48 protein-coding genes, 1 tRNA gene and 1 pseudogene (2 of these 50 running past the window's edge) are annotated in these 57671 nt (G+C 32.4%); 32 read left to right on the top strand and 18 right to left on the bottom strand.

What is annotated here, in order from left to right; translation table 11 throughout:
• Positions 1–1433, bottom strand: partial view of an excinuclease ABC subunit UvrC gene (gene uvrC / locus MK851_RS01960; protein WP_320240964.1) — the 5' portion only. Its footprint begins 364 nt before the window's first position; 1433 of the gene's 1797 nt are visible here — the first part of the coding sequence; its start codon is at positions 1431–1433; its stop codon lies off the left edge, out of view.
• 66 nt (positions 1434–1499) lie between these two features.
• On the opposite strand from uvrC, the gene moaA reads away from it, so the two are divergent.
• The 5 genes and pseudogenes from moaA (at position 1500) to MK851_RS01935 (ending at position 5670) form a co-directional block, all read left to right on the top strand.
• Positions 1500–2489, top strand: coding sequence for a GTP 3',8-cyclase MoaA (gene moaA / locus MK851_RS01955; RefSeq protein ID WP_320240962.1), 990 nt, complete (start codon positions 1500–1502; stop codon positions 2487–2489).
• Between the two features lie 68 nt (positions 2490–2557).
• The gene (locus MK851_RS01950) at positions 2558–3760 is read left to right on the top strand and encodes a molybdopterin molybdotransferase MoeA (RefSeq protein WP_320240961.1); all 1203 of its coding nucleotides are present in this window, start codon (positions 2558–2560) and stop codon (positions 3758–3760) included.
• A gap of 57 nt (positions 3761–3817) precedes the next feature.
• Positions 3818–3913, top strand: a pseudogene (locus MK851_RS01945) (endonuclease); the annotation flags it as partial.
• 169 nt (positions 3914–4082) lie between these two features.
• On the top strand, positions 4083–4559 hold the full coding sequence (gene moaC / locus MK851_RS01940; RefSeq protein WP_303505055.1) for a cyclic pyranopterin monophosphate synthase MoaC: 477 nt from the start codon (positions 4083–4085) through the stop codon (positions 4557–4559).
• Positions 4552–5670 carry an NTP transferase domain-containing protein gene (locus tag MK851_RS01935; RefSeq protein ID WP_320240958.1) on the top strand — a complete coding sequence of 373 codons (1119 nt, stop codon included), beginning with the start codon at positions 4552–4554 and terminating at the stop codon, positions 5668–5670. Before moaC ends, MK851_RS01935 begins: the two co-directional genes overlap by 8 nt.
• 37 nt (positions 5671–5707) lie before the next feature.
• On the opposite strand, the gene MK851_RS01930 is transcribed toward MK851_RS01935, so the two are convergent.
• Positions 5708–5791 (bottom strand) — tRNA-Leu (locus tag MK851_RS01930).
• Between the two features lie 111 nt (positions 5792–5902).
• Here MK851_RS01930 and MK851_RS01925 point away from each other — a divergent pair.
• The 3 genes from MK851_RS01925 (at position 5903) to pth (ending at position 8148) form a co-directional block, all read left to right on the top strand.
• The gene (locus tag MK851_RS01925; RefSeq protein ID WP_303505051.1) at positions 5903–6844 is read left to right on the top strand and encodes a ribose-phosphate pyrophosphokinase; all 942 of its coding nucleotides are present in this window, start codon (positions 5903–5905) and stop codon (positions 6842–6844) included.
• 21 nt (positions 6845–6865) lie between these two features.
• Entirely contained in the window at positions 6866–7444 is a 579-nt protein-coding gene (locus tag MK851_RS01920; RefSeq protein WP_303505049.1) for a 50S ribosomal protein L25/general stress protein Ctc, read from the top strand.
• A gap of 137 nt (positions 7445–7581) precedes the next feature.
• On the top strand, positions 7582–8148 hold the full coding sequence (gene pth, locus MK851_RS01915) for an aminoacyl-tRNA hydrolase (RefSeq protein ID WP_320241272.1): 567 nt from the start codon (positions 7582–7584) through the stop codon (positions 8146–8148).
• Between the two features lie 53 nt (positions 8149–8201).
• Here the strand turns inward: pth and MK851_RS01910 are convergent, their stop codons facing one another.
• From MK851_RS01910 to MK851_RS01890, 5 genes are all read right to left on the bottom strand, one after another.
• On the bottom strand, positions 8202–8651 hold the full coding sequence (locus tag MK851_RS01910) for a 6-carboxytetrahydropterin synthase (protein ID WP_320240956.1): 450 nt from the start codon (positions 8649–8651) through the stop codon (positions 8202–8204).
• A gap of 134 nt (positions 8652–8785) precedes the next feature.
• The gene (locus tag MK851_RS01905; protein WP_303505043.1) at positions 8786–8959 is read right to left on the bottom strand and encodes a hypothetical protein; all 174 of its coding nucleotides are present in this window, start codon (positions 8957–8959) and stop codon (positions 8786–8788) included.
• 2 nt (positions 8960–8961) lie between these two features.
• A complete protein-coding gene (locus MK851_RS01900; RefSeq protein ID WP_320240953.1) occupies positions 8962–9729 on the bottom strand; it encodes an enoyl-CoA hydratase/isomerase family protein in 768 nt (255 codons plus the stop codon).
• A 21-nt stretch (positions 9730–9750) separates the two neighbouring features.
• Positions 9751–11085: an MATE family efflux transporter gene (locus tag MK851_RS01895; RefSeq protein WP_320240951.1), complete on the bottom strand. Its 1335-nt coding sequence runs from the start codon at positions 11083–11085 to the stop codon at positions 9751–9753.
• Between the two features lie 91 nt (positions 11086–11176).
• Entirely contained in the window at positions 11177–11563 is a 387-nt protein-coding gene (locus MK851_RS01890; RefSeq protein ID WP_303505036.1) for a Fur family transcriptional regulator, read from the bottom strand.
• 70 nt (positions 11564–11633) lie between these two features.
• Here MK851_RS01890 and MK851_RS01885 point away from each other — a divergent pair, with 70 nt between their 5' ends.
• Both MK851_RS01885 and folE read left to right on the top strand, forming a co-directional pair.
• Positions 11634–12035: a MerC domain-containing protein gene (locus MK851_RS01885; protein ID WP_303505034.1), complete on the top strand. Its 402-nt coding sequence runs from the start codon at positions 11634–11636 to the stop codon at positions 12033–12035.
• A gap of 16 nt (positions 12036–12051) precedes the next feature.
• Positions 12052–12711 (top strand): GTP cyclohydrolase I FolE, encoded by a 660-nt coding sequence (gene folE / locus MK851_RS01880; protein ID WP_320240948.1) that lies wholly within the window; start codon positions 12052–12054, stop codon positions 12709–12711.
• A gap of 8 nt (positions 12712–12719) precedes the next feature.
• Here the strand turns inward: folE and mutS are convergent, their stop codons facing one another.
• Positions 12720–15329, bottom strand: a complete 2610-nt coding sequence (gene mutS, locus MK851_RS01875; RefSeq protein WP_320240946.1) for a DNA mismatch repair protein MutS — start codon at positions 15327–15329, stop codon at positions 12720–12722.
• Positions 15330–15436: 107 nt separating this feature from the next.
• Here mutS and MK851_RS01870 point away from each other — a divergent pair, with 107 nt between their 5' ends.
• From MK851_RS01870 to MK851_RS01830, 9 genes are all read left to right on the top strand, one after another.
• Positions 15437–15967 carry an RNA methyltransferase gene (locus MK851_RS01870; RefSeq protein WP_320240944.1) on the top strand — a complete coding sequence of 177 codons (531 nt, stop codon included), beginning with the start codon at positions 15437–15439 and terminating at the stop codon, positions 15965–15967.
• Positions 15968–16086: 119 nt separating this feature from the next.
• Positions 16087–16239, top strand: coding sequence for a hypothetical protein (locus MK851_RS01865; protein WP_320240942.1), 153 nt, complete (start codon positions 16087–16089; stop codon positions 16237–16239).
• A gap of 289 nt (positions 16240–16528) precedes the next feature.
• Positions 16529–16666 (top strand): hypothetical protein, encoded by a 138-nt coding sequence (locus MK851_RS01860; RefSeq protein WP_320240940.1) that lies wholly within the window; start codon positions 16529–16531, stop codon positions 16664–16666.
• Positions 16667–16758: 92 nt separating this feature from the next.
• Complete coding sequence (locus MK851_RS01855; RefSeq protein ID WP_320240938.1) at positions 16759–18618, top strand: tetratricopeptide repeat protein; 1860 nt, start codon at positions 16759–16761, stop codon at positions 18616–18618.
• Positions 18587–19264, top strand: coding sequence for a response regulator (locus MK851_RS01850; RefSeq protein WP_320240936.1), 678 nt, complete (start codon positions 18587–18589; stop codon positions 19262–19264). The genes MK851_RS01855 and MK851_RS01850 overlap by 32 nt, the downstream gene beginning before the upstream one ends.
• A 671-nt stretch (positions 19265–19935) precedes the next feature.
• Entirely contained in the window at positions 19936–21420 is a 1485-nt protein-coding gene (glpK, locus tag MK851_RS01845) for a glycerol kinase GlpK (protein ID WP_320240935.1), read from the top strand.
• 143 nt (positions 21421–21563) lie between these two features.
• Positions 21564–21980, top strand: coding sequence for a hypothetical protein (locus MK851_RS01840; RefSeq protein ID WP_320240933.1), 417 nt, complete (start codon positions 21564–21566; stop codon positions 21978–21980).
• A gap of 12 nt (positions 21981–21992) precedes the next feature.
• A complete protein-coding gene (locus tag MK851_RS01835; RefSeq protein ID WP_320240931.1) occupies positions 21993–22547 on the top strand; it encodes a pyridoxamine 5'-phosphate oxidase family protein in 555 nt (184 codons plus the stop codon).
• A 99-nt stretch (positions 22548–22646) separates the two neighbouring features.
• The gene (locus tag MK851_RS01830) at positions 22647–22781 is read left to right on the top strand and encodes a hypothetical protein (protein WP_303505016.1); all 135 of its coding nucleotides are present in this window, start codon (positions 22647–22649) and stop codon (positions 22779–22781) included.
• 86 nt (positions 22782–22867) lie between these two features.
• Here the strand turns inward: MK851_RS01830 and MK851_RS01825 are convergent, their stop codons facing one another.
• Positions 22868–24046, bottom strand: a complete 1179-nt coding sequence (locus tag MK851_RS01825) for an acyl-CoA dehydrogenase family protein (RefSeq protein ID WP_320240928.1) — start codon at positions 24044–24046, stop codon at positions 22868–22870.
• Between the two features lie 108 nt (positions 24047–24154).
• On the opposite strand from MK851_RS01825, the gene rnpA reads away from it, so the two are divergent.
• The 4 genes from rnpA (at position 24155) to purD (ending at position 29344) form a co-directional block, all read left to right on the top strand.
• Positions 24155–24574, top strand: a complete 420-nt coding sequence (rnpA, locus tag MK851_RS01820; RefSeq protein ID WP_320240926.1) for a ribonuclease P protein component — start codon at positions 24155–24157, stop codon at positions 24572–24574.
• On the top strand, positions 24564–26189 hold the full coding sequence (locus tag MK851_RS01815; RefSeq protein ID WP_320240924.1) for a S41 family peptidase: 1626 nt from the start codon (positions 24564–24566) through the stop codon (positions 26187–26189). Before rnpA ends, MK851_RS01815 begins: the two co-directional genes overlap by 11 nt.
• A 40-nt stretch (positions 26190–26229) precedes the next feature.
• The gene (locus tag MK851_RS01810) at positions 26230–27909 is read left to right on the top strand and encodes a DUF6909 family protein (protein WP_320240922.1); all 1680 of its coding nucleotides are present in this window, start codon (positions 26230–26232) and stop codon (positions 27907–27909) included.
• 160 nt (positions 27910–28069) lie between these two features.
• Positions 28070–29344 (top strand): phosphoribosylamine--glycine ligase, encoded by a 1275-nt coding sequence (gene purD, locus MK851_RS01805; protein WP_320240920.1) that lies wholly within the window; start codon positions 28070–28072, stop codon positions 29342–29344.
• Positions 29345–29382: 38 nt separating this feature from the next.
• On the opposite strand, the gene MK851_RS01800 is transcribed toward purD, so the two are convergent.
• Both MK851_RS01800 and MK851_RS01795 read right to left on the bottom strand, forming a co-directional pair.
• Positions 29383–30429, bottom strand: coding sequence for a sensor histidine kinase (locus MK851_RS01800; protein WP_303505005.1), 1047 nt, complete (start codon positions 30427–30429; stop codon positions 29383–29385).
• A gap of 144 nt (positions 30430–30573) precedes the next feature.
• Complete coding sequence (locus MK851_RS01795; RefSeq protein ID WP_303505004.1) at positions 30574–31272, bottom strand: response regulator transcription factor; 699 nt, start codon at positions 31270–31272, stop codon at positions 30574–30576.
• 174 nt (positions 31273–31446) lie between these two features.
• Between MK851_RS01795 and MK851_RS01790 the strand changes: the two genes are divergently transcribed.
• Positions 31447–33201, top strand: coding sequence for a DUF4153 domain-containing protein (locus tag MK851_RS01790; protein WP_320240915.1), 1755 nt, complete (start codon positions 31447–31449; stop codon positions 33199–33201).
• The gene (locus MK851_RS01785; protein ID WP_320240914.1) at positions 33191–33907 is read left to right on the top strand and encodes a 3'-5' exonuclease; all 717 of its coding nucleotides are present in this window, start codon (positions 33191–33193) and stop codon (positions 33905–33907) included. The genes MK851_RS01790 and MK851_RS01785 overlap by 11 nt, the downstream gene beginning before the upstream one ends.
• Before the next feature lie 47 nt (positions 33908–33954).
• On the opposite strand, the gene MK851_RS01780 is transcribed toward MK851_RS01785, so the two are convergent.
• From MK851_RS01780 to MK851_RS01760, 5 genes are all read right to left on the bottom strand, one after another.
• Positions 33955–35316: a hypothetical protein gene (locus MK851_RS01780; RefSeq protein ID WP_320240912.1), complete on the bottom strand. Its 1362-nt coding sequence runs from the start codon at positions 35314–35316 to the stop codon at positions 33955–33957.
• A 79-nt stretch (positions 35317–35395) separates the two neighbouring features.
• Entirely contained in the window at positions 35396–37258 is a 1863-nt protein-coding gene (locus MK851_RS01775) for an ABC-F family ATP-binding cassette domain-containing protein (protein WP_320240910.1), read from the bottom strand.
• Positions 37259–37383: 125 nt separating this feature from the next.
• Complete coding sequence (locus MK851_RS01770; RefSeq protein WP_320240908.1) at positions 37384–41574, bottom strand: GEVED domain-containing protein; 4191 nt, start codon at positions 41572–41574, stop codon at positions 37384–37386.
• Between the two features lie 242 nt (positions 41575–41816).
• Positions 41817–45302 (bottom strand): M4 family metallopeptidase, encoded by a 3486-nt coding sequence (locus MK851_RS01765; protein WP_320240906.1) that lies wholly within the window; start codon positions 45300–45302, stop codon positions 41817–41819.
• A gap of 70 nt (positions 45303–45372) precedes the next feature.
• Complete coding sequence (locus tag MK851_RS01760) at positions 45373–48069, bottom strand: GEVED domain-containing protein (protein ID WP_320240904.1); 2697 nt, start codon at positions 48067–48069, stop codon at positions 45373–45375.
• Between the two features lie 323 nt (positions 48070–48392).
• Here MK851_RS01760 and MK851_RS01755 point away from each other — a divergent pair, with 323 nt between their 5' ends.
• The 6 genes from MK851_RS01755 to MK851_RS01730 are packed head-to-tail and all read left to right on the top strand — an operon-like array spanning position 48393 to position 55205.
• Positions 48393–50054, top strand: a complete 1662-nt coding sequence (locus tag MK851_RS01755; RefSeq protein ID WP_320240902.1) for an ABC transporter ATP-binding protein — start codon at positions 48393–48395, stop codon at positions 50052–50054.
• A 57-nt stretch (positions 50055–50111) separates the two neighbouring features.
• Complete coding sequence (locus MK851_RS01750; protein ID WP_320240900.1) at positions 50112–51128, top strand: sugar nucleotidyltransferase; 1017 nt, start codon at positions 50112–50114, stop codon at positions 51126–51128.
• On the top strand, positions 51106–52104 hold the full coding sequence (locus MK851_RS01745) for a tetratricopeptide repeat protein (RefSeq protein WP_303504987.1): 999 nt from the start codon (positions 51106–51108) through the stop codon (positions 52102–52104). The genes MK851_RS01750 and MK851_RS01745 overlap by 23 nt, the downstream gene beginning before the upstream one ends.
• A 20-nt stretch (positions 52105–52124) precedes the next feature.
• On the top strand, positions 52125–52892 hold the full coding sequence (locus MK851_RS01740) for a DUF4292 domain-containing protein (RefSeq protein ID WP_320240898.1): 768 nt from the start codon (positions 52125–52127) through the stop codon (positions 52890–52892).
• A gap of 2 nt (positions 52893–52894) precedes the next feature.
• Positions 52895–54112: a murein hydrolase activator EnvC family protein gene (locus MK851_RS01735; RefSeq protein ID WP_320240896.1), complete on the top strand. Its 1218-nt coding sequence runs from the start codon at positions 52895–52897 to the stop codon at positions 54110–54112.
• Between the two features lie 58 nt (positions 54113–54170).
• Positions 54171–55205, top strand: a complete 1035-nt coding sequence (locus MK851_RS01730; protein WP_320240893.1) for an AI-2E family transporter — start codon at positions 54171–54173, stop codon at positions 55203–55205.
• 6 nt (positions 55206–55211) lie between these two features.
• On the opposite strand, the gene MK851_RS01725 is transcribed toward MK851_RS01730, so the two are convergent.
• Both MK851_RS01725 and MK851_RS01720 read right to left on the bottom strand, forming a co-directional pair.
• Complete coding sequence (locus MK851_RS01725) at positions 55212–55724, bottom strand: acyl-CoA thioesterase (RefSeq protein WP_303504979.1); 513 nt, start codon at positions 55722–55724, stop codon at positions 55212–55214.
• A 59-nt stretch (positions 55725–55783) separates the two neighbouring features.
• Positions 55784–56686 carry an SPOR domain-containing protein gene (locus tag MK851_RS01720; protein WP_320240891.1) on the bottom strand — a complete coding sequence of 301 codons (903 nt, stop codon included), beginning with the start codon at positions 56684–56686 and terminating at the stop codon, positions 55784–55786.
• 94 nt (positions 56687–56780) lie between these two features.
• Here MK851_RS01720 and dprA point away from each other — a divergent pair, with 94 nt between their 5' ends.
• Positions 56781–57671: the 5' portion of a DNA-processing protein DprA gene (gene dprA, locus MK851_RS01715; RefSeq protein WP_320240889.1), read on the top strand. It continues 207 nt past the right edge of the window; 891 of the gene's 1098 nt are visible here — the first part of the coding sequence; it begins with the start codon at positions 56781–56783; its stop codon lies beyond the right edge, outside the window.

The following is a 57671-nucleotide window of genomic DNA, read 5'->3' as shown; positions in this document are numbered from 1 at the left end:
AAAGCATCTAAACTCTTTAAGGCAGAAGATAACTGTCCTTTACCTCCATCAATTACTATTAACTGTGGTAAAGGCTGTTCTTCGTCTAATAATCGTTTATATCTTCGATATACGACTTCTTCCATAGAAGCAAAATCATCAGGACCTTCAACTGTTTTTATATTAAAATAGCGGTAGTCTTTTTTACTTGGTTTTCCGTCTTTAAAAACCACGCACGCAGCAACAGGATTTGTTCCTTGTATATTTGAGTTATCAAAACATTCAATATGACGTGGTTCTTTTCCTAATCGTAAATCTTTTTGCATTTGCGCCATGATTCTTTTTACATGACGATCAGGATCTACAATCTTTATTTGTTTAAATTGTTCTTGACGGTAAAACTTTGCATTGCGTTCAGATAATTCAACAATACGTTTTTTATCTCCTAATTTAGGTATCGTTACTTTAATATCTTTACCCACATTTACTTTAAAGGGAACAAAAATTTCTCTTGATAACGAGTTAAATCGTTGACGAGTTTCAATAATAAACAACTCTAAAAGTTCCTTATCCGTTTCTTCCAGTTTTTTCTTAATTTCTGTGGTATAGGATTGCACTATTGAACCATTCATTATTTTGAAAAAGTTTGCATATCCATGCGACTCGTCAGAAATGATAGAAAACACATCTACATTATTAATTGATGGATTTACTATAGTTGATTTAGCTTGGTAATTTTGTAAAGAAGCTAGCTTTTCTTTAATTTTTTGTGCCTCTTCAAATTGCATATCAGCAGCGAAATCGAGCATTATTTTTTCAAACTGCTGTAAACTCTCTTTAAAATTTCCTTTAATGATATTTCTAATTGCTCTAACATCTTCTAAATAATCCTCTTCCGTTTGATATCCTTCACAAGGTCCTTTACAGTTTCCTAAATGATACTCTAAACAAACTTTGTATTTATCCGTATCAATTTTTTCCTGACTTAAATCATAATTACAAGTACGTAGCGGGTATAACTCTTTAATTAAATCCAACAACGCATGCACCGTTCGCATATTTGTGTAAGGTCCAAAATACTCAGATCCATCTTTAACAACTCTTCTTGTAGAAAATATGCGAGGAAATCGCTCTTTCTTTATACATATCCACGGATATGACTTATCATCCTTCAATAACACATTGTATCGTGGTTTGTATTTTTTTATCAAGTTGTTTTCAAGCAGCAACGCATCCGTTTCAGTATCTACCACCACATGCTCTATTCGAACAATTTTTTTGACTAAAACTCGTGTTTTACCATTCTCATGATTCTTCGTAAAATACGATGAAACTCGCTTCTTTAAATTCTTTGCTTTTCCAACATAAATAATCACATCTTCTTTATCAAAATATTGATAAACTCCTGGTGAGTTCGGTAGTGTTTGTACTTGAAGTTCGAGTGATGTTGGCATACAACGAAAATACGATTTTTTACCCTTTTAAAAGAGTATGATTTTTAGTTTTACTACCTTTACAATATGAGTACACTTATTGATAGTTTTGGAAGACAAATTAACTACGTTCGATTAGCGGTAACCGACCGTTGTAACTTACGCTGTCAATATTGTATGCCTGCTCAAGGAATTGATATTGTACCTCGTAAAGAGCTACTTACCTACAAAGAAATGTACCGTATAATTAGAGTACTTACTGAATTGGGGGTTAACAAAGTTCGTTTAACAGGTGGTGAGCCTTTTGTAAGAAAAGATTTTGTTTCTTTTTTGGAGATGTTATCGTATAATGATTTGTTAGATGACATTAATATCACAACCAATGGAGCTCTTATTTATAAACACATAAAAACGATAGAAAACCTTAAAAAGGTTAAGAATATTAATTTAAGTATTGATAGTTTACACCCTGAAAAGTTTGCTAAAATTACTCGTAGGGATATTTTTACAGAAGTATATAAAACCTTTGAGTTATTAGAAAAAAGTTCATTGAATTTAAAACTGAATGTTGTTGTTCAGTCTGGATTTAACACTGATGAAATTAACGATTTTGTTCAGCTTACTAAAGACAAGGATATTGTAGTTCGTTTTATTGAAGAAATGCCTTTTAATGGAAAAGGACAACGAAATGCAGAAGAGGTTTGGAACTATAACAAAATCTTAAACAACATACAATCTGAGTTTACTGTTACTGAACTTCCTTCAAAAAAATCATCTACCTCTAGAAGTTTTTCCATAGAGAATCATAAGGGAACTATAGGGATAATACCTGCATTCACTCGTACTATCTGTAATGATTGTAACCGAATTAGGATTACCTCAACAGGAACTTTTAAAAACTGCCTGTTTGATGACGGCGTTTTTAACCTACGTGACTTTATTAGAAATGGTGCAAGCAATGAAGATTTAAAAACCTTGTTTTTATCATTGATAAAAGAAAAACCTGAAAATGGTTTTGTTGCTGAGGCAAATAGAAAAGAAAACGTAACCGAAAGTATGAGTACTATTGGAGGCTAATTTCAATGTGTCAATTAGATAATTTGAAATTGTAACAATTAAACTTTTTAACAGTTACACTTTAACATATGATTACAGTAAAAGAAGCCAAACATATAATTTTAGAAAACACACAAGATTTTGGTGTTGAAGAAATTTCTTTTTTAGAAGCTGTCGGAAGAGTTTTAAAGGAAGATATTGTTGCTGACAGAGATTTTCCCCCTTTCAACCGAGTAGCCATGGACGGAATCGCGATCAACTATCGTTTTTTTGAACAAGGGCTTCATGACTTTAAAATAGAAGGAATCCAAGCTGCTGGAAGTCCACAACAAACACTAAATAATGCTGCCAACTGTTATGAAGTAATGACGGGTGCAGTATTACCTAACAACTGTGACACAATAATTCGTTATGAAGATGTTGAAATTAACACTCAAGTAGCAACTATTATTGTTGATGAAACTAAAGAAGGGCAAAACATTCACAGAAAAGGTTCTGATAAAAATAAAGGTACAGTTCTAATAAAAAAGAATACGATTATTTCCACCGCTGAAATTGGTGTATTAGCTACCGTTGGAAAAGCCACTGTAAAAGTTGCCAAACAACCTAAAGTGATGATTGTTTCTACGGGTGATGAATTGGTTGATGTAAATGAAAATCCGTTAGACCACCAAATCCGGAGAAGTAATGTATACACGTTAGTTTCCTTATTGAACAATTTAAAAATTCCAGCAGAAACAGCGCATATAGCTGATGAAAAACAAATTTTAAAAGAAAAAATAGAATCCTACTTAAAAGAATATGATGTGCTATTATTTAGTGGTGCTGTTAGTAAGGGTAAGTTTGATTTTTTACCCGAAGTTTTAGATGAATTGGGTGTTGAAAAATTATTCCATAGAGTTTCACAACGACCAGGGAAGCCATTTTGGTTCGGCACTACAAATAACTGCAACGTGTTTGCTTTTCCTGGGAATCCAGTTTCCACATTTGTAAATTGTTTGGTGTATTTTTATCCTTGGTATAAAAAATCTGTTGGAGTTTCTTCCGAAGAAAAAACAGCTACTTTAGCAAAAGACATCACTTTTAAACCTAATTTAAGCTGTTTTTTACAAGTAAAATTAACTTCAGAAAACGGACAAGTATACGCAAACCCAATACAAGGAAATGGTTCTGGTGATTTAGCTAGTTTAGTAGAAGCCGATGGTTTTATTGAACTACCAAAAACAGAAGAAGTAGCATTTAAAAAAGGAAGTGTTTTTCCGGTACTAACGTATCGTAGTTTTGAATGTTGAGCTTTTAATTATGAAAAATAATCTTGTCAGTTCAAGTGGTTTTCATTATTGGAATAAAAAAAACAAATTAAAAAATGGTCTAGAACTAAAAAAGAAGCCCTTATAAATAATGAGTTTGAAAAACTTCCTAACTTAGCAAAAAAGAACTTTAAAAGTAAAAGTGTCTGTTCGAGTGGTTTCCACGATTGGAACGAGTGGAAACTGTATCGAGAACCAGTCTAATATACATCTCGATACTAATTTCTTTTTTCTGTCGAAAACGAAATTCACTCGATGTGACAACTAAACCTGACAAGAACTCAATATTTAAAACTTATAAAAAGTGAGCAACTTTTCACACATAAACGAACAAAATCAACCTAAAATGGTCAATGTTTCTGATAAAAAAATTACGAAACGTACCGCCGTCGCTAAAGCTACTATGTTTTTAGGTTCAGAAATTGTAAGTCATTTTACCAATGATGAACTCATCACTAAAAAAGGGCCTGTTTTTCAAACAGCTATCATTGCTGGAATTCAAGCCGTAAAAAAGACTTCTGATATCATCCCAATGTGCCATCCTTTGTTAATCAACGGAGTGGATATTGACATCAATATTGTAGACGATGAACATGTAGAGGTTTTTTGTAAAGTGACTATTGAAGGAAAAACGGGAGTAGAAATGGAAGCACTTACAGGAGCTTCAGCAACTTGTTTAACTATTTATGATATGTGTAAAGCTATCAGTCAAAAAATGGTAATTAAAGAAGTAAAGCTAGTAGAAAAAACAGGCGGAAAATCAGATATAAAAAATGGATAAGAAGCATACCAAACATACAAACCTTGTTAAAAAGCATAATGATAATTTTGCTCCTAATGAAGTAGCTATTTTAGGAACAAAATGCGGGGTTATTACTGATTTAGTTAATGAAGTTTCAAAAAGGTTATCGAAATATAATTTAGGCTATTTTGATGCTTCGCATGCTAAAGATGTTGAGCAAAATACTTTGTCTGAATATACCTTTCATCATAAAGGTAATTTACAGCTAAATACTACTGCTATTGTAAACAAATACGAACAACGCTTACAGTTTTACAATCACGATTTTGTATTCATTAACGGAAATCATTACCAAGGAGCGAAACAAATTTTGATTTTAGATGACGAGAAAGAAGCTTCTGTAAAAAAAAGGTTAGACCAATTAACAAACATTCAGTTTATAATTAAGTTGAACGAAGATTCAGTATATTTTGATTGTTTACTAGAGCGTTTTCCAAACATCAAAAATAGTACCTCTTATACCATTAATGAGATTGATAAAATATCTAATCATATACACAATCTCATTAAAGAAAACATTGCTCCTGTAAAAGGGCTGGTTTTAATAGGCGGAAAAAGTACTCGAATGGGACGTGACAAATCGGAGTTAGTGTACTATAAAAAGCCTCAAAAAGAACATGTAAAAGAGTTACTAGAAAACAACAATTTAGAAACTTTTTACTCTGTAAGAGGTTCATCTACTTATTCGGAAACAACAAATGAAATTCCCGATACCTTTTTAAACTTAGGGCCATTTGGAGGTATTTGTTCTGCTTTTCAAAAAGATCCAAACTCAGCATGGTTAGTTATCGCTACAGATCTTCCATTTGTAAATAATCACCTTATTCAATTATTATTACAAAAAAGGAATCCAAGTAAAGTTGCTACTGCAATCAAAGGTAAAAACAAAGAGTTTCCTGAGCCTTTAATCACCATTTACGAACCAAAAGCTTACAGAAAATTATTAGCTTATTTAGCACAAGGTTATTCTTGCCCTCGTAAAATGTTAATCAATTCCGAAGTTGAAATTATTGAAATTGATGACGGCCTTATAAGAAACATCAATACTCCTGAAGAGTTTGAACAAGTCAAAAGAGAAATTAACTCATAACTAAAAAGCACTTAAACTGAGTTTAAGTGCTTTTTAGTACCAAAGGTGGGACTCGAACCCACACGCCCTTGCGAGCATCGGATTTTGAATCCGACGTGTCTACCAATTCCACCACTTTGGCTTTTGGAGAGTGCAAATCTATAAAATATTTCATTTAAAATATCTTTTAAACTCTTAAAATAGTTTTATTTTTGCCTTGACAACAACACTAACTAAAAATATCTTTTTGTAAATGGCTACAAATCAATTAAGCCCAAAAGTCTTTGCCTGTTCACAAAGTGTTGAACTTGCAGAAGAAATCGCTAACGCATATGGAACTGAGTTAGGAAATTTAACGACAACACATTTTAGCGATGGTGAATTTCAACCAGCTTTTGAAGAATCGGTTAGAGGGCGTAGAGTTTTTCTTATAGGATCTACTTTTCCTTCAACAGATAATTTAATGGAATTGTTATTAATGTGTGATGCCGCTAAGCGTGCATCAGCAAGACATATTACAGCTGTAATGCCATATTTTGGATGGGCACGTCAAGACAGAAAAGATAAACCTCGTGTAGCCATAGGTGCCAAGTTAGTTGCAAAACTACTAGAAGCAGCTGGGGCAACTAGGATTATGACTATGGATTTACATGCTGATCAAATTCAAGGATTCTTTGAAAAGCCAGTAGATCATTTATTCGCTTCTACTATCTTTTTACCATACGTAGAAAGCTTAGAGTTAGATAATTTAACAATCGCATCTCCAGATATGGGAGGTTCAAAAAGAGCCTATGCCTATTCTAAGTATTTAGAAAGTGATGTGGTTATTTGTTATAAGCAGCGTCAAAAAGCTAATGTAATTGCTCATATGGAGCTTATTGGTGAGGTCGAAGGCAAGAATGTGATTCTTGTAGACGACATGATTGATACTGGAGGAACTCTTACTAAAGCAGCTGATTTAATGATGGAAAGAGGAGCAAAAAGTGTACGTGCCATCTGTACTCATCCTATTCTTTCTGGCAATGCTTACGAAAGAATTCAAAACTCTCAATTAACAGAGCTAATTGTTTCAGATACAATACCCTTAAAGAAGAGTGTATCTAAAATAAAAATTGTATCTTGCGCCACTTTATTCGCTGATGTGATGCATAAAGTCCAAGACAATACATCAATTAGTGATCAATTTTTAATGTAAATAAATTTAATAAACAAAGTAATGAAATCAATTACAATCAAAGGATCTCAAAGAGAAAGCGTAGGTAAAAAAGCAACCAAAGCCTTACGTAATGCTGGAAAGGTTCCTTGCGTATTATACGGAGGAGACAAGCCAGTACACTTTTCAGCTGACGAAAAATCGTTCAAGCCATTAGTATATACTCCAGACGTATTTACTGCTACGATTGAATTAGATGGTATAACATACAGTGCTGTATTGCAAGATATACAATTCCACCCAGTACAAGATAGTATTTTACACGTAGACTTCTACCAATTATTTGAAGACAAAGCTGTAACAATGGATATTCCTGTTCGTTTAGTTGGAACTTCTAAAGGTGTTATGGTAGGTGGTGCTTTACGTCACAACTTACGTAAGTTAAAAGTAAAAGCTTTACCAGCTAATTTACCAGATTATATCGAAGCTGATATTACTGAATTAGAAATTGGTAATAAATTATATGTTACTGAGTTAAAAAATGACAAATACACATTTTTACACCCAGACAACACAGTAGTTGCTCAAGTTCGTATGTCTCGTAATGCCGCTAAAGCAGCATCTGAAACTGAAGAAGCTTAGACAGCAAAACTATAATTATACAAAAGCGTTACCATGTGTAGCGCTTTTTTTATTTTTGGTGCATGGTTTTTACAACTTTTTTGAAAAGATTATTTGGTTTTTCTACAAAACAATTAACAGAGAAAGAAGACAATTCAATGAAGAAATTTTTAATCGTAGGCTTAGGTAATATTGGTGAAAAATATACCAATACACGTCATAATATCGGCTTTAAAATCGTAGATGCTTTCGTAAAAGAACATGAAAGTTCTTTTGAAACTGAAAAACTAGGAGATATTGCCAAACTTAAAATTAAAGGTAAAACAGTTATCGTTTTAAAACCGAGTACTTATATGAATTTAAGTGGAAAAGCTGTCAAATACTGGATGCAAAAAGAAAACATTCAAGTGGAAAACTTATTAATTATTACCGATGACTTAAATATTGATTTCGGAAAGATTCGTATTAAAGGAAAAGGTAGTTCTGGCGGACATAATGGTCTAAAAGACATCCAAGATAAGTTTAATACAGGGGCCTACCCGCGTTTTCGCTTTGGTGTAGGAGCTGAATACAGCAAAGGTCGTCAAGTAGATTATGTTTTGGGCGAATGGAATGCTGATGAAGAAAGCGCGATGATTGAGCGTATTCCTTTTTCTGTAAAAGCTGTAACCTCTTTTATTACGTCAGGTTTAGCTAATACTATGAATGAGTTTAATGGGAAATAACCCATCAATTACCAGTGAACAACTATCCACCTTCAATGATAACTGATTATTCGTTAATTATCAGAAGCATACCACTCAGCAAAACTAGTGTCCGTTTCTTGTAGTTTAATGGCGTGCAGTTTAATCTTTTCAGGAAGTCTATTTTGTATCTTCTTAGCAAAATCAATCACCATCATTTCACTTGTTGGCTGATAATCTACCAATATCACATGGTGTCCTCGGTCTTTTAACTCTCTGGCTAACTCTACATGTGGCGTATTTTTGTTGAATACCGTAGCATGATCAAATACATCAACAATTTCTTCTTTTACGATTTTCTTTAAATCACCAAAATCAATTACCATTCCGTACTTAACATTGGAAGCATCTGTAATTGGAGAGCCAATTACGGTAACCGAAAGCTTGTAACTATGCCCGTGAACATTTTTACATTTTCCATCATAACCGTACAACGCATGTCCAGTTTCAAAAGTAAACTGTTTGGTAATTCTAATATTGCTCATATATTCTCCTTTTTAAAAGGCTCTTATTTTCTCTTAAATTTTTTGTTTGCTCTATATTTATTAAAGAAATAAACTACTGCAACACCTGCTGCTAAAATGGCAAATAAATAATCTCCACCCATACTATTTTATTTTTATTCGCCAAAATTACGAATTTGTTTTACAACTTTTGTTAATATCCACACAAAACCTACTGAAACCACTACTCCGAGTAACACAGCCAGGAAAGAATTATGTGCTATCCATTGTCCTATTTCATATCCGGCTTTATATGCTGTAGAACTTTTTTCATCTTGAATTAAAAACATTCTTACTTCTTAAATTTTTCTAAGGCTTTTTTGGTAAACTCAGACAATACTAATTTTCCTGAGGTTTCTGCTCTTTCCATCAAGAGTTCTTCCCAATGTTCCGTTCCAGTCCATAAAGCCCTTTTCATTTCTGCCAATGCTTCTGGATTATACGAAGCTAATTTTTCTGATAATATTTCTACCTCTTTATCTAATTCACTTTGTGTTTCAAAAACACGGGCATACAAACCTTTTTCTTTCGCCCAATACGCATTTTTCCAACTGGTAGCGTCTAAGGTTAGTTCCGCTAATCCACTTACATTTATTTTGCGCTCTACGGCAGGTGCAATTACAAAAGGACCAATACCTATCGTAAACTCAGAAAGTTTAATAGAAGCATGCTCTGTAGCTAATACATAATCACAAGCAGCTGCTAATCCAACTCCACCGCCCACAGTTTTTCCTTGTACTCTACCAACAATTAACTTCGAACAACGTCGCATCGCATTAATAACATTCGCAAAACCTGAAAAAAAAGCTTTTCCATCTTCTAAATTATCAATTGCTACCAATTCATCAAAAGAAGCACCTGCACAAAAAGCACGATCTCCTTCTGATTTTAGTACAATTACTGAAACTTTATTATTAATTGAAAGCTTATCAAACTCATTTGCTAAACGTTCTAACAACACACTTGGAAAAGAGTTACTAGCTGGGTGCCCGAATTCAACTGTAGCAATCTTATTTTCAATATGTGTATATAAACTTCCGTTTTCTCTAGTTGTAGTCATTTATTTGTTGTTTGCTCAAAATTACGTTTTTTGAGCAAGTGGTAAAAACTTTCTTCTAAACTTTATAATTAATGGAGTTCCTCTAGCAATCATCCACAGGAAAAAAGCAATCCAAATAGCATACAGTTTATAATCTAATGAATCAAAAAATAATAAGGTTGGGACGAATACGAACCCTGTTGCTAATAATAAAACGTTTCGTAAGTACTTCATTTCTCCCATCCCTTTGAACATTCCATCATAAATAAAAGCAATAGAACAAATAGGTTGCATGATTAAAATAATCCAAAAAGTATTGTAGAATTGTTGTAAAACCTCAGGTTCTTTCGTGAATACTTTTCCTATAAATTGATACAAAACAAAACCAATAGCTGTGAGTAAGAGTCCGAAAAGGAATCCGTAAGTAATTAACCTATTCCCCAACGTGACTAAGGTTTTATAAGCTTTTGCTCCTAATAATTTTCCTGATAATATATTTCCTGCAGAAGAATAACCGTCAATCATAAAAGCTCCCATAAGCCATAAATTGAAACCAATTGTATAAGCTGCAATATAAGCGTCGCCATAATCAGTAGCATAGGAAGTTCCAAAATATAAAGCAACATTTAACGCTATAGTTCGCACAAATAAATTTAAAACCATGTTTATAAACTTTGGTATTTCAGCATTAAGAGGCAGGCTGAATTTTAATGGAATATCTGTCTTCTTTACCAATAATACCGCCGAAATTATTGCCATAGTAGCTTGTGCTACAACACTTGCATACGCTGCACCTTGAATATGCATTGCAGGAATCAAACCTTCTATTCCATACACCAACACAACATCTAACCCTATATTAATAAACGTACCAACTAAAGCAATTATCATTGGGTAATAGGTGTTTTGTAAACCTCTAAACGTACCAAAAACAGCAATCGTAAAAAGCGTAAACGGGAATCCAAAAACACGAATTTTATAATACGCAACAGAATAGTCTAAAATGGTTCCTGAAGCATTATATAACTCAAAAATTTCTTTTGCAAACGGGTAACTGATTCCTAAAATAAGTGCACTTACTCCTAACACAATAATAATAGCTTGTGCTGGTAAGTTTTTTATTTCGTCGAGCTTATTAGCTCCTAAATATTGAGAAACGATAGAAGAAATTCCGCTACGTGTTTGCCCAAAGACCCAAATTAACATGGATAAAAAAGCCCCTACAATACCTATGGCAGCAATACTTTCGGTAGCATTGTGTTCAATGTTACCTACAATGGCTAAATCTGTGGTAGAAAGTAACGGCTCAGCAACTCCTGCAATTAATGCAGGCATTGCTAATTTGTTTATGTGTTTAAAACTAATGTCGTGTTGCATAATAGTTGACAAAAATAACTATTATTGAAGTTGAAAAATGAAATTGCAATGTATTGTTTTTATCGAAGTATGTGATTTCTATTTATCTTATTTAAGAGCAAACCTCACATTTACCTGTTAAAAAAACAGTAGCACTTTCTATGATATAATTTTCAACCTGAGGAATTGAAATATCTATAGATAAGCATGTTACTTTTTTGCAGTCAGTACATTGAAAATGAGGATGAATATCATTATGATGATGCGAAGAACAACTAGTACATTTAGCATACCATTTTACACCTTCTTTTCCCATAAAAGAATGTATAACACCATCATTTTCTAAGCGATCCAAAACTCTATAGACCGTAGTTTTATTCATTTCTTCATTTAATTTACTCACTAAATCAACAGCAGCAATTGCTGAAACTCCAGACTCAAATAAGCTTAATAATTTTTTTACTGCTTTTGTTTTCCTAATAACTCCCATAAAATCCATTAACGCAACTTTGTTGCAATTAAAAAAATAACGTACTTTTACTTTTCAAAATACTAAATTAAGAAATTCAATGGTACTCAAACAAAAATCAGATACATTAGGAGCTTTGTCGAGCGGTCTATGTTTGGTACATTGCATATTTACACCTTTTCTGTTTGTTATACAATCTCATGCTGCCTGTTGTAGTCATGAAACTGTTCCTTTTTGGTGGAAAAGTATAGACGTTTTGTTTCTAGTCATTTCATTTTTTGCTATTCAAAATTCGGTTCAAACTACTTCAAAAAAATGGATGAAGTATGCTCTTTGGATTACGTTTGTGCTTTTATTTATAATCATTTTAAACGAATATATACAAAGCATTAAATTACCTGAAAAAAGTATTTATGTACCATCTTTAGGGTTAGTATTTCTACATACATATAATAGAAAGTATTGTCAGTGTGCAAACAACACTTGTTGCGCTAATAATTAATTAAATAGTTTAAGAAATGAACAAGCATGACTATATAGGAGATAATCACATTTTAACAAATATTGAAACACCTTTAGCACCAAATGCATTTGTTAAGTCAGACGAAGAAAAGATTGCAAATATTCAAGGTCATTTTGCAAAAATAATGGAGGAGCTCGGTTTAGATTTAACAGATGATAGTTTGTCTGGGACACCTTATCGTTTTGCTAAAATGTATGTTAAAGAGTTGTTTTATGGATTGAACCCATCTAATAGACCCAAAGCTTATACTTTTGAGAATAAATACGGTTATAGTAAAATGCTAGTGGAACAAAACATTACTATCGATTCTTCATGCGAACACCATTTTCTTCCTATTAGTGGCTATGCACATATTGGTTATATTCCAAAAAATAGGGTTATCGGGCTTTCGAAAATTAATCGTTTAGTAGATTATTATTCACAAAGACCACAGGTACAAGAGCGATTATGTTTACAAATCTTAACAGATTTACAAAAAACTTTGGAAACGGAAGATGTAATTGTACTGGTGAATGCAAAGCACTTATGTGTTTCTTCTCGCGGAATTAAAGACAAGAATAGTTACACAACAACTATTGAGTATGGAGGAAGTTTTAATGATTTAGCTGTTCGTAATGAGTTTTTTAAAATTTGCGAGTTTGAAAATAGAGAATAATTAACCAATTACTTCTTCGTTAACATTCGTTTTATTTCATTCAGCTTCATCAAGGCTTCAATTGGGGTCAAGGTATCGATGTTTGTTGTTAAAATTTCTTCTCGAATATCTTCTAACAAAGGGTCGTCTAACTGAAAAAAGCTCATTTGCATATCTGCATGCTGTGCTTCTTTCAAGGTTTCTTTAACCTCTTTGTGTGAATGTGTGTTTTCTAACTCTTTTAGAATTTTGTTTGCTCTATGAATTACCATACTTGGCATTCCTGCCAATTTTGCTACATGAATACCAAAACTATGATTACTTCCTCCAGCTACTAACTTACGTAAGAAAATAATGCTATTATCTAGCTCTTTTACCGATACATTAAAATTCTTAATACGTTCAAACGTGGAAGTCATTTCGTTTAACTCGTGATAATGCGTTGCAAATAGTGTTTTTGCTTTCGATGGATGTTCATGTAAGTATTCTGAAATAGCCCAAGCAATGGAAATTCCATCATAGGTAGATGTTCCTCGTCCAATTTCATCTAACAACACCAAACTACGGTCGGAAATGTTATTTAAGATCGATGCGGTTTCATTCATTTCAACCATGAATGTCGACTCACCCATCGAAATATTATCGCTCGCACCTACTCTTGTAAAAATCTTATCCACCATACCTATTCGAGCATTTTGTGCAGGTACATAACTTCCCATTTGTGCTAACAATACAATCAAGGCTGTTTGACGTAAAATTGCCGATTTACCTGACATGTTAGGACCTGTAATCATAATAATTTGTTGCTGATTACGGTTCAACACAACATCATTGGCTATGTATTCTTCGCCTAATGGTAATTGCTTTTCAATAACCGGGTGGCGACCATTTTTAATTTCAATATCGGTACTATCATCCATTAACGGACGTACATAATTATTTTCAGTAGCTAAGGTTGCGAAAGATTGTAAAGCATCAACCTTAGCCACATTCTGTGCATTTTGCTGTACAGGCTGTACAAACCCAATAATATACTGCACTAATTTGGCAAAAATCTCAGTTTCTAACTGCTGAATTTTCTCTTCTGCTCCTAAAATTTTGGCTTCGTATTCTTTTAATTCTTCAGTAATATAACGTTCTGCATTTACCAAGGTTTGCTTACGAATCCATTCTTCTGGAACTTTGTCTTTATGCGTATTTCTAACTTCAATATAGTATCCAAATACGTTATTAAAGGCTATTTTTAAACTCGGAATTCCTGTACGTTCTGTTTCTCTAGCTAACATGGTATCTAAATACTCCTTTCCAGAATTTGAAATACTACGTAATTCATCCAACTCTTCAGAAACTCCGCTGGCAATCGCATTTCCTTTGTTTATATTTACAGGAGCTTCTTCTAATACCGTTTCCGTAATTTTATCAATTAATTCATCACACGTATTAATTTTTTCTCCTAATAACCTAACGGCAGCGTTTTCGCTGCTTTCTGCGGAAGTCTTTATCGGAAGAATCGCTTTTAACGAATTTTTCAACAAGATAACCTCTCTTGGAGACACTTTGCCTGTTGCAACCTTTGAAATGAGTCGTTCGATATCAGAAACTTGTTTTAACTGATAGCTTACTGTTTCAGAAAAGGCATCGTCATCAATTAAAAACTTTACTAATTCATGTCGCTGTTGAATTTGAGCTAAATCTTTTAACGGGAGTGCTAACCAACGTTTTAACAAACGCCCTCCCATTGGAGAAATTGTTTTATCAATTACATCCAATAACGAAACCGAATTCACAGAATTACCTCCGTATAATTCTAAGTTTTTTACGGTAAATCGATCCATCCACACATACTTATCTTCCGCAATTCTGCTGATAGATTGTATGTGCTCTATTTTGTTGTGTTGTGTTTCCGATAAATAGTACATGGCTGCACCTCCAGCCACAATTCCATATTCTAACTCTTCAACTCCAAATCCTTTTAACGTTTTTACCTTAAAATGATTTCGAAGTAATTCATCTCCATAATCTTTTTGAAACACCCAATCATCCAAATAAAATGCATGAAAACGATTGGTAAATACTTCTAAAAATTGTTGCTTGTATTTCTTTTCTACCAAAACTTCACTTGGTGTAAAGTTTTGCAAGAGTTTATCTATATATTCTTCATTTCCTTGTGCGATGAGAAATTCTCCCGTTGACACATCTAAAAACGAAACTCCTAATAACTTTTTACCAAAATGGACGGCTGCTAAAAAATTATTTGACTTTGATTGTAACACCTCATCATTCAACGCAACACCAGGAGTTACCAACTCCGTAACCCCACGTTTCACAATCTTTTTGGTCATTTTGGGATCTTCCAACTGATCGCAAATAGCAACACGCAATCCAGATTTTACTAACTTAGGTAAATAGGTATTTAAAGAATGATGCGGAAAACCAGCTAATGCGGTTTCGCTTTCACTTCCACTTCCTCTTTTGGTTAAAATAATACCTAAAACTTTGGATGCTTTTATAGCATCTTCTCCAAAGGTTTCATAAAAATCGCCTACTCTAAATAACAACATCGCGTCCGGATATTTTGCCTTAATTCCGTTGTACTGTTGCATTAATGGAGTTACCTTTTTTGCCTTTGTTTTTGCCAAGTTTATGGATTTTTTGGGTTAGTTTTGCGAAGATAGAAAAAAGTCTTTAGTCATTAGCTTTTAGTCATTAGCTTTTAGCTATTGACCTCTAAAAGTTACCCAACAAAATGAGAAAATTAAAAAACAACGAACTAGGCAGAAAAACCCTTGAAGAGTTTAGACAAACGGATAAAACTCCCATCATTGTAGTATTGGATAATATTCGTAGTTTGAATAATGTAGGATCGGTATTTAGAACTTCGGATGCTTTTTTAATTGAAAAAATTTATTTGTGTGGTATCACTGCTACACCTCCTAACAAAGAAATTCATAAAACGGCTTTAGGTGCTACTGAATCTGTAGACTGGGAATATGTTGAAAACACAATTGATTTGGTTGAAAAACTACAAGCAGAAAATGTAAAAGTCCTATCTATAGAGCAAGCGGAAAATAGTACTATGTTAGATACTTTTACTCCTGAAACTGACCAAAAATATGCGGTAGTATTTGGTAACGAAGTAAAAGGTGTACAGCAAGAAGTTGTTTCTGCTTCTAATGTTTGTATTGAAATTCCGCAATTAGGAACTAAACACTCGTTGAATATTTCGGTAAGTTGTGGTGTGGTGTTATGGGATTTGTTTACGAAAATGAAAAAGTAACATCATTATATAAAAGAACAACAACTTGTTTATAAAAAACTAAAGGTTAAATTTTTGTTGATTTGATAAAAACCTGTTACATTGCTAGTCTATTTTCTAACTTATTAAACAATTAATATATGTTAAAAAACATTTCAAATTTAGGAACTCTTTTACAAAGAGAGCAACAAGTATCTATTAAAGGTGGAAACGAAAATTTTTGTGCACTACCAGAAAATCATGAATATTGTGGTGACACTGGTGGTGGTGGTGGTGGCCAAGGAGGAGATTAAATATTTTAGCCTCCACGTATAACGAACAATAAGAACCATTACTTTTGAAAAGTAATGGTTTTGTTTTCTAAAAACAAATCTGAAGTAATCTGTTTATTTAGAGTTCATAATTCAAAGATTGATTCACTTTAGCCCGTCTTGAGCGACAGTCGAAAGATTCGCAAAGACGATATCATTCTTTTAAAAGCAGAATGTTAAATTTTTGACTTTCTCCTAAAAACCCACTACATTAGACACTTGATTACCCCCATCCCCAAGTATTATTTTGTAATTAAAAACCCTATTTAACATGGAAAACAAGTACTTAAAAGAAACCCTAATGAGTTTAAGCCCTGATGGAGATAATGAAACAACAACTACCGATACTGGTGGAACAGATAGACCAACAACTGGCGGAGGTGATGGAGGTGGTCAAGGAGGAGATTAAGTATTAAACTACTTAGCAAACATATTTTCTCAGTATACGATTTAAAAATAAAACCATTACTTTTGAAAAGTAATGGTTTTATTTTTACAACTATGAAAAGTTTCTTTTGTATTCTCCTACTCTACTCTTCTTTTCTTTTGGCTCAAGAAAACAAAGATTATTTCTCCATAAGAGATACATTAATAGAAAAAGGAAGACAAGCTTATTTTAGTAATAAACTTCCGTTATTAAAAACAATCACAGCACAAGTTGATTCGTTATATCTAAAAACAAAAGATTCTATTTTATTGGCCAAGTATTTTCATTTTAATGCTCTGCAAAATAAACTTACATTTACTAATGATAGTGCTTTTTATTATTACCATCGTTCAAAAGATATCTCTAAAAATATAAATGATTCTTTAGCAGTTGGGAGACGTCTATTAAGTATTGCTTACCTACAACGAGATGCTAAGGATTATTTAGGTAGTGAAATTAGTTTTGTTAATGCTTTACAATACTTAGAACCAATAAATTCAAACACTTATACAGAAAGAGTTTACAATGGATTAGGTCTAATATCTGAAGAATTAAATCAACCAAAGGAAGCCTTAAAATATTACAATATTGCTCTATCTTACAACAAGTTAAACAAAAATGATACTGGTCACATCTACATAATAAATAATATTGGGTTACTATATCAAAAGCAAAAACAACATGAAAAAGCTATTCGATTCTTTAAAAAAGGCTTAGCTTTTGATTCTATAAAAAATAAATACATAACTCAATACGCACTATTATTAGAAAATTTGGCCTTTAGTAACTATGCCTTAAACAAAAAAGAGAATATTTTACAACAATATAATGAGGTTTTATCTATTAGAAAAAAGCTCAATAATTATAGTGGTATGAGTACAACTCATATTAACTTATCTAATTATTACAAAGATCAAGATCATACTAAAAAAGCGTTATATCATTCTAACGAAGCTTTACAATATGCCAAACAAACCCATAATAATAAACGTTGGTTAGAAGCTTTACAAAACCTTTCAGACTTAACTGGTGACGAACAATCTAAACTGTATTTAAACGAGTATATAACTCTTAGTGATAGCTTATTTCAAAACGAACGCAGGTTAAAAAATCAGTTTGCTAAAATTAGATACGAAACCGATAAGAAAGAAAAAGAAAATGTAGTTTTAAAAACTGAAAACCAGCAAAAGCAAGCAGAAATACTTTATCATAAACAACAAAAAACAATAGGGTGGCTAGCTGCTGCTGTTGGTCTTTTACTATTTGGTTTTAGTGTTATGTTTTATTTTCAACGTAGAAGAAAATTATTATATCAAGCACAACTACAACAGGTACAAGTAAGAGAACATGAACGCAAACAAATTGCTAAATCTTTACATGATGAAGTTGCTGGCGACCTACGCTTACTACATCGTAAGTTAGAAAAGTCTAATTTATTAGAGGAAGCTCAAAAACTAGATGCAGTAAAAGAAAATGTTCGAAATTTATCACATCAACTCAGTAGTGTTAGTTTTGATAAAGTTTCCTTTAAAAATCAAATTATCAATTTAGTGAGTGATTATTTTGAACCTGATTTTAAAATAAAAGTGAATGGATTGCAAAACTACGATTGGACGACAATTAATAATTCTATTAAACGTTTACTTTACTTAAGTATTCGCGAAAGTATACAGAACTGTAAAAAACACGCAAAAGCGAGTAAAATAACTATCAATTTTTCTGTACGTAAAAAATACGTACATTTGGGTATTATTGATGATGGTATTGGCTTTAATACCATCGTTAATAAAAAAGGAATTGGTTTACAAAACCTACAAGAACGCATTGAAGAGTTAAATGGTAAATTAACTATTAATAGTGAAGTAGGTAAAGGAACCCAAACCAGTATTCAAATACCCTTAAATGGCTGGACAAACAAAAATACTTTTAGTTGATGACCATCAATTGATTCTAGAAGGAATTCTTTCGTATTTGAAAGATATAGATGGTTTAGAAATTGAAACGGCAAATTCGTGTGACGAAGCATTTTCTAAAATAAAATCAAGTTTAAGCGAAAATCCATTTCATATTGTTTTTACGGATTTGAGTTTTGACAATCAAAACCAAAACGTAGTTTTAGATGGAGGCGAAGCTTTTATAAAGTCTATCCTTAAAGAAAAAATTCCTATTAAAGTAGGTGTAATTACTGGACACTCTGAAACAAACAGAATTTTTAATGTAATACACAATTTAAATCCTTCTGCCTATATTTTAAAAGGAAAGTGTAGTACCGATGAATTAACCTTTGCCATTCAAAAAATGTTGAAGGGAGAAGTGTATTACACGCATGAAATTCATCAAAAACTCTTAAAAAGAGCCTTAGTTGAAATACAAATGGATGATATTGCTATTCAAATCTTAAAAGAGCTTCCTAGGCATGCTAAAATTTCTAACCTAGAAGGCTTAATTAAAAAAGATGATGGTTCGTTAATAAAAGTCCGCTCGATAGAAAGTAAACTATCTAAATTAAGAACTGACTTACAAGCTAATAACAATACAGACCTAGTATTAAAAGCAAAAGAATTAGGAATTATAGATTAGTTTTTTTTGCGGAAATCCGCATTTATTTTTACGGTTATCCCGTTTTATACATTACAACTAAGTAATAATTTCGCAATGGAATTCAAACCATTGTTGGGAAGAATCTTGAAAAGAGAGAGAAAATAAAAAAAGCCTTTAGATATCTAAAGGCTTTTTGTTGTAAAACTGTTTCTCTTTAACTCTTTTGCGGAAATCCGCACCTTTTTTTGCGGTAATACCCTTTTTTAACCTTTAACCTCTCATTACATTTGTAACATCTTCTTTTCAAGATTAATTGAAAAAAGACATTTAAGGGGAATAATAAACCTTCTAGAAATTCTAGAAGGTTTTTTTATGCTCTTTACGGAAAATTACACTTTTAACTTCGGTAATCCCTTTTTACACTCCTGATTATCAGCATATATTTGAAGTGTTCATTCTTTAATGACAATTAATTTAAGGGGAATTAAATAATTTTTAAAATGGGAAAATTACTACTACGCAAAACGAACAAAAGCTTAAGCACTTTACTTTCAGTTTTAGCTGAATTTGGTAAAGGAGCTGGCTATGCTCTAAGACACTAAAAGTTAACTAACCAAACTTAAGTGTACAAACCTTCTAGAAATCCTAGAAGGTTTTTTTATTACCACTACTAAAATTGTAAATTAGGCGTTCAATCATTTTATGCCTAAATGACTCAAAAATATATTATTGCTTTAGACCAAGGAACCACTAGCTGTCGTACAGTTATTCTGAATAAAGAAGAAAAGATAGTTGCAAAAACTCAAGAAGAATTCAAGCAGGTTTTCCCACAGTCAGGATGGGTAGAACACGACGCTAATGAAATCTTACAAACACAACTAAGCACTTTACAAAAAGCTATAGAACAAGCTAAAATTTCGCCTTTAGAAATTGCAGGGATTGGTATTACCAATCAGCGTGAAACCACTGTTGTTTGGAATAAAAACACAGGCAAACCTATATATAATGCAATTGTTTGGCAAGACAAAAGAACAGCAGCTACTTGCGAGTTACTCAAAGAAACTGGACTCGAAAACTATGTACGTAAAACTACTGGACTGGTAATTGACAGTTATTTTTCTGCAACGAAAATTCATTGGATATTAAATCATGTAGATGGAGCTCAAGAAGAAGCAGAAAAAGGAAATTTGTTATTTGGAACTATTGATTCTTGGCTTTTATGGAACTTGACCAATAGAAAAATCCATGCTACCGATTACAGTAATGCATCGCGTACGATGCTATATGATATAAAAAACTTGTGTTGGGATAAAACTTTAGTAAAAGAATTAAACATTCCAATTTCAATGTTGCCAGAAGTAAAACCTTCATCCTTTCATTTTGGAAATTATGAATTAGATGGAGTTCAAATTCCAATAGCCGGAATTGCAGGAGATCAACAATCTGCCTTATTTGGGCAAGCGTGTTTTAAAAAAGGGGAAGCTAAAAACACTTACGGAACAGGATGCTTTATGTTGATGAATACTGGTGAAAACTTAGAATACTCTGAAAATGGTTTAATTTCTACAATTGCTTGGGGAATTAACAACAAAGTGTATTACGCTCTTGAAGGAAGTGTTTTTGTTGCTGGTTCAGCAATTCAATGGTTACGAGATGGACTACAAATTATCAATAATGCAGAGGAAAGTGAACTTTTTGCTGAAGAAGTTACCGAAGAAAACCCTGTTTACGTAGTTCCTGCTTTTGCTGGCTTGGGCGCTCCGTATTGGGACATGTACGCTAGAGGTGCTGTTTTTGGTTTGACTCGTGATACAGGAAAAAATCACTTAATTAAAGCCACATTACAATCATTAGCTTATCAAACCAAAGATATTTTAGATGTTATGCAAAAAGATAGCATGCTTAAACTTTCCTCTTTAAAAGTAGATGGTGGAGCATGTGCTAATAATTTATTGATGCAGTTTCAGGCAGATATCTTAAATGTAGCTGTAGAGCGTCCTGAAGAAATTGAGACCACCGTAATGGGAGCTGCTTATTTGGCTGGATTCTGTGTTGGTTTTTGGCAACAAAACGATATTGTTAACAAAAGAAAAATAGATAGAACATTTACTCCATCTTTCTCTAAAGAAAAAAGAGAAAAGCTATACCGTACTTGGCAAAAAGCTGTTGAACGTACTAAAGATTGGATTGACTAAATAATTATATATATAAATGCTTAAGAGAAGAGATTAGAAATACAGAAGAAAAATCTTTAGATACTTTTATTGAAAAAGTATTAGACCCTTTAAGAAAGGATAACCCTAGGTTAATTGAAACACTTTATAAGGATATAAATTATTTGTTAAAAGGAATTGAGAAAGAAGGAGAAGGTGATTTATGTATTGAAAATGGAGATTTTGTTACAGAAAACGGAGATCTTAAAATTACTGGGTATCAATCTAGGCTTCATGTAATTTCAAATTATCTTCATGTGGAAATTGCTTATAAATTAATAAATAGTAATTCTTTAAACATTTCTAGAGAAATGGAAGAATTTGAAAAAAATATAAATGAAAGACCCAACTACACTCCTGAATATAAATCTTCTTTAGATAAAATAAAAAAAAGTTTAAAAGAAGAAAGGAGACAAAATCTAGGTGAAAAAGAAAACTTTTGGAATAAGGTCTGGGATACTGATAATTTAGAATTAAAACCAAATATAGCTGGATTGGGTATAAACTTTAACGAAATCATAAAAAAATTTAAGAAAAATTAGAGTTAAATAATCATGGCAAAATTTTACGACAAAATAACAACTCGAGTTCAACAGTTTATTGAAGCACAAAAGCTCTTTTTTGTTGCTACAGCAGCAAAAGAAGGACGAATTAATCTTTCTCCTAAAGGAATGGATACCTTTAGGATACTTAACGAAAATACAGTTGCTTGGTTAAGTGTTACAGGTAGCGGAAATGAAACTTCCGCACATTTATTAGCTGATAACCGAATAACAATTATGTTTTGTACTTTTGAAGGGGATCCAAACATACTCAGACTATATGGAAAAGCAGAAGAAATTCTTCCAACTCATGATAAGTGGAGTAACTATGCTGATTTGTTCCCTAAACTTCCAGGTACTCGTCAAATATTTATTGTTTCTGTTGAAAGTGTACAAACCTCTTGTGGAATGTCTATTCCTTTTTATGAGTACCAAGGAGAGCGAAATCAATTAAATGATTGGGCTATTGAAAAAGGTGAAGAAGAAATTAAACAATATTGGAATGACAGAAACCAAACTAGTATCGATGGCTTTGACACTTTACTAAAAGAGGAAACATCTTCTTAATCAACTTTTAAAATCTCTTCATTTTTTTAAACCCTGATAAAAATCATGTTTTAACTTAAACTATACTTGTATTTTTGAAGCAATAAAGTATAAGAAGAAATGACACAATTAATGAATATCCCAATGGTATCTTGGACAAACGGAACCATTATGATGGTTATTTTTGGTTTGGTTTGTATAGGTTTAGTAACTGCTCTTTTAATTTTTGTTAATGGTGGCAAGAAGAAAGAGTAGGTAAATTTTAGTTTTAATAGTTGATGGAAGAAGCACTCTTTAATAATGTGTTAGTGGTTTAACGTTTGAGTGCTTCTTCTTCTTTTTTATTTAAATGCGTTTAATCCTGTGATATCCAATCCTGTGATTAATAAATGAACATCGTGTGTTCCTTCATAGGTTATTACACTTTCTAAGTTCATTGCATGCCTCATAATTGAGTATTCTCCAGAAATTCCCATTGCACCTAACACCTGTCTTGCTTCACGTGCTATTTTCAACGCCATGTCAACATTATTTCGCTTTGCCATAGATATTTGAGCTGATGTTGCGCGACCTTCATTTTTTAAGCTTCCTAAACGCCATGTTAACAATTGAGCTTTCGTAATTTCAGTAATCATTTCAGCTAGTTTTTTTTGTTGTAACTGAAATTGACCTATTGGTTTTCCAAATTGTGTACGTTCTTTCGCATAACGCAATGCCGTATCGTAACAATCCATCGCAGCACCAATAGCCCCCCAAGCAATGCCATAGCGAGCAGAGTCAAGGCATAATAATGGAGCTCCTAATCCTGATTTATTTGGCAATAAGTTTTCTTTTGGAACTTTTACATTATCAAAAATTAACTCCCCTGTAATTGATGCTCTTAACGACCATTTATTATGTGTTTCTGGCGTAGAAAAACCTTCCATACCACGTTCAACTAGTAAACCATGAATGCGTCCTTCTTCATTTTTTGCCCATACAACAGCTACATCACAAATGGGTGCGTTTGAAATCCACATTTTAGCCCCATTCAGTAAATAATGGTCACCCATGTCTTTAAACTTTGTTTCCATTCCACTAGGGTTGCTACCATGATTTGGTTCTGTTAATCCGAAACTTCCCATCCATTCACCAGAAGCTAATTTTGGTAAATATTTTTGTCGTTGAGCTTCGGTTCCGTAGTTATAAATAGGTCCCATAACAAGAGAAGACTGTACTGAAGCAGTAGATCGAATTCCGCTATCCCCCCTTTCTAGCTCTTGCATAATTAACCCATAAGAAATTTGATCTAACCCTGCACCTCCATACTTTTCAGGAATATAAGATCCGAAAGCTCCTACTTCTGCCAATCCGTTAATTAATTCCTTCGGAAATTCTGCACGTTGTGCATACTCTTCAATAATTGGAGATAAGTTTTTCTTAACCCATTCACGAGCAGTGTTTCGAACAAGTTTATGCTCCTCGGTTAATAAATCATCTACTTGATAATAATCTGGGGCTTGAAATAAATCAGACTTCATAAATATATTTTAAAATTAATTCTACTAATTGTATAAGAGAAATGTAAAATTAATCGCGATTTGTTGTATGCGTTTCTTAAAAGAATTGATTCAAAAATACTTAAAAAAATGGTTATTAGTGCAGGTTTGCGTATGTTTGTACTAATGAGATTTACTTTAGGAAAAGAGGAGCGTTTAAAAAGCAAAAAGCTCATAGGAAGACTATATGAGGAGGGAAAGGTGATAAAAGTTTTTCCGCTAAGAATGGTGTATATACAAACCGAACACACCTCAAAATTTCCTGCGCAAGTTGGAGTTTCTGTACCTAAACGTAATTTTAAAAAAGCAGTAGATAGAAACCGTATAAAACGATTACTTCGTGAAACCTACCGTAAAGAGAAGTATACTATTTATGAGACTGTAGATAAACCGTATGTATTTATGATTTCTTATCTTGCAAGAGATGAATGGAAATATGCCGATTTAGAGCATAAAATGAAGAAATTATTAACAAAGTTTATTACAGAAGTTACTCAAGATGAAAAATAGAAAATTCCTTTTTTTTGGTTCGCTTATTGTCATCTCTCTTTTCTTTTCTTTTCAATCTCGTTTTTTTGAGATTGCTAAACAAATTGAAATTTACAACAACCTTTTTAAAGAGTTGAACATTAATTATATTGATGAAATCAACCCTGGTAATTTAACTGACAAGGCGATAAAAAACACCCTTAAGAATTTAGATCCATACACCAATTTTTATAATGAACAAGATGTTGAAGATGCACGCATTCGTCGTGAAGGTGAATATGGAGGTATTGGTATTTCTACATTTTACACCAAAAGAGGAATTGTGGTTTCTGAAATTTACAAAGGTTTTTCGGCCGATAAAGCTGGCTTAAAAGCAGGTGATATTATTACCAATGTAAACGGACAAGAGTTAGCCACTTTGGAGAGAGGTCAATTTTCACAAATGTTAAAAGGAGTTCCGGGAAAAGAGCTTTCTTTACAGGTAAAAAGAAATGGTCAAACAAAAAATATATCTGTAAAACTTGATAAAGTTATTTTAAACCCTGTCCCTTTTTACGATATGATTGATACTGAAACAGGGTATATTGTTTTAACACGATTTATCAGTCAAAAGGCTACCGAAAGTGTTGTAAATGCGTTTAGTGATCTAAAGAAAAGAGGGATGAAAAAATTGGTTTTTGACTTAAGGTACAATCCTGGTGGTTCTTTATTTGATGCAGTAAATATTACCAATTTATTTATTCCAAAAGGGTTGAAAGTTGTTGATACTCGTGGAAAAACTAAAAAAAATAGTAGAACTTATAAAACAAGTAGAGAACCTTTAGATGCTGAAATTCCTATCGTAGTTTTAATAAATGGTCGATCGGCTTCTGCCTCAGAAATTGTCTCTGGTGCCCTACAAGATTATGATCGAGCTGTAATTATGGGAGAGCGTTCTTTTGGAAAAGGGCTAGTACAACGTTACTTTAATTTGAGTTACGGAACACAAATGAAAATCACAATCTCTAAATATTACACCCCAAGCGGACGATGTATTCAAGAATTAGATTATGCCAATAGAGATCCGAAAACAGGAAAAGTTCCTAAATTTTCTGATGCTACTCTTAATGAGTTCACAACTCAAAACGGACGAAAAGTATATGATGGTGGAGGTGTAACTCCTGATATAGCAAATAATTTTTCGAAGAAAACAGAAGAAACAGATGATTTACTAAAATCAAGAGCAATATTCAATTTTGTAACTGATTTCACATATCAAAACCCTAGTTTATCTACTGAAAACTATACTTTTTCTCCTTCTGATTTCAATAAATTTAAAGACTATTTACTTCGTAAAGACACTGCTTTTGTTTCTAAAGAAGAGAAGCTTTTTCAGAAAGCATACGAATCAGTAGAAAACAACAACAAAATCACTTCAGAATATAACTCAATTATCCAAGAATTAAAAGCAGCTAAAGTTGCTAAAGTTTTGGAGAATGAAGATCTTTTATCTAAAGAAATTGAAAATGAAATTATTGAGCGTTATGCGTACAAAGAAGGAATGTATAAGCATTTATTTAAAAATGATATAACTATAAAAAATGCTGTAAACTTGCTAAATAACCCTAAAAAATATAGCACTACTTTAAAAAAATAGCTTCTTTAACATAATTTGTATATTTGTACTTTAAAAACATATGTCGAAACCTATCCTAAAAGAACGTACAAGAGCCCAAGAATCTACAAATGCTATTGAGCGTTTATACATTTCAATGCGACACTTATTTAGTCGCGGTTTTTATAAACCAATGGGGGTTTCTGGTGAAACCTTACGTAAATCACTATTATCATTACGACCAGAAATTTATGGTTCTATTGCAGAAAATAAAACTGAATTAAACGGATTGGTATACGTTATTGAACGTTTACCTGAAGGAATTGAAGAATGTCAGTTTATATATTTAACCGCAGATGAGGGATATCGTAACTCAAAATTTAAGGCTATCGTTCCTCCTAAAAGAAGGAGAAACTGTTATCGCATTGATAAAGATCAAATGAATATTGAAATTACTAGAGGGCGCTCTGAGATTTACGATATTCTTACACACTTGACTTTTTTATTTATTGAATCTCATAAAATTAAAGACCGAGTGGTTTTTAATAATGGAGAAAGCTTTATTCGTGAATGGCTATTATTAGAAGATATTGTAATACACAATAAAACACTTACGGATGAAGAAAAAGATGTAATTGTTGTACATCTTGGTAATATTTTAGGAAGAACTTACGATGAAGTATATGATGCTTATAACACATTTTCAACAGAAGAGAACCAAAACAGGTTTTTCCATCTAATTTACTGGTTAGGTAAATTAGCGATTAATGAAACACTATATGACCAAAAACGTTCTATTAAATTTAGTTCTGTTTTAACTCAAGAAATAGGACACCATTATTATGGAGAAATGTGGGCTAACAACATTAAAAAGGTATTGTTAGACAACGAGTTAATAGAACGCCCTATCCATATCATTAGTGCAAACATGCATAGTGTAATGAATAGTATTTATGCACAAAACGCTTTACCAAAAGAAGCTAAAAAGCACAAAGATTTTCAACTTTTTGAAGTATTGAGTAATGCTAATAGCAGTACTTTGCAATCTGCCGTTAAAAATTATGCTTCCGAAAACGGATTAATATATATCAAAGACACTTCAGGAACCAATATCAATGTTCAGGTAATTGATACCCAAAAAATTGATTTTGAAACAAACTCTTTTAACAAAGTTAATTCAGTTGGAGAAGATCCTGTAATCATTGTAATGGATTATGCTTTTGGTGAACAGGCTTTTGAAACTATGGACGAGCTTTTAAAGCCCTATAAGACTAAAGGAGAAAAAATCCATTTAGATGTTCAATCTGTTTCAATTATGGGAAAAGCAGGTATTTTAGAAGGTGGTAAAGGAGATATTATGATTCCTTCTTCACATATTTTTGAAGGAACTGCTGATAATTACCCATTTAAAAACGAACTATCAAAAGAAGATTTAGAAGGTTTTGGTGTTCAAGTTTTTGACGGAGCAATGATTTCTGTCTTAGGAACGTCGTTACAAAACAAAGATTTACTACGATTCTTCCACGATTCAACTTGGAATGTAATCGGACTAGAAATGGAAGGAGCGCATTATCAAAAAGCGATTCAATCTGCCTCAAAAATTAGAGGAAATATTTCAGAAAATGTAAAAGTACGTTATGCATATTACGCCTCAGATAACCCACTAGAAACAGGTGCTACACTTGCCTCTGGAGGACTTGGAATGAGCGGCGTAACACCTACTTATGCTATTACGCAAAAAATACTAGAACAAATATTTTAGTCGCAGAACGACTACCAAAAAACCTAATTAAACCATAAAAAAGACTTCTTTTCAAATTAAAAGAGGTCTTTTTAGTTTTTACATAATTTTAAAGACAGGTTTTGCTCATAGCCTTTTTTCTTATTTTATATTTGCACTCACAATACAACAACACACAACAATGAATATTCTAATTTTAGGATCGGGCGGTAGAGAACATGCCTTTGCTAAAAAACTTTCAGAAAGTACCAAAATCAATAATCTTTTTGTTGCTCCTGGTAATGCGGGAACTGATGCAATAGCAAGGAATATTGCCATCAATCCAACTGCTTTTACACAAGTAAAAGAAACTGTTTTACAACACAATATTACTATGGTAGTTGTAGGTCCTGAAGCGCCTTTAGTTGAAGGGGTTCATGACTTTTTCTTAGCTGATGAAGAGTTAAAAAATATTCCTGTAATTGGCCCTAAAAAAGACGGTGCTTTACTAGAAGGAAGTAAAGATTTTTCGAAGCAGTTTATGGAAAAACACAATATTCCTACAGCTCGTTACCAATCTTTTACTACTGAAACATTATCCGAAGGAAAAAAATTCTTAGAAACCTTAGATGCTCCGTATGTATTAAAAGCTGACGGATTAGCTGCTGGTAAAGGAGTTTTAATTTTAAATGATTTAGAAGAAGCTAAAGCTGAGTTAGAAGAAATGCTTTCTAATCAAAAATTTGGAAGTGCTTCATCAACTGTAGTTATTGAGGAGTTCTTAAAAGGAATAGAATTATCTGTTTTCGTATTAACGGACGGAAAGAATTATAAAATATTACCTTCTGCTAAAGATTACAAACGTATTGGAGAAGGTGACACAGGGCTAAATACAGGCGGTATGGGAGCTATTTCTCCTGTTCCTTTTGCTACGGATGATTTTTTAACGAAAGTGGAAGAATTGGTTGTTAAACCAACAATTGAAGGTTTACAAAAAGACGGAATTGATTATAGAGGATTTATTTTCATCGGATTGATGAACGATAACGGAAATCCTTCGGTAGTTGAATACAACGTTCGTATGGGGGATCCTGAAACAGAAGTGGTATTACCACGTATTCAATCAGACTTAGTAGAGTTGTTTGAAGGAGTTGCTACGCAAACTTTAGGAGAGAAATCATACGAAGTTACTCCACAAACAGCAACTACAGTTATGTTAGTTTCTGGTGGGTATCCTGAAGCTTATGAAAAAGGAAAAGAAATTACAGGTTTTAATACTGTAGACGATTCTATCGTTTTTCATGCAGGAACCACTTTAAAAGATGGTAAAGTTGTTACGAGCGGTGGACGTGTAATGGCAATTACTTCTTTTGGAGACTCTATAGAAGAAGCCATAGAAAAATCTTATAAGAGCATCGATAAAATAGCTTTTGATAAAATGAATTATCGAAAAGATATCGGTTTCGATTTAAAATAATTATAATAATAAAGGAGTTGAAAATTCAACTCCTTTATTTATTTCATTGCCTTTTCTAACGTAAACGAAAACTCGGAACCTTCTCCGTGCACACTTTTTAAAAGAATGGTTTCGTTATGCGCTTCAATAATATGTTTTACAATAGAAAGCCCAAGCCCCGAACCTCCTTGTTCACGTGAGCGACTTTGGTCTACTCGATAAAAACGTTCAAATAAACGAGAAATATGTTCTTGTTTTATTCCTTCACCATTATCATTTATTTTAATGATAAGCTTATTCTGGTTGTACGGTTCAACACTCACTGTAGTTATACCTCCAACTCTACCATATTTAATAGAATTTACAACAAGATTAATAAGTACCTGTTCAATTCTTTCAACATCTCCTTTTACTAAATGAGGAAAATCATACACTTTATCAAAACGTAGCGTGATATTTCGTTTTTTCGCCTTCATTTCAAACAAGTCGAACACGTTTTGAATAAGCTCTATAATATTAAAGGTTTGCATGTTCATTTTCATTCCCTCAGTTTCTAACTTAGCAATCATGTCTAAATCTTTAACAATTGAGGTTAATCGTTCTACCCCTTTATTAGCTCTTTCTAAATATTTTTCAAGAATTTCTTTGTCATCAGCAGCTCCTTCAATAAGCGTTAAAATATATCCTTGTACTGTAAAAAGTGGTGTTTTTAACTCATGAGCTACATTTCCTAAGAAATCACGGCGAAATGAATCACGCTGGGTTAAATTAGCTATCTCTTCACTCTTCCCTTCAACATACTCTTGTACACTTTTAGTTAACGCTTCTACATCGGTCGTTACTTTATTTCTTTTTAAATCATTCTCATCTAAAATAGAAATGTCTTCATACATCTTTTTTACTCGTTGGTAAATAAAATGTTCTGCTCTGTATTGAATTACAAAAAAGGAGATAATAAACATTACAAGACCAAAAATTACAATGGTTACAACTCCTAAGCTGTTTAATAAAAACAAGTACGATAATACTGCTATGACAATAGATAATAGCGTTGAATATAACGCCGACCAAAGTGCGTAGTTATACGTTTTTTTTATTTTTTTCATCTGTTTTTTCTATTATTTTTTAAATGTCAGATGTAATTCGCCAATAATTATCTCAAGAAGAATCAAAATTATTATAGCTCATTTCATTATAAAAAAATAGATTGCTAGCTAGCAATCTACTTATAAAATTTTGAGTTTAAAAAATTATTTATCTATTTCGTCTAATACAAACTTATACCCAACTCCTTTTACTGTTTTAAAATAGTGATCTCCTATTTTTTCACGAAGTTTACGTATGTGTACATCTATCGTTCTTCCGCCCACAACTACTTCATTTCCCCAAACGCTATCTAAAATAACTTCTCTTTTAAATACTTTTCCTGGTTTTGAAGTTAATAAAGAGAATAATTCAAATTCTTTTCTTGGTAAAGATATTTTCTCTTCTCCTTTAAAAACTACATACTCGTCTCTATTGATGACTATATCTCCAATTTTTGTAGTGGTATCCGCTTTTTCCTCAGTTTTTAAACGACGTAGTAACGATTTTACCTTGCTTATTAGCACTTTTGGTTTTACTGGTTTAGTTATATAGTCATCTGCTCCAGCGTCAAAACCTGCTACTTGTGAGTAGTCTTCTCCTCTAGCGGTTAAAAAAGAAATTATCACATCTTCAAGAGGTTTTACATTTCTAATTTTTTCACATGCTTCGATACCATCCATTTCAGGCATCATAATGTCTAATAAAATTAAATGTGGAGTTACTTTTTTTGCTGTTTTTACAGCTTCTGCTCCGTTGTTTGCAGTGAAAACCTGATATCCCTCTGATTTTAAATTGTAACCTACAATTTCTAAAATATCTGGCTCATCGTCAACTAGTAAAATTTTAATATCGCTAGTGTTCATTATTCATTTATATTGTGTTATCCAAAAGTAATCATAAAATAATAAACCCTTTATATACATGCTTAACTTAACGTTCATTTAATATTTACCAAACTTTTGCTTAAAGAAAACGAAGAGATTTCTTTTGTTTTTTCTTTTTTTGTAGTTTTTGTATCTTTATACAAATTGTTTCCTATGAAAATTATTTCTTCCCTAGGGGAAATTACTTCCAATGCTAAAAATGCTTTTAAGCGATTTCCTATAGCCCTTTGTTGGGCAATCATTGGTACACTGTTTACTTTATTTACAATTGAAACAGATACTTTTGATAACGCTTTTTATGGTAAAGTTATTATAACTTTTACTTTAGGGGTTAGCTGGTTAATCGCTACTCGTTTTTTGGAAGAACAATTTAAAAGAGATAAAACATGGATATTCTTGCTAACTCTTGGTTTTTTACTTCTATTTTATTTTAGTATTGAAGTTAATGGTTCAAAAATTCACCAAAATTCTACTATTCGATTTATACTTTACTTTGTGTCAGGTCATTTACTAGTGATGGTAGCCCCTTTTATCTTTAAATGGAATAAATCTGCTTATTTTAATTACGTAAAATCAGTTTTTATAGCAATTGTTAGAAGTTTATTTTTTTCACTAATTTTATATTTAGGAATTGTTTTGGCACTCTTAGCCATTAAACATTTATTTAATATAGATTTTAAAGGAGAACGTTTTTTTCAGGTTTTTGTGCTTTGTATAGGAGTTGTAAATACTTGGATTTACCTTTCAGATTTTCCTAAAGATGTTCATAACCAACTTGCAATTAACTACACAAAAGCTTTAGAGGTATTAGTTAAGTATATTTTAATTCCATTAGTAATTTTATACCTCATCATTTTATATGCTTATAGTTTAAAAATTGTAATTAATTGGAACTTACCTAAAGGGTGGGTTTCTTATTTGGTTATTGCTCTTTCATTTTTAGGTTTTATTGTGCAAATACTTATCAATCCTATTCAAAAAACTATTAACTCTCGTACAATTAGAAAGTTTTATCCATGGTTTTATTATTTGTTATTACCGTTAATAATTTTACTTTTTATTGCTGTTTTTAGACGTATTAACGAATATGGGATTACCGAAAACCGTTATTTCGTACTTGTTGTAGCTTGTTGGATTTTAGCTATGACCTTGTACATACTTTTTAGTAAGCGTAAAAAAATTAAAGTCTTTCCTTTTAGTTTAGCTCTTATTACTTTTCTCATTTCTTTTGGGTTTTGGGGAACTTTTTCAATATCAACAAAAAGTCAACTTATTCAATTTAAGAAAGTATATACTGACATTAAGAATGATAATTTTACTACCACTTTTGAAAAGAAAAATCGGCTACGTTCTATCGTTCGGTACTTAAACAATAAACAGGAATTACATAAAGTAGAAAACATTTTAGGCTATAATCCAAAAACAACGTTTAAAACTGATAGTCGTTGGCAATTACAAAATAGATTAATGGATAGTTTAGATATAAAAGTAATTGATGACGCTAATGATACTTACAGAAATAGTTATTATAGTATCGATGATTCTAAAATGATTATCAACACTAAAAATTATGATGTCTTAAAAATATTATATTTTAATTCTTATGAAAATCGTAACTCTATTAATAGCTATCGTTTTTCTTTAAGTGAAAAAACCAACATTATCAAAGTTTCAAAAGGAGATACTCATGTTGGAGATATAGACTGCTCAGAAATGATTAAAGAGCTTAAAAATCAAGAAGTAAATTACAATGTTTCACCTAGTTTAATGACAATTGAACATCGTTTTAAAACCCTAAATATAAAGTTCGTTTTTCAAAATATAAATCTATCAAAAATTGATAATGCTACCGAAAAACACTTATCTAATGCTAGTGCTTACGTGTTAATTAAAGAAAATGCTGAATAAAACTAACTTACAAAACATCCTGTTTTTAGATATTGAAACGGTTCCTGAAGTAGAATTGTTTGCTGATTTATCTCCTGAAATGCAAGAGTTATATGCTTTAAAAACGCAATACCAGCGTAAAGACGAGTTTACTCCTGAAGAGTTTTATCATAGAGCAGGTATTTGGGCTGAGTTTGGAAAAATAATCTGTATTTCTGTAGGTTATTTTGTAGAGCGTAAAGGTGAAAGTCAACTACGAATTACTTCTTTTTATGGTGATAATGAGCATAAACTTTTGGTTGATTTTAAAAATTTGTTAGATACACACTTTAATCATCCAAATCATTTGTTATGTGCTCATAACGGTAAAGAATTTGATTTTCCATACATAGCACGTCGTATGATTATCAATCAGATTGAATTACCTAGTAAACTCAACTTATTTGGAAAAAAGCCTTGGGAGGTTCCGCATTTAGATACTTTAGACCTATGGAAATTTGGCGATTATAAACACTATACTTCTTTAAAATTACTTACTGCTATTTTAGGAATTCCGTCACCCAAACAAGATATTGATGGAAGCGAAGTTGCTAATGTTTATTACCAAGAGAAAAACCTATCACGTATTGTTGAATATTGCGAACGAGATACCGTAGCGGTAGCTCAGTTGCTATTACGCTTTTTAAATAAACCTTTGGTTGATGAAATTGATATTATAAAGGTGTAATATACACACATTAAAAGTTATTATCTTCTTTAAACTTTTACTCACTATTATTTTACTTTCTTCTTAATACTTCTTGAAAGTTTCTTGTCAAAAATTGGAACTATAATCACATCACGTTCGTTTTTGCTAAACTTAATTTTAGTTGCATACGATAAAAATTCAAATTTTACTGAATCAAGTTCTTTTAACTCTATAGTATGTAAGTCTTCTTTGCTTATTGTTTTTAACAACCTATCTTTCTCTAAATCAGTTATTTTATATTTATCTAGTAAAATTTTTATTCTTTTGATTGCTTTTTTTTGTATTTCTTCTTGAGTTTTTTTTAAGTAGTGTGGAATATCAATATCTTTTTCGGTAATAAATTTATTATTTAAATAATATAATCTTAAAGAAGCAAAGCCTTTTGAAGGAATATTAATTTTTAAAATTTTTATTTGATCAATTTCTATATTATAAGTTTCAGAAACAAAAACAATTTCTTTAGCAACTACTTTTAATTCATTTTTATTAAGGCTATAATCTTTTAACAATAAAGTGGCTCTTTTCAGTGCTTTTTTGTATTCTAATAATTTTTTCTTATTAATATGATTGGCAACAAAATCAGGGATAATTTGAGTCACATTATTAATATTCTTTAATTTTATCCCTCTATTATTTAATAAAAGTAAATTTGTTGAACTTTTTTTAACTTCTAAACTAATAGAATCTACTTCTTTAATTTTTATAATATCCCAATCAAAAGCTTTATTGACTTCTATATAAAGTTCTTGTAATTTCTTTTCATTTGTTATTCCAGCTTTTTTAAATAATTGCAAAGTCTTTTCTTTAACCTTTCCCTTTTCTTCTTTTGATTCAATATGTTGATTATTTGTTTTTTTCTCTTTTGTTATTAAATTTTGAATATTTATTTTTGAAAAAACATAATTAATAGCTTTAGTACTCCCTTTTGAACTAAAAATTAAATCGTTTTGACTATTATAATCAGATATTCTTACATTTATTTTAAGAGCCTTTTTCAGTCTTTCAATAAACTCTATCTGATTAACTTCTTCTTTAGTTATAGTATTTATAAAACTTTTTAAGAATAAGGTTTCATTATCCTTTGATTTTGAAATTTCAACTGATTTATAAATTGTGTTAGGCTCATTGTCAAAAACCCAAAGAATTTCAACAGAAGATGTATCCGGAAAATAACCAGAATTTGTTATATAAAAATTTAAAGACTCTTCATTGAAAAGATTAAGAACTAAAATGGGTTTATTGTAAGGAAAATCATTTCCTTTTCCTATTACACTTGCTGTTCTATACTTACCATCAAAAACATTTCCTCCAGATTTATAATTCCAATTTTGACCCCAAATTGTTTGATTAAATAAAATTGAAATTAAAATAATTTTCTTTACTAGCACCTTAACAGATTGAATATGATTAAAACTGAAATATATAAAATATACTTTAGCTTCATTATTTATTCATTTAAAAATCGAATTATTCGCCCTCCAATTTCATAGAAAGCTCAAACCAACGTTCTTCTTTTTCTTCTAAACTATCAATTATTTGCTGTAGTTCTAGCGATTTTTCATTAATCTCTTCAGGTGAAACTTCGTTATTTGCAAACTGATCTTCAATTACTCCTTTTTTCTTTTGAAGTTTTTCAATATCTTTTTCAAGTAATCCGTATTCTCTGTTTTCGTTATAACTTAACTTTCCTTTTTGAGGGGTTTTTTCTTGCTTTTCAGTTACTTTCTTTTCTTCTTTAGGTTCTGATGGCTGCGAGCTCTCATACGCTCTGTAATCAGAGTAATTTCCAGGAAAATTCTCCACTACTCCATTTCCTCTAAACACAAATAAACCATCTACGATTTTATCCATAAAATAACGATCATGCGATACTACCATTAAATTCCCTGGGTAATCGAGTAAAAAACTTTCTAACACGTTTAAAGTTACCACATCTAAATCGTTCGTGGGCTCATCTAGAATTAAGAAGTTAGGGTTTTGAATTAAAACAGCACATAAGTACAAACGCTTCTGCTCTCCTCCACTTAATTTTTCAACAAAATCGTATTGTTTTTTTCTATCAAATAAAAAGCGTTCTAATAACTGTGCTGCAGAAATTCTTCTTCCTTTAGTTAACGGAATTTCTTCTCCAAATTCTTTAATAACTTCTATTACTTTCTGTCCTTCTTTTATTTGGATTCCTTTTTGAGTATAGTAGCCAAATTTTACTGTTTCACCAACAATTACCTTACCTCCATCAACAGGCAATTTACCCGTTAGTATGTTTAAAAAAGAAGATTTTCCTGTTCCGTTTTTTCCAATGATTCCTATACGTTCACCTCGCTTAAAAACGTAGTCAAACCCATCTAAAATAACTTTATCACCAAAGTCCTTTTTTAGTTTATGAAGCTCTACAATTTTGCTTCCTAAACGTTCCATGTTTATTTCTAACTGAACTTCGTGCTCTTTTCTACGTTGATGTGCTTTTTCTTTAATTTGGAAAAAGTCATCAATACGCGATTTAGATTTGGTTGTACGGGCTTTTGGTTGACGACGCATCCAATCCAACTCTTTTTTAAATAAACTTTTAGCTTTACTTAAATTAGTAGCTTCTAAAGCCATTCGTTCTTCTTTATTTTGAAGATAGTACGAATAGTTTCCTTTGTATTTATATAGTTTTCCGTTGTCTAATTCAATAATCTCATTACACACACGCTCTAAAAAATAACGGTCGTGTGTAACCATAAACAACGTAATTTTTTCTTTCGCAAAAAAAGCTTCCAACCATTCAATCATTTCCAAATCTAAATGGTTTGTTGGCTCATCTAGTATTAATAAATCTGGTTTATTAATTAGAATAATAGCTAACGACAATCGCTTCTTTTGTCCTCCAGAAAGATTTCCTACTTTTTGTGATAAATCATCAAGTTTTAACTTGAATAAAATTTGTTTGTATTGTGTTTCGAAATCCCATGCATTATGCTGCTCCATCTGCTCAAATGCTTTTTGATACGCTTCTGTATCGTCAGGATTTTGTAAGGCTTTTTCGTATTGTTTAATAATTGGAAGAATGGTACTTTCAGCAGAAAAAATAGTTTCTTCAATAGTTAAATCTGGATTCAAGTCATCATCTTGCGCCAAATACGCAATATTAATTCCTTTTCTGCTTATAACTTGTCCTTCATCTGGTGTATCCTTTCCAGCAATAATGTTTAAAATAGAGGTTTTTCCGCTACCATTTTTAGCAACAAAGGCTATTTTTTGATCTTTATTAATTCCAAAAGAAATATCTTCAAACAAGACCTTTTCACCATACGATTTTGCTATGTTTTCTACTGATAGGTAATTCATTCTCTAAAATTTTATGCAAAGAAACAAAAAACCCGAGCAATAGCTCGGGTTTTGTTATAATTAAAAGAAATGCTTTTATTTCTTCATTAATTTAATGGTTTCTGATTTTTTACCATCGTTCGCTTCTAATAAATTCCTGTTTTTAAATTAGAAACATTTACAGTACCATTAACTGTTTTTCCTGTTAATACAACTCTACCAATTGTATTTGTTATTTTGTAATTTACATTTTCGTTGCTTCCAAATTTTACAGTAACATTACTTATTGCTGGGTTTGGGAATGCTATTAAGCTTGATTTTGCTTCCTTGTCTAATGGTTCAGCAAACTCATTACTTGTATTTCCTGCTACTGAAGATGATGAATTAACAATATTCACTGTATAATCTTCTACCTCTCCATCTGCAAAAGTTTCGCAAGCTGTTGATGCTCCGTTATATTTCATAGAAACACGCATTCTTGTTTGTCCTAATAACGCGCTTGATGGAATAGAAATATTAGCTGATCTGTTTGCTGCTGTACTAGAAGAACCTAAAGAAGTTTGTTCACTAGCCTCAAAAGTTCCATTACGGTTATAATCAATCCAAACGGTAAAATACTCAGTATATGAAGAACCACCAAATCCTGCACTTACAATAATTTGATTTGTTGTTCCTTGAGTAACCGTTGCTATTTTACTTGTAAAATCACCATACCCTTCATTTGCAGAAGTTGTATTTGTCATTCCACCAAAAGAAACATAATCTATCCACTCGTAAGTAACTCTATTTCCTTTTGAAGAACAATAGCTAACAACATTATCTAACGTAGTTACATTTACCGTATTACTTGCTGAAGAAATATTTCCGGCAGCATCTTTTGCTCTTACTGAAAATGTATAAGCTGTATTAGCTGTTAAACCTGTTACATTGTAAGACGTTGTTGAAACAGTTGTTAATTTAGTTGCTCCTTGATATACATCATATCCTGTAACACCTACATTGTCTGTTGATGCTGTCCAAGATAACGTCAATGTAGTCTGTGCAACATTTGATGTAGCTAAACTACTAGGTGCTGTTGGTGCTTGTGTATCAGCTACCGCTTCTGTAATATTTACTGTGTAATCTTCAACTTCTCCATATTGGAAAGATGCTTCACAAACTGTTGGTGTTGCATTGTATTTCATTACAATTCTCATTCTAGTAGCTCCTTCAGTTGCTGAAGCTGGCACCGTGAATGATGTGCTTACAGAAGTGTCTTTCGATTTAGCTTTTGTCCAAACCGTTTCACCTGCATCAGAAAAATCTCCATCTTGGTTGTAATCAATCCATACACCATACCCTTCATCATAACTACTTCCAGTCCATTTTGGAGTAATCGTAATGGTATTTGATGCACCTTTTTCTAAATTTGTTGAAACTGCAGTATGGTCAGAGTATCCATTTCCTCCTCCTGAAGAATTATCGATACTTCCTAATTGAACTCTTCCAATATATTCATCAGAAACACTATCTCCTTTAGAAGTACAATACGTAATTGTTGCTGCTGTAGTAGTTGCGTTTACGGTATTACTATCTCCTGAAACATTTCCTGCCGCATCTTTTGATTTCACAGTAAAAGTATATGCTGTACTTGCTGTTAAACCTGTTACATTATATGAAGTAGTTGTTGAACTTCCTATTTTAGTTGACCCTTGATATACATCATATCCTGTAACACCTACGTTATCTGTTGATGCTGTCCAGTTTAACGTTAAACTTGTTGCTGTTATAGAACTTGCAGCTAAACTAGTTGGAGCTGTTGGTACTTCGGTATCGGCAGCTGCATTACTTGTAAATGAACCTGTAAACACTCCTCTACCATAGGTAGATGCTATTACTTTGTTAGTAACATGGTCTCCACTTACGTTCCAGTAATCAAATGAAGTAACACTAACATCACTCATCCCGTTATAAGCTTGATTCCAATTAGGGTTTGCATCATTAAAGTTAGATGTTGACCAAACTCCTAATTGTGTTGCTAAAATAGCTTCTGTTCTATCTAATGGATTTTGTAAAATATCTCTTACAGGAATATTTGGTAGGTTTCCTTCTTTGCTTACCCAGTTTGCTCCTCCATCTGAAGTAGCCCAAACACTTGTTACTCCGTAGTTATGTATCGTTACAAAAATATCATCTTCTGTAGCTCCGAATCTTACTGAAGATACTGAACCAACAAAAGGTGTATTGATATTTGACCATGTAGCATTAGAATTAGTAACGTTTGTTAACTTTAATAGTTTTCCGTTCGCTAATCCTACAAACCATGCATTATTTGTAAAAGGAGACGCTTGAAAAGCTGTTGGGCTTGCATCTAATAATGCATTTGTAATATTTCCTTTTGAATTTGATGCTACATTAATACTCAAAATTGAATTTGAAGAATCTGTTGATGCATTAGATAATAAGCGATTAGCATCATTATCATACCCCATAGGGTTTACAAAGTCTCCCGTATTTTGGTCACTTGATAATGTTGTCGCTCCTCCTTGCTGTCTACCCAAACCATTCCATGGTAAGTTAAACCTATATATTACATTGTTTACATACGTAGCAATCATGTAGTCTCCATCTTTATCAACAAAAGTATAGAATCCGTCACCATCGCTTAGTTCTGTCGAGCTATTAACTCCTGCAACTGCATTTCTAAATGCTTGTGTACCGTTATCTTGCGCACCTGCACTAAAAATTCCATCAACATCACCTGCTCCATCAGGACCAATTCCTGCTTTTACAAACTGAGTTACATTGTATCCTTTGTTTCTTACGCTAATTGTACTTCCTGAGTTTCCTGAATAATAGATTCCTCCATCGTTACCGAATAATATTTTTGATGAGTCATTATTTCCAAAAGCCATCGAGTGCTGATCTGCATGAACATTTTGATGACCAAAACCTCCATACCAATGTGATAATTGAGACCAAGAATTACCTCCGTTAGTAGTTTTAAATAAATCTATCCCTCCAACATAAACTATATCATCATCTGTAGGATCTGCTTCAATTACTAAATCATAAAATGCTTGCCCACGACAAAAATCGTTTGCTGAAATATTTGTATCTGCATCATTTGGTAATGATGTTGCACTCGCTGTTGAAAACGCGTTTGTTGTTTTATAAATATGAACAGGTGCCGCACTTGTTGTTCCTTGTGTTAATGCATAAATCTTATTTGCATCAGTAGCAGAAGTTTCAATTTCAACTCTGTTAGATTCAGTTAAAGGAGATGCTGTTGCTTCTGACCAAGTTCCTCCATTTGTAGAACTGAATACTCTACCTCCTCCTTCACCTAAAGCAGACGCAATAGTTCCCATCCATAAAGTATTGTTAGCACTTACCTCTAAATCATTCGCTATATAATAGTAATCTTTTCCGCCGAAGGTATACTTCATATTAGCAGATTCTATTCTATTCCATGTAGCCCCATTATCTGTAGAACGGTACAACCCTGCAGACTGTAACCCTAACCAGTTTCTAGGACTAGAAGAGTCTCCATACACATGTGCTCCAACTGCAACAAATAATTCTGTTGATGCCCCATTATCCCATGCCAATACATCATTTACGAAATGAACTCCTGATAAAAAAATGTTACTTGCATTGTAATTAATAATTGCATCACCTGCTGCTGGTATATTAACTGCGTTCCATGTTGTACCTCCATCGGTAGTTACATAAACACCATTTCCTACTACGTCTCCTGCTGTGTATTGTTCTCCTGTACCTACATACCATCTATTTGAGTTTCTTGGATCTACAGTGATAGAAGTTACCGATAGGTTTCCTGGTACATTTTGTACTCTTGTCCATTGTGAGTTGGCATTACTAATATTAGTGTTTTTCCATAAACCTCCACTTACTCCACCAGCATATACGGTATTATTTGTAGCGTCATTTGGATCAAATAAAACAACTCTTGTACGTCCTCCTACATTGTTAGGTCCTCTTTCTATCCAAGAGTTTCCATTGTCTCCAGGGTTTTTTTGTTGTGCTCTTTTTTTCAACAGATCTTCTCTCAATCCTGCTAAACTCCCATCTTCCATTTTTCCTGTAGCTGGATTCATGGTGAGTAACTGCATTTGATCAAAATACCTGTTAGGTGGTAACCCTCTATGTTTTCTTTCTTTTTTCCCCCATTTTAACGATTCATTTAAAGGGCTTTCCTTTAAAAAAGTACTGTGTACCTTACGTTGTTCGGTCAGTTTATCAGCAACACTTTGCTTTTTAAGATAATCTGAACCAATAATTGAAACCGCCGCAACAGACAGCCCTCCAATTAGAAATTTAAACTTTTTGTTCATTTGAATTAATTTAATTAAATAATTAAGTTTTATTTCCTAGCGCTTTTTGTTACTGTACCTTTTCTTTGCCTTTTACACTCAATTGAAAAGATTCTTAACTTAACCCTTTATAAATCAGTTTTTAATAGTTCAGCCGCCCCTAGCTAAGTCAAAGATTTTATTCTCATAGTATTTTACAATTTATAACAAGCAAAAGCCTGAGTAAAAAACTCAGACTCTTGTTTGTTATATTTTTATAAGTTTTATTTTTTAAACAGTTTAGTTGTAAGGAGTTTTTGTCCATCGTTTACCTCTAAAATGTACATTCCAGTATTTAACTTTGAAACGTCTAGATTAGAAGATTTTAAATAACCTTCTTTTACTACTTTACCCACAGTATTTATAAGTTTATAACTTATCTTTTCTACTTTTGAAGCAAGTTTTACTTGTATAAAGTCTGCTGCTGGATTAGGGTATGCTAATAAATCTAAGCTTTCTTCATTTCCTATTGCTTCTCCACTGATATTCGCTGAAAAACCTGTTATTGCAGCCACTGAAGAACCAGAAGAAATATTAACTGTATAATCTTCTACCTCACCATAAGTAAATGTTTCACATGCTGTTTGAGCACTATTATACTTCATAGAAACTCTAAGTCTTGTAGTTCCTGAAATATTTGATGGAATTGTAAAATCTTCATAAAGCTCTCCTGCGCTTGAAGAAGAACCACTTAACACTACTTCAGTATCTTCAAAAACGCCATCTTTATCGTAATCAATCCATGCTTTCCAGTACTCGGTATAAGAAGAGCTACTAAATCCAGCACTTACATATAATCGATTAGCTCCTGGAGCCACATTCATTATAAGGTTCGTATAATCTCTATAACCACCATCATTTCCTGTAGTATTATCAACTCCTCCCATAGAAACTCTATCAATCCACTCGTAAGAAGAATTGTTTCCTTGTGAAGCACAATACTCTACTACTGACACATCTTTTGTTGTAAATGTTGCTGTATTACTTGATACTGAAACATTTCCTGCTGCATCTTTTGCTTTTACTGTAAAGTTATATGTAGTATTTGCAGTTAACCCTGTTAAGTTCATTGATGTACCACTAACTGTTCCTGCACTTGTAGTTCCATTAAATACTTCGTAGCTAGTTACTCCAACATTATCTGTTGACGCTGTCCAACTTAACGTTGCTGTTGTTTCTTCAATATTAGATGCTGCTACTGAAGAAGGCGCTGTTGGTGCTTCTGTATCTGGTGTAGCATTTGTAATATTAACTGTATAATCTTCAACTTCACCATAAGAGAATGTTGCTTCACAAGCCGTTGGTGTAGCATTGTACTTTAGCACAACTCTCATTCTAGTAGCTCCTTCGGTTGCTGAAGCAGGTACTGTAAATGATGTGCTTACTGGAGTATCTTTAGACGCTGCTTTGGTCCAAACCGTTTCTCCAGAGTCAGAAAAGTCTCCGTCTTGATTATAATCAATCCATACTCCATAACCTTCACTATAAACAGTTCCTGTCCATTTTGGGGTAATGGTTATTGTATTAGAGTCACCAATAGATAAATCTGTTGAAATTGTAGTGAAATCAGAATATCCTCCACCTCCATCAGAAGTGTTATCGATACTTCCTAATTGAACTCTCTCAATATATTCATCAGCAACGCTATTACCTTTTGAATCACAATAGTTAAGCGGTGGCGTACCTGTTGTTGTTACATTTACTGTTGCTGGTGTTCCTGTTCCACCTTCTGTACATTTCGCAGCTACAGATACCGTATATTCTGTTCCACTTAATAATCCTGTAGCGTTAAATGATGTTCCTGCTACGTTTGTTGTATTTCCTCCAATAGTTACATCATAAGAAGCTGCTCCTGAAACTGCTGTCCAAGTTACTGTAAATCCGTTATCACCAATGTTTGATGAATTTAAGTTTGTTGGTGCTGCTAAAGCACAGTTTTGTACAAATTCTTCTCCTACATTAACTGCATAAAAAGCATTTGTTGTAGAAATTACTTCTTGAGAGTTTGCTCCGTATAAATCTGTTGCAGCTTGTATTGCCGCTGTTCTAGCGTCGGCATATGTTGAACTGGCTGATAAGTAATTTGCTTCGGTACGATACGCTATTTTTGCAGCTTTTGTCATTCCAATTCCGGTAACGTTGTATGTATCAGATGCATCATTTGTTCCTGACCCTCCTACAGTTAGCAAATAGAACCATTTATTTAAAACTCCTGAATTTGTATGAACTCCACAGTAGTCATTAAATCTCGTCGGTACTCCACAATTTGGGTTTTTCCAATTAGTTCCTCCATAGGTATCTGGTTGACCTTGTGATTTTGGGTCATTCATTGAGCGTAAAGCAGCAGAACCACTACGCCTATCTATTTCATCTCCTATTAACCATACTGAAAGGTCTGGGTTTGAATCATTTCCGTTTCCTTTTGCAAAATGCTCAACAGCAGCTCCCCAAATATCTGAAAAAGCTTCATTTAAAGCTCCTGATTCTCTTTGGTAAGCTAAGTTCGCTGTATGAGTACAAACTGCGTGTCCTATTTCATGTGCTGCAACATCAATAGAGGTTAATGCATCAAAACTACCGTTTCCTTCTTGTCCGTTAGAAGAACCGTCTCCATAAGACATTACAGAACCATTCCAAAAGGCATTATCGTAATTCGTATCTACATGTACATAACTTCTAATTTGAGCACCGTTATCATCATAGCTATTTCTATTATGTTTTTGCAAGAAATACTCATATGTTTGTATTGCACCCCAATGAGCATCTAATGCTGCATCATCTTTGTTTGCACTATGTTCAGCTGTAGTCCAATTATTATCATTATCAGTAAACTGGTCATAATTTGTAACATATGGATATGTAGAACCTGGAGCTTGATTTTTTGCATCTCTTGTGTGGATTTTTCTTCCAGTATCACTCAAAATATAGTTTCCTCCACTTAGTGATGTTTCAATGGTTCTAGTTCCACTATAACGTGTTTGTGCAGTTCCTGCTGCAAATGCAGCCGAAATAGCGTTCGCCGCTTTTTTACTTTTTTTTGCGTGAGTAGTTAACTCTCCTACATGACCAAACTTATCTGCATGTTTTATAATTGCATTGTAAAATAATGCTTCTCCTGTATGAGCATCTATGTATAAATACCCTCTGCTTAGCGGTTTTGTAGCAAAAATATCGAACTTATAAGCTAGTCTTGCTTCTTTTTTTCCTATAACTTCTCTAGGAAGAATTAATAACTCTCCATCAGGCTTTTTATAATTATCCATTTCATTGGCTGCCTCAGGATATTCCCATAAATACTTCTCTGCTCCTGTATGCGTTAAAGCTTTTCGAAATGCTTGAGCTTTGGATAGCTTTGGGCTTATATTAACCTTTCCAACATCGTAAAACTCACCATTCATACTCATTAAAGCACCATTTTTTGCGTGAGCTGTATAAGTGGCAAATTCTACTTTTATTCCTTTAAATTTTTGTTGAAATTTTTCATGTGTAAAGCCTAGATCGTCTCTATTTGACTTAATTTTTTGCAAGCCATCATTTTTAAATAGCTTTAGTTTTTGTCTAATTAAATCTGGTGCTTTTTGTAAAGACACCTTTGAGGATTTGTTGAACTTAACGTGTTTTAATTCTCTGTTTTCTTGGGCATTTATAGTATAAATTCCTGTAAGTAGAAAAGCAGATAAAAACACAGTTCTTGCATAATTCTGTTTCATTTTTGAAGGGTTTAGTTAATTTATTTTAATTAAAAAGCCTGAGAAATAACTCAGGCTTTTTTGTAAGAATTTATTTTTTAAATACTTTAGTCGTTAGTAGTTTTTGACCATCATTAACTTGTAAAATATACATACCTGTATTTAGTTTAGAAACATCGATGTTTGAAGAATTTAAGCGACCTTCTTTCATTACTCTACCAATGGTATTTACAATTTTATAAGTCATATTATCAGCTCTAGAGGCTAATTTTACTTGTATAAAGTCTACTGCTGGGTTAGGGTATGCCATTAAGTCTAAGCTGTTTTCATTACCTAATCTTTCTCCATTTATACTAGCTGAAGATTCTTGTCTTGTACTAGAAACAATATTTACCGTATAGTCTTCTACTTCTCCATAAGTAAATGTTTCACAAGCTGTTTGAGCAGCGTTATATTTCATAGAAACACGCATTCTTGTTGTTCCTAAAGTTGCTCCTGCAGGTACATCTACAGTAGAAGTTAAGTTATTTGCACTTGATGAAGACCCTGTTACTACTTTTTCACTGCTTTCAAATGTTCCATTTTGGTTAAAATCAATCCAAACAGCCCAATGTTCTGTATATGAAGAACTACTAAACCCTGCGCTAACAGTCATTTGGTTTGAGCTTCCTACTGCTAAAGTTGCTGTTTTAGAAGTAAAATCTGCATATCCTCCATTATCTCCAGTTGCATTGGTCATTCCTCCTAACTCTACATTATCAATCCATTCATAAGAAGAGTTATTTCCTTTTGAGTCACAGTATGAAACTGAGTTTGAAAACGTTGTTACATTTATTGCGCTACTAGAAGATGAAATATTTCCTGCAGCATCTTTTGCTCTTACTGAGAAAGTATAAGTAGTAGCTGCTGTTAACCCTGTTACATTCATTGTAGTTCCTGTTACAGATCCAATATTTGTAGTTCCTTGGTAAACATCGTAACCAGTTACTCCAACGTTATCAGTAGATGCTGACCAGTTTAACGTTAACGAAGTCTGTGTTACACTAGATGCAGCTAAGTTTGTTGGCGCTGTTGGTGCTGTTGTGTCTGTTGTTCCTGCTCCGATTACTACTGTATAATCTTCTACTTCTCCGTATGAAAAAGAAGCTTCACATGCCGTTGGAGTTGCATTATATTTTAAAACTATACGCATTCTTGTTGCTCCATCTGTAGCTGTAGCTGGCACTGTAAAAGATGTACTAACTGGCGTATCTTTAGATGCCGATTTTGTCCAAACTGTTTCTCCTGAATCAGAAAAATCTCCATCTTGATTATAGTCAATCCAAACACCATATCCTTCATTGTATACTGTTCCTGTCCAAGTTGGTGTAATGGTAATTGTATGAGCAGTTCCTTTTGCTAAGTTTGTTGAAATGGCTGTATGGTCTGAATAACCATTTCCTCCTCCTGTACTATTATCAATAGTTCCTAATTGTACTCTTCCGATATGTTCATCAGAAACACTATTTCCTTTTGAAGAACAATAAGAAAGTGTAACTTCAGGAGTAGTAAAAGTTGAAGAAGCACTATATGCTGAATTAGATCCATCAGAACATTTACTACGTACTTGTACTTCATACTCAGTTAAAGCTGATAATCCACTTAAAGATGTTGATGTTCCTGAAACTGCGTTGGTTGTCCAAGATGAAGTTCCGGTTTGACGGTATCTTACGTCATAAGTAGCTCCTGAAACTGCTGTCCAAGAAACTGATGCTTCTGATGAAGTAACACCAGATACAGTTACTCCTGTTGGTACCGTTGCTGTACATGAAGTAGAACCTCCTGTTTTATCAGATAAAGCTAAACTTCTACGTACACCTCCTGATTCTAAAACAGCACGCATTCTATTTTTTTGTCCTAGGGTGAAAAGGTTCATACAAGTATCGTCTGAGTAATCCATATAGTTTTCAACCATATCTGCTGATCCACAAGAAGAGTGACTTGAAGCACATCCGTAGTTTGCGGCATCAGATTCTGGAGTATCAGAAACAAAATCATCAACACCACAACCACCATCTCCCCAGATATGTCTAAGGTTTAAAAAGTGACCTACTTCGTGTGTTGTTGTTCTTCCTTTGTCAAATGGAGATGATAAATAGAAACCTGAACCTTTATCTGAGCTTCCAAAATATTGAGGTCCCATCACTACTCCATCAGTAGCAGCACTACCTCCGGGGAACTGGGCATATCCTAATATTCCACCTCCAATATTACATACCCACATGTTAAGGTACTCAGAAGTATCCCATGGGTCTACTCCTCCTTGAGATGACTTTTTCATTGCGTCATTAGTTCCCCATGAAGTTTTAGATGATGATTTTCTTGTAATTCCATTTGTTGGATTACCATTTGGATCAACTTGAGCTAAATAGAACTCTATCTGTGTATCTGCTGCTTGTGACCATTTATTGGTTGCATCAGAGTTTGTTCTACGGTAATCTTCATTCAAAACATCAAGTTGCGATTGAATTTGTGCCACACTGATATTTTCTTGTGAATTACTATAAATAACGTGTACAACTACTGGAATTTGGATAATATCTCCAACTATTTTTCCTTGATAATTTTTCTTTTCTGCAAGCCTTTTTTGAGTAAAGGACTCAATTTCTTGCATTTTACTTTTTAAAGAAGGATTGAGGGATTGTCTGTACTCAAGATTTTCCATTGAGTGACAGTTTCTTTTTTCTTGGGCATACAAAGCACCAACAAAAAATAAACACATAAGTGCTAGGGTAATTTTGTTTTTCATTTTTGAAGGGTTTTTAATTGAGTTAATAAAATTTAAGAGTCTTTCCAAGGCTGTTATCCTTAATACAAATTCTTAATTATTTGTTAAAACATTGACAAATATATAAAAAAAGACAAAAAAAGATACTTTTTAGATAGTTAATTAACTGTTTATGTTTGTTTTATAAAACAAAATACTCTTTTATCCCAGCTAAACACTAGGTTTTCTAGGAAAGAAAAAAAATGTTTTTTTATTACTTACTATCAAACAGTTATGGCAAAAACCTTCTTCTTGAGAAAAGAAATGGAAAATATTAATTGTATTTTTATTAAAATTTATAATTAATGCTTGAAGTTAAAAACTTAGAAATATCCTTTAAAGACTCTCCACCTGTTGTTCAGCAAATTTCTTTTAATGTTCAGAAAAACAAAACACTAGGAATTGTAGGAGAGAGTGGTAGCGGAAAATCAATAAGTTCCTTAGCTATTTTAGGATTACTACCTAAAACTGCTACTGTAAAGGGTGAACTACTTTTTAACCATGAATCTTTATTAGATTTTAATGAACAGGATTTTCAAAAAATACGTGGTAAAAAAATTGCCATGATTTTTCAAGAACCTATGAGTTCTCTAAATCCTACATTAACTTGTGGTGTCCAGGTTGCTGAAATGCTACAACAGCATACACAATTATCTAATCATGAAATTAAAGAAGAAGTAATCTCATTATTTTCTAAAGTAAAGCTTCCAAGACCCGAAGTTATTTATAATTCGTATCCGCATCAAATAAGTGGCGGACAAAAGCAGCGGGTAATGATTGCTATGGCTATTGCTTGTCAACCTCAATTACTTATTGCTGATGAGCCTACAACAGCGCTAGATGTGACGGTACAAAAAGAGATTATTTCTTTATTAAAAGAATTACAACAAGAATTTGAAATGGGAATTATTTTTATTTCACACGATTTAGCATTAGTTTCTGAAATTGCAGATTCTGTTGTGGTAATGCATAAAGGAAAAATAGTAGAGAAGGGAAGTGCTAATCATGTTTTTTTACATCCACAAGAAAATTATACAAAAGCTTTAATCAACTCAAAACCTAATACAAAGAAACGACTCAAAACTTTACCTACTGTTTACGATTTTATCAATGAAACTATTGATTCTACAATTTATACAGATGAAGAGCGTACTGCTTTTCATCAAAAAATATATACCCAACCTCCACTGTTAGAAATCGTTAATTTACATAAAGATTTTATCAGTAATGCTTCATGGTTTTCAAAACCAACTGTGATAAAAGCGGTGAATGATGTGTCTTTTAAAATTTATGAAGGTGAAACTTTAGGACTAGTAGGAGAGAGTGGTTGCGGAAAAACGACCTTGAGTAGAACTATTTTACAACTAGAAAAAGCTACTTTGGGAAGTATTTTATACAAGGGAGTAGACATTACTAAACTTTCTAAATCTGAATTTAAAAAACTTCGAAAAGAAATTCAAATCATCTTTCAAGATCCGTTTTCTTCATTAAACCCAAGAATTACTATTGGTAATACTATTTTAGAACCAATGAAAGTTCATAAAATTTTAGGTTCTAATAAAGAGCGAAAAGAATATGTGTGCAACTTGTTAAAAAAAGTAGGCTTGGAAGCAACTCATTTTAATCGTTATCCACATGAATTTTCCGGCGGACAACGTCAACGTATAGGAATTGCTCGTGCTATAGCTTTACAACCAAAACTAATTATTTGTGACGAATCGGTTTCTGCACTCGATGTATCAGTACAAGCACAAGTATTAAACTTATTAAATCAATTAAAAACAGAATTTAACTTCACCTATATTTTTATTTCTCATGATTTATCTGTGGTAAAATACATGGCAGATAAGTTGGTTGTGATGAACAAAGGTAGAGTAGAGGAGATAGCTGATGCTGACGAAATTTATCAACATCCAAAGACAAAATATACTCAAACTTTAATAGAAGCTATCCCAAAAGGGCTGTAACTTTTTTCACTGCGTTATTAATGGTATATTGCACCGTTAAAAACGAAAAGAAAGAATATGAAGATTATAGTACCAATGGCAGGAATTGGGTCTCGTTTAAGACCTCATACATTAACTACTCCTAAGCCATTAACCGTTATTGCTGGTAAATCAATTGTACAACGATTAGTAGAAGATATTACTTCTGTTGTAGATCAACCTATAGAGGAAATTGCTTTTATAATTGGACCTGCCGCTAAAGGGTTTCCTGCAGATACAAAAGATAGATTAATAAAAATAGCCGAAAATTTAGGTGCAAAAGGTTCTGTATACGTGCAAGAAGAAGCATTAGGAACTGCTCACGCTATTTATTGTGCTAAAGAATCATTAGGTGGTTCTTGTGTGGTGGCTTTTGCTGATACGTTATTTAAGGCTGATTTTACATTAGATGCTAACGCTGATGGAGCTATTTGGGTAAAGCAAGTGGAAGATCCTAGTGCTTTTGGTGTAGTAAAATTAAAAGATGGTTTTATTACTGATTTTGTTGAAAAACCAAAAGAATTTGTCTCTGATTTAGCCATTATTGGTATTTATTATTTTAAAGATGCTGATAAATTACTGGAAGAAATAAAATATTTAATTGATAATGATATTAGACCTTCTGGTGAGTATCAATTAACCGAAGCTTTAGAAGCTCTAAAAGTGAAGGGAGCTAAATTTATTCCTGGAAAAGTAAATACTTGGATGGATTGTGGTAAAAAAGACCCAACAGTAGATACCAACAAGCAAGTTTTAGGTTTTGAGCAAGCTGATGGCAACAATTTAGTAGCTGAAAGCGTTGTATTAGAGAACGCTGAAATTATTCAGCCCTGTTATGTTGGAAAAAATGTAGTGTTGAAAAACACTAAAATAGGTCCTTTTGTTTCAATTGGTGAAAATAGTATCGTTGAAAACTCAACAATAACAAACTCTTTAATTCAAACAAATGTTCGTATTTCAAATGCCAATTTAGATAACGCTATGATTGGTAATCATGTAAAATACAATGCTAATTATACATCAGTAAGTATAGGTGATTATACAGAACTTACATAAAATTTCAAGAGAAGAGAAGAAAGAAAGAAAAGGAAAAAGTTTTTTTTCTGAAACGGTATTGTCCTTTATATTTCTTCTCTTTTCTTTCTTTCTAAACGCTCAAGATAGTATTCCTGCTGCGGTTAACATTGCTGAAAAAAACAATACTGAATTTCAACAATATTTTTTTAAAGCACTTTCAGACAAAGCTATTTTTAATTACCAAAAAGCTATACAAAACCTAGAAAAGTGTAACACAATATTTCCAAACAATAAAGCTGTTTTGTTTGAACTTTCTAAAAACTATGAAAAATTAGGCAGAAACCCTGAAGCTTTAACCTATATTGATTTAGCCTTAAAAGTAGAGCCTAATAATGTTTGGTTACTTGAGCACAAGGTATTTATTTTAAGAAAATTAGCTGATTTTAATGATGCTATTCTTACACAACAAAAGATAGCTGCAATATACCCAAAGAAAAAACAGTTACTTGTTTTTTTACATCTTCAAAACAAAGATGTAATCTCTGCTGAAAAAGTGTTGGCTGAATTAAAAAAAGCTAAATTATTAAATGCCAGACTTCGCTCTATCGAAAGAAAAATAAATCTTCAAAAAATAACCAAAGTACAGCCTAAAAAAGTTACAGAAAGCCTCGATGCTAAATCGCTTTTTGAAAAAGAAAAATCCTATGGAAGTTTAAAAGCTTTATTGGATAAATTAGCTGATGATAATAATCTTGATTTATTAAAATACAGTGAAGAGGGTTTAGCTCTTTTTCCTGCGCAACCTTTTGTATATTTAATGAATGGAAAGGCACTTAATAACAATAGAGATTATAAAAAAGCGTTAGAAACCTTACAAAACGGCATTGATTTTGTTATTGATAATAATGAAATAGAAGCCAAATTTTACTTAGAAATATCAAAAGCTTATCAAGGGTTGAACAATGTTAAAAAAGCCAATTCTTACAAAAACAAAGCTGAAAAGATTTTAAAATAAGTTTCCTTAGTACAAGTTTTATGAAATATACCACTTTATTACTTATATTATTTTTAGGTTTAACCTCTTGTAAATCTACCAAAAACGTCACTGGTAGTACCGTCATTAAAGAATTATCGGCACGAAAAGTAGCTAAAAAACATATTGCCACAAGTTTTGACAAAAAAACGGTAGATGCTCGTTTAAAAGTTAATTACAAGAACAACAAAGAAAGCTTAGGGTTTTCGGTACGAATGAAAATTAAAAAAGATGAAGTTATTTGGTTAAAGGGAACCAAAATCATCTCTATTTTTAAAGCTAAAATTACCCCAACAAAAGTGCAATTTTATTCTCCGTATGAAAAGAATTATTTCGATGGTGACTTTCTAATGCTAAAAAAATTATTAGGAACTGATATTAATTTCCAACAATTACAAAGCATGTTATTAGGTGAAGCTTTAATGGATGTAAAGTCTGAACGACAAGAAGTTCAAGTTCAAGAAAAATCGTATCAATTATCGCCAAAAAAACAACCTACTTTATTCGACTTGTTTTTTTATGTAAACCCTCAACATTTTAAACTAAACAAGCAATTAATAGTAAACTCGTTAAAAGATCAACGTTTAGCTATTAGTTACCCAAAATATCATAAGAAGAACACTACTTTTTTCCCTGAGAAGATTAACATAAAGGCTAAAGAAAAAAATAAATTTACTATTATTGATATAACTACTCGGTCAGTAGAATATGACACTAAGCTTAATGTAAATTTTAATATCCCTAGCGGATACAAAGAAATTAAACTATAATTATGAAGTACCCTGTTTTTTACATCTCTTTTTTATGCCTGTTTTTTGTAGGAATTTCTTCTTTTGCTCAAAGTAGGAAAGAGCTTGAAAATAGGCGAAAAAAACTTAAAAATGAAATAGAGCAAGTTAACAACCTATTATTTAAAACAAAGAAAAAAAAGAGCAGCGCTTTAGATGATTTAAAAGACTTAAATCAAAAAATAAGTGTTAGAGAGCGTTTAATTAAAACTATTGAGTTAGAAGCTAAATTACTTTCAAAAGAAATCAATTCAAACGAGCGACAATTAAAAAAATATAATGACAAGTTAGAGAACTTGAAAAATGACTACCGAGACATGGTAGTAAAGTCATACAAAAGCAAATCGCAACAAAGCAAAACTATGTTTTTGTTGTCTTCAGAAAGCTTTTATCAAGCTTACAAGCGGCTAAAGTATATGCAGCAATATAAAGACTTTAGGAAAAAACAAGGAGAAGAAATTATAGTTAAAGCAAAAGAAGTAGAACAATTAAACGACTCGTTAACTGCGCAAAAAAAATCAAAAGAAGCTTTACTTTCTGACGAGAAAAGTCAGAAAAAAGAAATTGAAGGTGATAAAAAACACCAAGAGAAACTCATTTCTAAAATTAAAAAAGAAGAAAAAAAATATAAAAGTGATTTACAGAAAAAACAACGAGAAGAAAAAAGAATTGCTGCCAAAATTGATAAGTTAATTAGAGATGCTATTGCTAAAGCAAATAAGGGTAAAAAAACAACGAAAGGTAAAACTAAAAGTTCCGGTTTTATTTTAAATGCTGAAGAAAAAGCTTTGCTCGCCAACTTTGAACAAAATAGAGGTAATTTACCTTGGCCAGTAAAAGGCGTAATTACACGAAAATATGGAGTGCAACCACACCCTACATTTCCCGGAATCAGTATCAATAGTCACGGATTATACATTGCTACCAAAGCAAACACCGATGTAAAAAGTATTTTTAACGGAAAAGTATTGGTTATTCAATTACATTCTGATGGTAGAAAATCAGTTTTAGTACAGCACGGTAATTACATTTCTGCATATAACAAATTAAAAGAAGTATACGTTAAAAAAGGTGATGTTGTTAAAACTGGTGATAAGTTAGGTAAGGTATTTACTAACAAAGTAACGGGTAAAACACAACTTAGTTTTATGCTATATAAAAACAAAAACCGACTGAATCCTGCTAAATGGATTCGTTCATAACCCCAAAACAAGAACATTAATAAATTTTATTTTTAAATTGTAATCAAAATTTAAACGTGTGAAAAACGCATCAAACTTTATTATTGTAACCGTAGCTATCATTGCAACGTTGGTTATTGGAAAAGGGATTTTAATTCCTTTTGTTTTTGCACTAATTTTTTGGTTTTTAACTCGTGAAATCCGCAAAACCATATACAAAATCCCCTTTGCCAAACGGTTTATCCCGTTTTGGTTAAGTAATGTATTTGTTTTTACATTCATTATTTTAGGGTTTGGTTTTGTTTCAGAAATAATTACCAATAGTATTTCTAACTTAACCACTTCTTACTCAAAATATGAACCTAATGTTGATGCTATTATAAAACGTTTAGACGCATATTTTCACATAGATATTATCAAGTCGTTACAATCTGTTGTTGGAGACTTTGATTATGGCTCTGTTTTAGGCGATATAGCAAACGGAATTAGCAGTTTGCTAGGTAACACCTTTATGATTATTATTTATGCCTTATTTATCTTCTTAGAGGAAAGTAATTTTAAAAAGAAATTACAAAAGGTATTTATGAGTTCTCAAAACAACTCTAAAAGCTTTCAGTCTATCTTAAAAAAGATTGAAGACTCTATTTCAAACTATTTACGACTAAAAACCTACGTAAGTTTATTAACAGGTATACTTAGTTATTTTGTTTTGTTATTAGTAGGAGTAGACGGTGCTCCATTTTGGGCATTTCTTATCTTTTTACTGAATTACATCCCTACTATCGGTTCACTTGTAGCAACTGCATTTCCTGCCATATTTTGTTTAATTCAATTTGGAGAATTTCCTCCTTTTTTAATTGTATTGTTTGCAGTAGGTAATATTCAAGTAGTGGTTGGTAATATTGTAGAACCTAGAGTTTTCGGAAAGTCACTGAACTTAAGTCCGTTAGTCACCATACTTTCTTTAGCTCTTTGGGGAGAAATTTGGGGAATTACAGGAATGATACTTTCTGTACCTATTACAGTAATTATGATTATTATCTTTTCTCAGTTTGAGAAAACAAAAGACATTGCCATTTTCTTATCTGAAAGCGGCAATGTAGATGAAATATAACCTGTTTTAATCTATAAAAATAGACTTCAACTCTATAGCTTCCTTAGGATCCATTTTACCTGCTAAAACCAAGCTTAATTGCTTTCTTCGCAACGCTGCTTCATAACGTTTTTTCTCTAATTCGGTTTCTGGTTCAATTTGAGGAATTGGCACTGGTTTACCAGTTTCATCAACGGCAACAAATGTGTAAATTCCTTCATTTACTTTTGTTTTTTCACCTGATTGACGGTCTTCAATCCAAACATCTACATAAATTTCCATTGATGATTTAAAAGCACGTGAAACCTTTGCTTCTAAAGTTACCACGCTTCCTACAGGCACCGATTTCGTAAATGCTACATGGTTTACAGAGGCGGTTACTACAATTCTTCTCGAATGACGTCGTGCAGCGATACTACAAGCTCTATCCATACGAGCTAATAATTCTCCTCCAAAAAGGTTATCTAAATAATTTGTTTCTCCTGGTAAAACTAAATCGGTAAGTACAGTTAACGATTCTTTTGGTGATTTTGCTCTCATCAATTAAATTTTGCTGCAAAGATACAGCAACAAAAAAATCTACCTAGAATAAATGCAGTTTATTTGGTCAATAACCAAGCGTCTTCACTTACTGATTCTTTAATAATTCCTAAGGCTTTTCTAGCTTCATCCCTTGTTGCATAACTCGCAAAAGCTACTTGAGTTAAGCCTAATCCATTCTTTCCAACTATAGAAGCATCATAACCTTTATCTTGTAGTTCAGCTAACTTATTTTCAGCATTGTGCTCTTCTTGAAAAGCTCCTGCTATGATATGAAAATTTCTAGCTTCTTTACTAACGTTTAAGTTAATGGTTGGTAACGGATTATCGATTACAAAAGTTGCTGATTGAATTTTCTTCTCAACAGCTTTTTCTTGGTTTGCTAGTACCTTCTGCTGTTCCTGATTTTGAACGCCATTCCAACCCACATAAGCAATTCCCACAAAAACAGCCGCTGCTGCAGCTCTTCTTACATATAACGGAATTGTTTTTTTATTTTCTTCAGTGGCTGTAGTGGCTAACGACTTAATTGTTACTTCTTTTACTCTCTCTACAGATGGTGTTGAAACCTCAGCTAATCCATAAGATTCCGTTAAAAAATTACTAGTTGGGTTAGGTTCGAAAACAACTTGTTTAGCTTCGTTTAAAGATAAACTTCCTACAGAAGCAACAGTAACACTTGTCGTTTCAAATTTCTCATTCCATTTCGTAACTTCTTCAGCAATGAAAGCAACAGCTTCTTCAAAAGAGATATTTTTACTTGAAGCTATATAATTAGCCAATAAACCATCATTATGCTGTAAATACGCATTAAATGTAAGTTGTTTTTTGGGTGGGTAAAAAGTGTGTGTAGTAGTATTTACTCTAGCACCAATTTTATTGGTTACAAACCCTCCAAAATTAGGAACAATTACGCAATCGTATCTATATAATAAATCGTTAATGTAGTTGGCTAATGTCATAAGAACAAATATAGCTTTTTAGTCCATTACTTTCAAGTAATCTCTTAATTTTTATTAACAGTTTTTTGTATATTGATACTCAAATTATTGCTATATGAACTCAGAAAAATTACTAGCCATTCTACGATTACAAGCAACCAAAAACGTAGGTGATATTTTGGCAAAAAAGCTAATTACCGCTACAGGTAGTGTTCAACAAGTGTTTTTAGAAAAGAAAAATGCGCTACATAAAATTAACGGAATTGGAACTCACGTAACCCAACATCTTTTTGATAAAAACAACCTAAAAAGAGCAGAAGAAGAGCTAGCCTATATTCAACAAAACAACATTCCTTTTTCTTATTTTTTAGAGCCTGATTACCCGCAACACTTGAAACATTGTATAGATGCTCCTATCTTACTTTTTAAGGATGGAAACCTCAACCTCAACAACAATAAAATTATTTCAATTGTGGGAACTCGAAAAATGAGTTCCTACGGGCGCGATTTCTGCAATCAACTAGTTGAGGATTTAAAAGAACATAATCCTATAATTGTAAGTGGATTTGCCTACGGAGTAGATATTTCTGCGCATAAAGCCGCAATAAAAAATAACTTGCAAACTATTGCTGTATTAGCGCATGGGTTAGATGAAATTTATCCGAAAACTCATAAAAAATATATTCATCAAGTGAATGAGAATGGTGGTTTTATTACCGAGTTTTGGCACGATGAGCAACCTATGAGAGAAAACTTTTTAAAACGAAATCGTATTGTAGCAGGGCTTTCAAAAGCAACTATCATTATAGAATCTGCTGAAAAAGGTGGCTCGTTAGTTACTGCTGATATTGCCAACTCTTACAATCATGATGTCTTTGCGCTACCCGGTAGAGCTACTGATATGTATAGCAAAGGTTGTAACAACCTTATTAAAAATAATCAGGCACATTTACTCACTTCGGCTGAAGATATTGTAAAAATGCTCAACTGGGATCTACCGAGAACC

Source organism: Tenacibaculum sp. 1B UA (assembly GCF_033978845.1).
In the GTDB taxonomy this organism is placed as follows: Bacteria; Bacteroidota; Bacteroidia; order Flavobacteriales; family Flavobacteriaceae; genus Polaribacter.
The sequence above is the reverse complement of the archived record's forward strand: the minus strand, read 5'-3'. Positions and strand labels throughout refer to the sequence as shown.

Excerpts from the sequence above, each read along its gene's own strand:
- MK851_RS01810 (WP_320240922.1), top strand. The coding sequence starts at position 26,230 with ATGTCGAAACCTATCCTAAAAGAACGTACAAGAGCCCAAGAATCTACA.
- MK851_RS01740 (WP_320240898.1), top strand. The coding sequence starts at position 52,125 with ATGAAATATACCACTTTATTACTTATATTATTTTTAGGTTTAACCTCT.
- MK851_RS01720 (WP_320240891.1), bottom strand. The coding sequence starts at position 56,686 with ATGACATTAGCCAACTACATTAACGATTTATTATATAGATACGATTGC.
- MK851_RS01890 (WP_303505036.1), bottom strand. The coding sequence starts at position 11,563 with ATGGATTTTATGGGAGTTATTAGGAAAACAAAAGCAGTAAAAAAATTA.
- MK851_RS01785 (WP_320240914.1), top strand. The coding sequence starts at position 33,191 with ATGCTGAATAAAACTAACTTACAAAACATCCTGTTTTTAGATATTGAA.
- MK851_RS01815 (WP_320240924.1), top strand. The coding sequence starts at position 24,564 with ATGAAAAATAGAAAATTCCTTTTTTTTGGTTCGCTTATTGTCATCTCT.
- MK851_RS01765 (WP_320240906.1), bottom strand. The coding sequence starts at position 45,302 with ATGAAACAGAATTATGCAAGAACTGTGTTTTTATCTGCTTTTCTACTT.
- glpK (WP_320240935.1), top strand. The coding sequence starts at position 19,936 with ATGACTCAAAAATATATTATTGCTTTAGACCAAGGAACCACTAGCTGT.
- MK851_RS01855 (WP_320240938.1), top strand. The coding sequence starts at position 16,759 with ATGAAAAGTTTCTTTTGTATTCTCCTACTCTACTCTTCTTTTCTTTTG.
- folE (WP_320240948.1), top strand. The coding sequence starts at position 12,052 with ATGAACAAGCATGACTATATAGGAGATAATCACATTTTAACAAATATT.
- MK851_RS01760 (WP_320240904.1), bottom strand. The coding sequence starts at position 48,069 with ATGAAAAACAAAATTACCCTAGCACTTATGTGTTTATTTTTTGTTGGT.
- MK851_RS01775 (WP_320240910.1), bottom strand. The coding sequence starts at position 37,258 with ATGAATTACCTATCAGTAGAAAACATAGCAAAATCGTATGGTGAAAAG.
- MK851_RS01735 (WP_320240896.1), top strand. The coding sequence starts at position 52,895 with ATGAAGTACCCTGTTTTTTACATCTCTTTTTTATGCCTGTTTTTTGTA.
- MK851_RS01795 (WP_303505004.1), bottom strand. The coding sequence starts at position 31,272 with ATGAACACTAGCGATATTAAAATTTTACTAGTTGACGATGAGCCAGAT.
- MK851_RS01850 (WP_320240936.1), top strand. The coding sequence starts at position 18,587 with ATGGCTGGACAAACAAAAATACTTTTAGTTGATGACCATCAATTGATT.
- MK851_RS01910 (WP_320240956.1), bottom strand. The coding sequence starts at position 8,651 with ATGAGCAATATTAGAATTACCAAACAGTTTACTTTTGAAACTGGACAT.
- MK851_RS01835 (WP_320240931.1), top strand. The coding sequence starts at position 21,993 with ATGGCAAAATTTTACGACAAAATAACAACTCGAGTTCAACAGTTTATT.
- MK851_RS01755 (WP_320240902.1), top strand. The coding sequence starts at position 48,393 with ATGCTTGAAGTTAAAAACTTAGAAATATCCTTTAAAGACTCTCCACCT.
- rnpA (WP_320240926.1), top strand. The coding sequence starts at position 24,155 with ATGGTTATTAGTGCAGGTTTGCGTATGTTTGTACTAATGAGATTTACT.
- MK851_RS01935 (WP_320240958.1), top strand. The coding sequence starts at position 4,552 with ATGGATAAGAAGCATACCAAACATACAAACCTTGTTAAAAAGCATAAT.
- MK851_RS01950 (WP_320240961.1), top strand. The coding sequence starts at position 2,558 with ATGATTACAGTAAAAGAAGCCAAACATATAATTTTAGAAAACACACAA.
- MK851_RS01865 (WP_320240942.1), top strand. The coding sequence starts at position 16,087 with ATGTTAAAAAACATTTCAAATTTAGGAACTCTTTTACAAAGAGAGCAA.
- MK851_RS01770 (WP_320240908.1), bottom strand. The coding sequence starts at position 41,574 with ATGAACAAAAAGTTTAAATTTCTAATTGGAGGGCTGTCTGTTGCGGCG.
- MK851_RS01920 (WP_303505049.1), top strand. The coding sequence starts at position 6,866 with ATGAAATCAATTACAATCAAAGGATCTCAAAGAGAAAGCGTAGGTAAA.
- MK851_RS01725 (WP_303504979.1), bottom strand. The coding sequence starts at position 55,724 with ATGAGAGCAAAATCACCAAAAGAATCGTTAACTGTACTTACCGATTTA.
- MK851_RS01925 (WP_303505051.1), top strand. The coding sequence starts at position 5,903 with ATGGCTACAAATCAATTAAGCCCAAAAGTCTTTGCCTGTTCACAAAGT.
- MK851_RS01750 (WP_320240900.1), top strand. The coding sequence starts at position 50,112 with ATGAAGATTATAGTACCAATGGCAGGAATTGGGTCTCGTTTAAGACCT.
- purD (WP_320240920.1), top strand. The coding sequence starts at position 28,070 with ATGAATATTCTAATTTTAGGATCGGGCGGTAGAGAACATGCCTTTGCT.
- MK851_RS01800 (WP_303505005.1), bottom strand. The coding sequence starts at position 30,429 with ATGAAAAAAATAAAAAAAACGTATAACTACGCACTTTGGTCGGCGTTA.
- MK851_RS01885 (WP_303505034.1), top strand. The coding sequence starts at position 11,634 with ATGGTACTCAAACAAAAATCAGATACATTAGGAGCTTTGTCGAGCGGT.
- MK851_RS01895 (WP_320240951.1), bottom strand. The coding sequence starts at position 11,085 with ATGCAACACGACATTAGTTTTAAACACATAAACAAATTAGCAATGCCT.
- moaA (WP_320240962.1), top strand. The coding sequence starts at position 1,500 with ATGAGTACACTTATTGATAGTTTTGGAAGACAAATTAACTACGTTCGA.
- MK851_RS01905 (WP_303505043.1), bottom strand. The coding sequence starts at position 8,959 with ATGTTTTTAATTCAAGATGAAAAAAGTTCTACAGCATATAAAGCCGGA.
- MK851_RS01860 (WP_320240940.1), top strand. The coding sequence starts at position 16,529 with ATGGAAAACAAGTACTTAAAAGAAACCCTAATGAGTTTAAGCCCTGAT.
- MK851_RS01790 (WP_320240915.1), top strand. The coding sequence starts at position 31,447 with ATGAAAATTATTTCTTCCCTAGGGGAAATTACTTCCAATGCTAAAAAT.
- MK851_RS01825 (WP_320240928.1), bottom strand. The coding sequence starts at position 24,046 with ATGAAGTCTGATTTATTTCAAGCCCCAGATTATTATCAAGTAGATGAT.
- pth (WP_320241272.1), top strand. The coding sequence starts at position 7,582 with ATGAAGAAATTTTTAATCGTAGGCTTAGGTAATATTGGTGAAAAATAT.
- MK851_RS01870 (WP_320240944.1), top strand. The coding sequence starts at position 15,437 with ATGAGAAAATTAAAAAACAACGAACTAGGCAGAAAAACCCTTGAAGAG.
- MK851_RS01830 (WP_303505016.1), top strand. The coding sequence starts at position 22,647 with ATGACACAATTAATGAATATCCCAATGGTATCTTGGACAAACGGAACC.
- MK851_RS01900 (WP_320240953.1), bottom strand. The coding sequence starts at position 9,729 with ATGACTACAACTAGAGAAAACGGAAGTTTATATACACATATTGAAAAT.